The organism is Desulfobaccales bacterium, from assembly GCA_041648175.1.
In the GTDB taxonomy this organism is placed as follows: Bacteria; Desulfobacterota; Desulfobaccia; order Desulfobaccales; family 0-14-0-80-60-11; genus 0-14-0-80-60-11.
On sequence record JBAZPO010000006.1, the window covers coordinates 113,809 to 171,479 of the forward strand.

Annotated in this window: 55 protein-coding genes and 1 tRNA gene; 14 read left to right on the forward strand and 42 right to left on the reverse strand. The window is 57.3% G+C overall.

Going from position 1 to position 57,671, the window contains the following annotated elements:
* Positions 1-24: 24 nt before the first annotated feature.
* Both WC600_07715 and WC600_07720 read right to left on the reverse strand, forming a co-directional pair.
* Positions 25-246 (reverse strand): rubredoxin, encoded by a 222-nt coding sequence (locus WC600_07715; protein MFA4902618.1) that lies wholly within the window; start codon positions 244-246, stop codon positions 25-27.
* 144 nt (positions 247-390) lie between these two features.
* On the reverse strand, positions 391-561 hold the full coding sequence (locus WC600_07720) for a hypothetical protein (GenBank protein MFA4902619.1): 171 nt from the start codon (positions 559-561) through the stop codon (positions 391-393).
* A 291-nt stretch (positions 562-852) separates the two neighbouring features.
* On the opposite strand from WC600_07720, the gene mscL reads away from it, so the two are divergent.
* The 4 genes from mscL (at position 853) to WC600_07740 (ending at position 2,908) form a co-directional block, all read left to right on the forward strand.
* A complete protein-coding gene (mscL, locus tag WC600_07725; protein MFA4902620.1) occupies positions 853-1,311 on the forward strand; it encodes a large-conductance mechanosensitive channel protein MscL in 459 nt (152 codons plus the stop codon).
* Between the two features lie 28 nt (positions 1,312-1,339).
* Positions 1,340-1,672, forward strand: a complete 333-nt coding sequence (locus tag WC600_07730) for a DUF3795 domain-containing protein (protein ID MFA4902621.1) — start codon at positions 1,340-1,342, stop codon at positions 1,670-1,672.
* 182 nt (positions 1,673-1,854) lie between these two features.
* Entirely contained in the window at positions 1,855-2,052 is a 198-nt protein-coding gene (locus tag WC600_07735; protein ID MFA4902622.1) for a hypothetical protein, read from the forward strand.
* Between the two features lie 136 nt (positions 2,053-2,188).
* On the forward strand, positions 2,189-2,908 hold the full coding sequence (locus WC600_07740; protein MFA4902623.1) for a hypothetical protein: 720 nt from the start codon (positions 2,189-2,191) through the stop codon (positions 2,906-2,908).
* 75 nt (positions 2,909-2,983) lie between these two features.
* Here WC600_07740 and WC600_07745 read toward each other — a convergent pair whose 3' ends face one another.
* The 6 genes from WC600_07745 to WC600_07770 form a co-directional block, all read right to left on the reverse strand.
* The gene (locus WC600_07745; protein MFA4902624.1) at positions 2,984-3,715 is read right to left on the reverse strand and encodes an ATP-binding cassette domain-containing protein; all 732 of its coding nucleotides are present in this window, start codon (positions 3,713-3,715) and stop codon (positions 2,984-2,986) included.
* Between the two features lie 20 nt (positions 3,716-3,735).
* Positions 3,736-4,497 (reverse strand): molybdate ABC transporter substrate-binding protein, encoded by a 762-nt coding sequence (gene modA, locus WC600_07750; GenBank protein ID MFA4902625.1) that lies wholly within the window; start codon positions 4,495-4,497, stop codon positions 3,736-3,738.
* Positions 4,498-4,513: 16 nt separating this feature from the next.
* The gene (gene modB / locus WC600_07755) at positions 4,514-5,185 is read right to left on the reverse strand and encodes a molybdate ABC transporter permease subunit (GenBank protein ID MFA4902626.1); all 672 of its coding nucleotides are present in this window, start codon (positions 5,183-5,185) and stop codon (positions 4,514-4,516) included.
* A gap of 265 nt (positions 5,186-5,450) precedes the next feature.
* A complete protein-coding gene (locus WC600_07760) occupies positions 5,451-7,073 on the reverse strand; it encodes an FmdE family protein (protein MFA4902627.1) in 1,623 nt (540 codons plus the stop codon).
* Positions 7,074-7,173: 100 nt separating this feature from the next.
* Positions 7,174-9,873 (reverse strand): formate dehydrogenase subunit alpha, encoded by a 2,700-nt coding sequence (gene fdhF / locus WC600_07765; GenBank protein MFA4902628.1) that lies wholly within the window; start codon positions 9,871-9,873, stop codon positions 7,174-7,176.
* Between the two features lie 328 nt (positions 9,874-10,201).
* Positions 10,202-10,528 (reverse strand): carboxymuconolactone decarboxylase family protein, encoded by a 327-nt coding sequence (locus WC600_07770; GenBank protein ID MFA4902629.1) that lies wholly within the window; start codon positions 10,526-10,528, stop codon positions 10,202-10,204.
* 318 nt (positions 10,529-10,846) lie between these two features.
* Between WC600_07770 and WC600_07775 the strand changes: the two genes are divergently transcribed.
* Together WC600_07775 and WC600_07780 are read left to right on the forward strand one after the other, a co-directional pair.
* Positions 10,847-11,290 (forward strand): tetratricopeptide repeat protein, encoded by a 444-nt coding sequence (locus WC600_07775; GenBank protein ID MFA4902630.1) that lies wholly within the window; start codon positions 10,847-10,849, stop codon positions 11,288-11,290.
* An 8-nt stretch (positions 11,291-11,298) separates the two neighbouring features.
* Entirely contained in the window at positions 11,299-11,604 is a 306-nt protein-coding gene (locus WC600_07780) for a cytochrome c (GenBank protein ID MFA4902631.1), read from the forward strand.
* Between the two features lie 131 nt (positions 11,605-11,735).
* On the opposite strand, the gene WC600_07785 is transcribed toward WC600_07780, so the two are convergent.
* The 6 genes from WC600_07785 to WC600_07810 form a co-directional block, all read right to left on the reverse strand.
* On the reverse strand, positions 11,736-12,473 hold the full coding sequence (locus WC600_07785; protein MFA4902632.1) for an ABC transporter permease: 738 nt from the start codon (positions 12,471-12,473) through the stop codon (positions 11,736-11,738).
* Positions 12,470-13,312: an ATP-binding cassette domain-containing protein gene (locus WC600_07790; GenBank protein ID MFA4902633.1), complete on the reverse strand. Its 843-nt coding sequence runs from the start codon at positions 13,310-13,312 to the stop codon at positions 12,470-12,472. The genes WC600_07785 and WC600_07790 overlap by 4 nt, the downstream gene beginning before the upstream one ends.
* A 224-nt stretch (positions 13,313-13,536) precedes the next feature.
* Positions 13,537-15,282, reverse strand: coding sequence for a hypothetical protein (locus WC600_07795; GenBank protein ID MFA4902634.1), 1,746 nt, complete (start codon positions 15,280-15,282; stop codon positions 13,537-13,539).
* 182 nt (positions 15,283-15,464) lie between these two features.
* Positions 15,465-16,118 carry a response regulator transcription factor gene (locus WC600_07800; protein ID MFA4902635.1) on the reverse strand — a complete coding sequence of 218 codons (654 nt, stop codon included), beginning with the start codon at positions 16,116-16,118 and terminating at the stop codon, positions 15,465-15,467.
* A 2-nt stretch (positions 16,119-16,120) separates the two neighbouring features.
* Positions 16,121-17,398, reverse strand: coding sequence for a GAF domain-containing sensor histidine kinase (locus WC600_07805; protein ID MFA4902636.1), 1,278 nt, complete (start codon positions 17,396-17,398; stop codon positions 16,121-16,123).
* Between the two features lie 164 nt (positions 17,399-17,562).
* A complete protein-coding gene (locus WC600_07810; protein MFA4902637.1) occupies positions 17,563-18,168 on the reverse strand; it encodes a DUF3786 domain-containing protein in 606 nt (201 codons plus the stop codon).
* A gap of 274 nt (positions 18,169-18,442) precedes the next feature.
* Here WC600_07810 and WC600_07815 point away from each other — a divergent pair, with 274 nt between their 5' ends.
* The 5 genes from WC600_07815 (at position 18,443) to WC600_07835 (ending at position 24,972) form a co-directional block, all read left to right on the forward strand.
* On the forward strand, positions 18,443-20,530 hold the full coding sequence (locus tag WC600_07815; protein MFA4902638.1) for an acetate--CoA ligase family protein: 2,088 nt from the start codon (positions 18,443-18,445) through the stop codon (positions 20,528-20,530).
* Positions 20,531-20,753: 223 nt separating this feature from the next.
* Entirely contained in the window at positions 20,754-21,551 is a 798-nt protein-coding gene (locus WC600_07820) for a sulfite exporter TauE/SafE family protein (GenBank protein MFA4902639.1), read from the forward strand.
* Positions 21,552-21,573: 22 nt separating this feature from the next.
* Positions 21,574-22,320, forward strand: a complete 747-nt coding sequence (locus WC600_07825; protein MFA4902640.1) for an NAD-dependent deacylase — start codon at positions 21,574-21,576, stop codon at positions 22,318-22,320.
* A gap of 752 nt (positions 22,321-23,072) precedes the next feature.
* Positions 23,073-23,288, forward strand: coding sequence for a hypothetical protein (locus tag WC600_07830; protein ID MFA4902641.1), 216 nt, complete (start codon positions 23,073-23,075; stop codon positions 23,286-23,288).
* 109 nt (positions 23,289-23,397) lie between these two features.
* The gene (locus WC600_07835; protein MFA4902642.1) at positions 23,398-24,972 is read left to right on the forward strand and encodes a radical SAM protein; all 1,575 of its coding nucleotides are present in this window, start codon (positions 23,398-23,400) and stop codon (positions 24,970-24,972) included.
* A 289-nt stretch (positions 24,973-25,261) separates the two neighbouring features.
* Here WC600_07835 and WC600_07840 read toward each other — a convergent pair whose 3' ends face one another.
* The 27 genes from WC600_07840 to rlmB all read right to left on the reverse strand — a co-directional run bounded on the left by WC600_07840 (position 25,262) and on the right by rlmB (position 51,288).
* Positions 25,262-25,591, reverse strand: a complete 330-nt coding sequence (locus WC600_07840; protein ID MFA4902643.1) for a hypothetical protein — start codon at positions 25,589-25,591, stop codon at positions 25,262-25,264.
* Positions 25,592-26,038: 447 nt separating this feature from the next.
* Positions 26,039-26,115, reverse strand: a tRNA-Arg gene (locus tag WC600_07845).
* Positions 26,116-26,319: 204 nt separating this feature from the next.
* Positions 26,320-27,387 (reverse strand): C45 family peptidase, encoded by a 1,068-nt coding sequence (locus tag WC600_07850; protein MFA4902644.1) that lies wholly within the window; start codon positions 27,385-27,387, stop codon positions 26,320-26,322.
* A 71-nt stretch (positions 27,388-27,458) separates the two neighbouring features.
* A complete protein-coding gene (locus tag WC600_07855; GenBank protein ID MFA4902645.1) occupies positions 27,459-27,980 on the reverse strand; it encodes a hypothetical protein in 522 nt (173 codons plus the stop codon).
* A gap of 54 nt (positions 27,981-28,034) precedes the next feature.
* Positions 28,035-28,442 carry a hypothetical protein gene (locus WC600_07860; GenBank protein MFA4902646.1) on the reverse strand — a complete coding sequence of 136 codons (408 nt, stop codon included), beginning with the start codon at positions 28,440-28,442 and terminating at the stop codon, positions 28,035-28,037.
* 181 nt (positions 28,443-28,623) lie between these two features.
* On the reverse strand, positions 28,624-29,034 hold the full coding sequence (locus WC600_07865; protein MFA4902647.1) for a hypothetical protein: 411 nt from the start codon (positions 29,032-29,034) through the stop codon (positions 28,624-28,626).
* Between the two features lie 18 nt (positions 29,035-29,052).
* Positions 29,053-30,684 (reverse strand): MFS transporter, encoded by a 1,632-nt coding sequence (locus tag WC600_07870; protein MFA4902648.1) that lies wholly within the window; start codon positions 30,682-30,684, stop codon positions 29,053-29,055.
* A gap of 217 nt (positions 30,685-30,901) precedes the next feature.
* The gene (gene hcp / locus WC600_07875; GenBank protein MFA4902649.1) at positions 30,902-32,530 is read right to left on the reverse strand and encodes a hydroxylamine reductase; all 1,629 of its coding nucleotides are present in this window, start codon (positions 32,528-32,530) and stop codon (positions 30,902-30,904) included.
* Between the two features lie 344 nt (positions 32,531-32,874).
* On the reverse strand, positions 32,875-33,237 hold the full coding sequence (locus tag WC600_07880; GenBank protein ID MFA4902650.1) for a MerR family transcriptional regulator: 363 nt from the start codon (positions 33,235-33,237) through the stop codon (positions 32,875-32,877).
* Positions 33,238-33,466: 229 nt separating this feature from the next.
* Positions 33,467-35,596, reverse strand: a complete 2,130-nt coding sequence (locus tag WC600_07885) for an acetate--CoA ligase family protein (protein ID MFA4902651.1) — start codon at positions 35,594-35,596, stop codon at positions 33,467-33,469.
* Positions 35,586-36,128, reverse strand: a complete 543-nt coding sequence (locus WC600_07890; GenBank protein MFA4902652.1) for a hydrogenase maturation protease — start codon at positions 36,126-36,128, stop codon at positions 35,586-35,588. The genes WC600_07885 and WC600_07890 overlap by 11 nt, the downstream gene beginning before the upstream one ends.
* 168 nt (positions 36,129-36,296) lie before the next feature.
* Positions 36,297-37,586, reverse strand: coding sequence for a Ni/Fe hydrogenase subunit alpha (locus tag WC600_07895; GenBank protein ID MFA4902653.1), 1,290 nt, complete (start codon positions 37,584-37,586; stop codon positions 36,297-36,299).
* Positions 37,576-38,370 carry an oxidoreductase gene (locus WC600_07900; GenBank protein MFA4902654.1) on the reverse strand — a complete coding sequence of 265 codons (795 nt, stop codon included), beginning with the start codon at positions 38,368-38,370 and terminating at the stop codon, positions 37,576-37,578. Before WC600_07900 ends, WC600_07895 begins: the two co-directional genes overlap by 11 nt.
* Positions 38,371-38,519: 149 nt before the next feature.
* Positions 38,520-39,359: an FAD/NAD(P)-binding protein gene (locus WC600_07905; protein MFA4902655.1), complete on the reverse strand. Its 840-nt coding sequence runs from the start codon at positions 39,357-39,359 to the stop codon at positions 38,520-38,522.
* A gap of 32 nt (positions 39,360-39,391) precedes the next feature.
* On the reverse strand, positions 39,392-39,847 hold the full coding sequence (locus WC600_07910; GenBank protein ID MFA4902656.1) for a cyclic nucleotide-binding domain-containing protein: 456 nt from the start codon (positions 39,845-39,847) through the stop codon (positions 39,392-39,394).
* A 4-nt stretch (positions 39,848-39,851) separates the two neighbouring features.
* Positions 39,852-41,003 carry a 4Fe-4S dicluster domain-containing protein gene (locus tag WC600_07915; GenBank protein MFA4902657.1) on the reverse strand — a complete coding sequence of 384 codons (1,152 nt, stop codon included), beginning with the start codon at positions 41,001-41,003 and terminating at the stop codon, positions 39,852-39,854.
* Between the two features lie 252 nt (positions 41,004-41,255).
* Positions 41,256-41,450, reverse strand: a complete 195-nt coding sequence (locus WC600_07920; protein MFA4902658.1) for a hypothetical protein — start codon at positions 41,448-41,450, stop codon at positions 41,256-41,258.
* A 57-nt stretch (positions 41,451-41,507) separates the two neighbouring features.
* Positions 41,508-41,690 carry a hypothetical protein gene (locus WC600_07925; protein MFA4902659.1) on the reverse strand — a complete coding sequence of 61 codons (183 nt, stop codon included), beginning with the start codon at positions 41,688-41,690 and terminating at the stop codon, positions 41,508-41,510.
* A gap of 121 nt (positions 41,691-41,811) precedes the next feature.
* Positions 41,812-42,843 (reverse strand): transporter, encoded by a 1,032-nt coding sequence (locus WC600_07930; protein MFA4902660.1) that lies wholly within the window; start codon positions 42,841-42,843, stop codon positions 41,812-41,814.
* Between the two features lie 105 nt (positions 42,844-42,948).
* The gene (locus WC600_07935; GenBank protein MFA4902661.1) at positions 42,949-43,287 is read right to left on the reverse strand and encodes a P-II family nitrogen regulator; all 339 of its coding nucleotides are present in this window, start codon (positions 43,285-43,287) and stop codon (positions 42,949-42,951) included.
* Positions 43,288-43,365: 78 nt separating this feature from the next.
* Positions 43,366-44,979 (reverse strand): ammonium transporter, encoded by a 1,614-nt coding sequence (locus WC600_07940; GenBank protein MFA4902662.1) that lies wholly within the window; start codon positions 44,977-44,979, stop codon positions 43,366-43,368.
* A 336-nt stretch (positions 44,980-45,315) separates the two neighbouring features.
* The gene (locus WC600_07945) at positions 45,316-45,654 is read right to left on the reverse strand and encodes a P-II family nitrogen regulator (GenBank protein ID MFA4902663.1); all 339 of its coding nucleotides are present in this window, start codon (positions 45,652-45,654) and stop codon (positions 45,316-45,318) included.
* 15 nt (positions 45,655-45,669) lie between these two features.
* Positions 45,670-46,905: an ammonium transporter gene (locus WC600_07950; GenBank protein MFA4902664.1), complete on the reverse strand. Its 1,236-nt coding sequence runs from the start codon at positions 46,903-46,905 to the stop codon at positions 45,670-45,672.
* A 476-nt stretch (positions 46,906-47,381) separates the two neighbouring features.
* Positions 47,382-48,533: a DegT/DnrJ/EryC1/StrS family aminotransferase gene (locus tag WC600_07955; protein ID MFA4902665.1), complete on the reverse strand. Its 1,152-nt coding sequence runs from the start codon at positions 48,531-48,533 to the stop codon at positions 47,382-47,384.
* Between the two features lie 86 nt (positions 48,534-48,619).
* Positions 48,620-49,591, reverse strand: a complete 972-nt coding sequence (locus WC600_07960) for an ROK family protein (protein ID MFA4902666.1) — start codon at positions 49,589-49,591, stop codon at positions 48,620-48,622.
* Positions 49,588-50,253 carry an L-threonylcarbamoyladenylate synthase gene (locus WC600_07965; GenBank protein ID MFA4902667.1) on the reverse strand — a complete coding sequence of 222 codons (666 nt, stop codon included), beginning with the start codon at positions 50,251-50,253 and terminating at the stop codon, positions 49,588-49,590. Before WC600_07965 ends, WC600_07960 begins: the two co-directional genes overlap by 4 nt.
* 252 nt (positions 50,254-50,505) lie before the next feature.
* Positions 50,506-51,288: a 23S rRNA (guanosine(2251)-2'-O)-methyltransferase RlmB gene (gene rlmB / locus WC600_07970; protein ID MFA4902668.1), complete on the reverse strand. Its 783-nt coding sequence runs from the start codon at positions 51,286-51,288 to the stop codon at positions 50,506-50,508.
* A gap of 292 nt (positions 51,289-51,580) precedes the next feature.
* On the opposite strand from rlmB, the gene xerD reads away from it, so the two are divergent.
* The 3 genes from xerD (at position 51,581) to WC600_07985 (ending at position 56,376) form a co-directional block, all read left to right on the forward strand.
* Positions 51,581-52,465: a site-specific tyrosine recombinase XerD gene (gene xerD, locus WC600_07975; GenBank protein ID MFA4902669.1), complete on the forward strand. Its 885-nt coding sequence runs from the start codon at positions 51,581-51,583 to the stop codon at positions 52,463-52,465.
* Entirely contained in the window at positions 52,462-55,125 is a 2,664-nt protein-coding gene (locus WC600_07980) for a CBS domain-containing protein (GenBank protein ID MFA4902670.1), read from the forward strand. The genes xerD and WC600_07980 overlap by 4 nt, the downstream gene beginning before the upstream one ends.
* A 507-nt stretch (positions 55,126-55,632) precedes the next feature.
* Positions 55,633-56,376 (forward strand): SDR family oxidoreductase, encoded by a 744-nt coding sequence (locus WC600_07985; GenBank protein ID MFA4902671.1) that lies wholly within the window; start codon positions 55,633-55,635, stop codon positions 56,374-56,376.
* 449 nt (positions 56,377-56,825) lie between these two features.
* Here WC600_07985 and tsaB read toward each other — a convergent pair whose 3' ends face one another.
* A complete protein-coding gene (gene tsaB, locus WC600_07990; GenBank protein MFA4902672.1) occupies positions 56,826-57,488 on the reverse strand; it encodes a tRNA (adenosine(37)-N6)-threonylcarbamoyltransferase complex dimerization subunit type 1 TsaB in 663 nt (220 codons plus the stop codon).
* Between the last annotated feature and the right edge of the window lie 183 nt (positions 57,489-57,671).

Sequence of the window (57,671 nt, forward strand, 5' to 3'; positions counted from 1 at the left end):
GGGCTAATCTTTGGGTAAGTGCAGCTACTTGGCGCACTTAACCGGTTGTTCCTTCGCCGAGCCGGGACCGGCCAGGGGTTTAAACATGGATTTGCCCGCGCCGCAGCAGGGACACTTCCAATCATCAGGCAGGTCCTCAAATTTGGTGCCCTTGGGGATCTTGCCCTTCTTGTCACCATGGGCCGGGTCGTAAATATACCCGCAGTTAGACGTTTGGCACTGCCACATCTCTTCAGGGTTGGACATTTCAACCTCCGTCCTGGATGCATCCTTCACAATTTTTTATCATTTTCGCCGTGATGAGAAAGCTGTCATCAGAACAGCCTTGCCGGAAAGGGGGTACGCGGGTAACCCTACCCCCTTTGACTGGCGGTTCGGCCAGACTAAGGCTTAGTCCATCTCTTGCATTTTCTTGCCGCAACATTCCGGGGCAGGCGCCTCAGCCGGGGCCTCTTTGGAGGTATTGCATTGGTAACAGACGTAGCTCTTCTTTTCAGCCTCAGGGGCTGGGGCAGCCTTCTCTGCGCCTTTATGCTTGCAACCGCAGCTACAACCACTCATGAACTTTCTCCTTTTTCCTCAGGTTTTAGGGATATCCCTGCTTCCCAGGGACCCAAGACTCTCGTCTTGGGGTGGTCCTTAAATTTTAAAGATAATATTTATTTTACAGTAATCATTATTGGTTCAATGGCAAGGGGTCTGGCAAATTTTTCCGGAGTCCAGTCTTTAAGATGAAGGCCCAAAAAAGGGGTCCCCATAATTGACAAGATTATTATTATTATTAACTTGTTGATATCTGATAATAAGCATATTTTGTTGGATATTTTTTAGAATTATTAGCGGAGTTGAATTATGTTTAAAGAATTCAAAGAGTTCGCCATGCACGGCAGCGTCGTGGACATGGCCGTGGGCATCATCATCGGAGCGGCCTTCGGAGCCGTGGTCAAGTCCCTGGTGGCCGATATCATCATGCCGCCCATCGGCCTGCTCCTGGGCAATGTGGATTTCACCAACCTGTTCATCCTCCTGAAGGCCGGAAAGGTGGCGGGCCCCTATGCCTCCCTGGCCGCGGCCCAAACCGCGGGGGCAGTCACCCTCAATATCGGGATGTTCATCAACACTATCGTCAGTTTTGTTATCGTGGCCTATGCCGTATTCCTGGTCATCCGGGGAATTAACCGGCTGCAACGGGCCCCGGAAGCGCCTCCGGCCGCTGCCACTAAGGAGTGCCCCCATTGCGCCTCGGAGATCCCCCTCAAGGCCACCCGGTGCCCCCATTGCACCTCGGAATTGGGGGCCGCCTCGGCCTGACGAAATTGCCGCTTAAGGAGTAACTTCCATGTCTTCCATAAGAGAGAGTTATTGCGGTCTCTGTGAGCAGTGTCAGTTGGGCAGCCCGGATTTTCAGGAAGCCGTGGGCAAGGTTAAGACCTATATGGACCAGTTACCGGTGCACTGGCAGCGGCAGTGTATTAACGAAGCGCAGGACTTTCCTTTGTTGGAGTTCCGCCAGGGGCTGGACTGGTTTTCAGGTAGGGTTGACTGTCCCGGCTGCAAGGACATGGGCGGTCTGGAGCACTGCGGCATCCGTGACTGTGCCACAGAACGTCAGCATGACTACTGCTATGAATGTCTGGACCACGACTCCTGCAGGCACCTAATCTTTGTTTAAGGGTTCCCGGCTGAGTCACAGGATGCTTGCCTCCACCTTCAGAGGTTGGCGCGGAGGTATGTGAAACCTCCGGGCCGGCCCTGGATTCTTGGATATTTCTCCTTATCTTTATCAAAAGCCTAGAGCCACTTTCACAAAAGATCCCGCGCCTTGTAAAATCTTAGGCGCTAAGGAGAGAATTCGTGGATGAACCTCGCCGTGTCACCCCGCAAGAGATCTATCCAAAAGTCCAGTCAGGAGAAACCCTCCTGGTCTGCGCTTATGACGATGACGCCAAATTCCGGCGCCTTCGACTGGAGGGCGCCATCTCTTTGCCTGAATTCAAGTCCCTCGTTCCTTCCCTGCCTAAAAACGGGGAAATCGTATTCTATTGCGCCTGACCCAATGAAAACAGTGCGGCCGGTCAGGCAGCCGGGTTAATCGAGATGGGCTATCTAAACGCTAAGGCGCTCAAAGGGGGCGTGGAGAGCTGGAAACAAGCGGGTTACGCCTTGGTGGGTGAGAAGTAGGAGGTACATGATGACATCGCACCGCATTATCCTGATCTCGGGGGTTATCTCGGTAGTATTGGGATTTCTGGCCGGTTTTCTGGGAGGCAGGTTTGCCGCGCCGCCGGCCAGGGAAAAGCCGGTAGCCGCGGTTATCCAGGCCGAACGCTTTCAACTCACGGACTCAAACGGGCGCGCCCGGGGACAATTCGAGGTCGACTCCCAGGGTGTGGCCCGCCTGGTGTTGTCAGGTCAGGATGGAGCGCCCCTGGCGCGTTTAAGTGCAACCCTTCAGGGAAGTACGAGTTTGCAGATGGGCGACGAGGAAAGCCAACGGGGCGTGATAGTCAACACCGAACCCGAGGGCTTGCAGACGATCGCCTTATACTCTGAAGGGAAGTCACGGTTGGCGCTGGAAGTGCAAAAGAACGGCGATCCGGCCATCAACCTGAATGATAAAGGCAAACGGCTTATCACTCTCGGACTCACAATTCAGGGTGACCCGCATCTCACTTTCTACGGGGAAAACCAGAAGGCCGCCCTGGAAGTGATCGGCAAGAAGAATGGTGACCGAAGTCTCACCCTGGCCGGCAAAGACGGCATTCCCCGGGTCGTGCTGGGGTTGAAAATGGACCAGAAAGCCGCGCTGGGGTTGTTTGATCGCCAAGGCAAAACCCGGGCGGCCCTGATGGATGAACCGTCCCTGTTGTTATTAAAAAACGGCAAGGTATTACAGACGTTACCCTAAGGCCGGCTCCCATCGCCTGGGGCCATAATTCGCCGGTAGCACAGGCTTTCCAGCCTGTGGTTATATAGGCTAAAACTACACGGCAAATGAAGGCAGCAAGCCCGTGGCCGCCTGCTGCTTATCTTCGTCCCGAAGGGCCATGACCTGGCGAATCCTCCCGGCATCGTAGACCACCACGGTTTGCGCCAGGGCCGCTACGTCCTCCGGGTCGTGGGTGATGAGGATCACCGGCAGATTAAAGCGCTCTTGCACCCGCAAAAGTTCCTGGCGCATCCTGGCTCTCAGTAAGGCATCGAGGGCCGAAAACGGCTCATCCAGGAGCAGCAGGCTGGGACGGCGGATCAGGGCCCGGGCCAGGGCCACCCGCTGGCGCTGCCCTCCTGACAGATCCCGGGGCAGGCTGTCCCGCATGGGAGCCAGCTCAAAAATTTCCAGCACCTCTTCCAGGCGCAGCCGGTCCGGCCGGCGCAGATTCCAGGGCCAGGCCCTCTTGAGGCCGAAAGCCACATTCTTGGCAACCGTCAAATGGGGAAAGAGGGCGTAATCCTGGAACACATACCCGATATCCCGATGGCGAGCCGGAATCGTGAGGTTTCGGGAGGCATCGAAGAGGACCCGTTCCCCTACCACGATCCGTCCCGCGTCCGGGGTGGTCAGGCCCGCGATGGCTTGCAGGGTGAGGCTTTTTCCCGCACCTGAGGGGCCGAACAGGACGACGACGTCTTGGTCAGAGGCGAAGGAGACTTCCAGATTAAAGACCCGCCGTCCCGTACCCAAACGTTTTTTGATGTCCACCAGGATTTTCATGGGCTTTCCACCGGCCCGGTCTAAGGCTTGCCGAACCCGAACTTGTTAAAGATCTCCTGAGCCGGAGGGCTCAGGACGAAGTCCACAAAACTTTGGGCCAGAGCCTGCTTGCCGCTTGCCGCCACGACGGCCACCGGATAGACAATGGGCTGGTGCCCCTTAACCGCTAACATCGTTTTCACCTTCCCCTTGGCTATGGCGGCATCGGTGGCAAAGACAAACCCGGCGTCCACCTCGCCGCGACCGACATAATCCAGCACCTGGCGCACTGATTCCCCGTAAATAAATTTGGGCTTAAACGTCTCCCACAACCCGGCTTGCGTCAATGCCTCCCGGGTGTAGCGTCCCACCGGCACCGTTTCGGGATTGCCCAGGGCCACCCGTTTGATCTCCGGCGCGGCCAGATCCTTAAGGGCCGTCAGAGGCAAAACGGATTTTTCCGGCGCGATCAGGACCAGGGTGTTGCTCACAAAATCTTTCCGGCTGGCCACAACGATCAGCCCCTTATCGACGGCCTGGTTCATGGTCTTTTGATCCGCGGATGCGAATACGTCCACCGGGGCGCCTTGAGCGATTTGCTGGAGCAAAGGGCCGGACGCGGCAAAATTATAGATAATTTTAGTTTCCGGATGCTGTTTCTCGAAAAGCTTCCCTATTTCCGGGAAAGCATTGGTAAGACTGGCCGCAGCGGAAACAATCAATTCCTGGCCGCCGTAAGCCGGCGCCCCCCAGAGGACCACGGCGCCTAACCAGAGCACGAAGAGCAGCTTAATTTTAGTCATGACTAACCCCTTGATATTACAAGTATCTGATTTTCATCGCCTTTCCAGAGACCAACAGGATGGTCAGGCAGACGATGGAGATGATAATTACGAGGATTGTGGCGCCCGCGTCGTTGCCGGCCTGCATGGCCTCATACACGGCAATGGACAGGGTCTGGGTCTTGCCGGGGAGATTGCCGGCGACCATCAAGGTAGCGCCGAACTCGCCCATGGCCCGGGCGAAGGCCAGCATGGTCCCGGCCAGAATGCCCCGCCAGGCCAGGGGCAGGGATACCCGGAAAAAGACCCCGGCCTCGGAGGCGCCCAGCGTGCGCGCGGCATTTTCCAGATTATGATCCACTCCTTCGAACGCGGCCCGGGCCGTCTTGTAGATCAGGGGCAAAGACACCACCGCCGCGGCCAGGGCCGCGCCTTGCCAGGTAAATATCAAGGAAATGCCAAAGGTTGACTTCAGCCAGTGGCCCAGCCAGCCCTGGTTGCCGATGAGGACGATGAGATAATACCCCAGGACCGTGGGCGGCATGACCAGCGGCAGGGTACACAGCGAGTCCAAGCCCTCCCGGCCCCAAAAGCGGCTCCGGGCCACCAGGAAGGCCAGCATCACCCCCACGACAAACGTCGTCAGGGTCGCCACCCCGGCCACCTTTAACGTCAACCATAACGGGGTCAGATCCACGGCAAAATTCACGCTGCCACTCCATAAAGCTTTAACAAAATTTTATCTAGTAAAGGGGCAAGCTTCATGCCACTAAACCGACTAACCAATTTAACTATTTATATTTTCATGCAAATCTGGTTTTTTGGGTTTATTTCAGGTGGTCTTTCCAAGGCTTAATATTTACAGTTTTGTAATTATTGTGATGAGAGTTGGTGTTATACTTTGCATTATTGTAATTATATAATTGCGCCAATCGCCTTGGACCCAGTGAGAGGCGAATTTTTGCTTTAGAAAATTACTTACCGAAGGGGCACTTGGGGAAGGTGCAGACCTTGCATTCCAGGCAAAAGGCCCCATGGCCCAATTTAGCCAGGTCGCGCCGGCTGGGAAAGAGCCCCGCCAGCAACCGGGGCAGGAGGAGGTCAAAGCTGGTAGTTTTGAAGTACAAGGCGCAGGCCGGCACGCCCATGACCTGGACCGCACCGATCCGGGCTAAAAGCGTCATGGCCCCCGGCAGGATAGGCGCGCCGTAACAGAGGTCGGTGGCGCCCGCATCTATCAGGCCCTGGCGCGTCACGTCATCCGGGTCCACGGACAGGCCCGCGGTGGTCACCAACAGGTCGATTCCCGCGTCCAGGAGATCTTGGGCGCCTTTGCGGATGGCTTCCTTATCGTCGGGCACGATGAGGGATTTCACCACTTGACCCTGCAATTTCTCCACCTTGGCGGTGATGATGGGCGCGAACTTGTCTTCTATCAGCCCTAAAAACACCTCGGTCCCGGTGACCATGATCCCCACCCGGGGCTGCCGCAGCGCCAAAATCTGGAACAACGGTCCATCGCTTAACACCGCCAGGGCTTTCAAAAAGTCGATCCGTGGCAGAAACAGGGGTATGGCCCGGGTCGCAGCCAGGGGGCGGCCCTGCGCCATGAGGGTGTAGCCGGCTCGCGACGCGGCCATGACCCCGGGCACCAGGTTGAAATTTTCCAGGCGCGCCTCATCCACCACCAGCAGACCGTCGTGCGCCGCGACCAGTTTGACTTTGCCTTCCCGGGGGGTATCAGTATGGGTCACGCCTGCCCCGGCCATGGCCCGGGCAAAGGCCAGGGCGGCCTCGTCTTCGTGCACCCACTCCGGTCCCGGACCGTCCTCGCTTATCACATAGAGATGCTGCCGGCCCATGTGCTGCAGCCGGCAGAGGTCACCCACGGTAATGACTTCTCCCTGCTTGACGGCCGCGCCTTTGCTCTCGCCGGGGATGATCCGGGTCATGTCGTGCAGGGCACGGCGGCCCACGGCCTTCTCCGCGGGGATGGCCTGTAGGACCGGGGCCGCCATGGCGCTTTCCGCGTCTTCCAGGTAAGGCGCCTCACCCTGGCAGGCCCGGCAGATACCCCCATCTTTGGCCGGATAGGCCTCCCGGCACAAGGGGCAGATGACCATGCCCCCCCGGTGCCGCCGGGTAAGGAAATGCGGGCGAATTTGCATGGTGCGCCAGCTCAGGATCCGGGGCCCGGCTTCCCGAATCTGGGCCATAAGCAGGTCTTTATCCTGCTCGGGCTTGGGTTTGAGTTTGAGATACCAGCTATTGATTTCAGGCCAATCCGCCACTTTGGCGGCATCCATCCAGACCCGCACCCCGGACCCCTCGAACTTATCATAGAGGTTGACGGCAAACCGCCCCAGGTTGACCACTTTGAGCCAACCGTTGCCGATGGTGCACGGGGTAAGGAGTTGCACCGCGTCCGGGAGGCAGGCCCTGGTCTCACTGATGGCATCGAAGAGCACGCCGTCCGGAAGCCGGCGCATGCCCAAGTCCACCATGAAACCGCCGATAATCAGTCCCGGGGCGATATGGCCATGGAAGGACTTGACCAGTTGAAGGTACTCATCATAGGAATAGGAACCGATATTCATAGGATTTTAGTATCGCGCAATTCGAATTAAAATGGGTTACCCCCACCCAACCTTGTGGGTGGGGGCTATGTAAATGACTCCCCGCAATTGGTCGGGAGCTTCAGATTTTCTCGATCTGCACCGCGCAGGCCTTGTATTCGGCCGTCTGGGAGACCGGGTCGAATACCGGATTGGTGAGCCAGTTGGCGCAAGCCTCCCGGAAATGGAAGGCCATCCACACCATGCCTTGCGGCACTTCCTTGGTAACTTTGGCTTTCACCTGGACTTCGCCGCGCCGAGATTTGACTTTGATCCTCTCGTCGTGTTTGATGTCTAATCTGGCCGCGTCCACCGGAGAGATATCCGCGGTTTCTTCCCCCAGGATATCGTTCAGCCCCAGGCAGCGGCCGGTTTGGGTCCGACTGTGGTATTGGTAAAGCCTGCGGCCGGTGCTGAGGACAAAAGGAAATTCCGTATCCGGCACTTCGGCCGGCGGGGTCCAGTCTATCGGGGTGAAGCGGCCCTGGCCGCAGGTAAAACACCCATCTTTGTGCAGAGTGCAGGTGCCCGGATGCTCGCAGTTAGGCACCGGCCATTGCAGGCCGTCCCCCTCGATGCGGTAGTACTTTACCCCTACCAGGGAGGGCGCCAAATGGGAGACTTCGTTATCCCAAAGTTCCTGACCGCTGCTGGAGGCCCACTCGTGGCCCAGACGTTTGGCCAGCTCTTTAAAGATCCACCAGTTGGGCTTGGCCTGGCCCGGAGGTTCGGATACCTTGCGCACCCGGCTGACCCGGCGTTCACTGTTGCTAAAGGTGCCGTCGTCTTCGCTCCAGGCCGCGGCCGGGAAAATGACGTCGGCAAACCGGGTGGTCTCAGTGGGGAAGATATCATGACAGACCATGAATTCCGCCGATTCCAGACAGTGTTCCACGTGACGGATGTCAGGCTCGGTATTGGCCAGGTTTTCCCCGAACACATAGAAGAACTTCACCTTCCCATCCACCAGGCCATCCATCATCTGGGGCATCATCATACCGTTCTTTTCGGGCAGCTTCTTTATACCCCAGGCGGCCTCGAACTTGGCCCGGGCCGCGGGGTCCTCCACCTTCTGGTAGCCTGGGAAGACATTGGGCAGCGCCCCCATATCGCAGGCGCCCTGCACGTTGTTCTGGCCGCGCAGCGGGTTAACCCCGCCGCATTCAAAACCGACATTCCCTAAAACCATCTGCAGGTTGGCACAACTCATGACGTTGTTGACCCCGCAGGTGTGCTCGGTAATCCCCAGGGTATAGATGAGCATCGCCGGTTTGACCGAAGCCAGCCGACGGGCCACCGCTTCCAGCATCTCCACGCTGATGCCGGCGATGGCCGCAGCCCGCTCCGGCGGGTACTCCATGACCTTGGCCTTCAGGGCCTCGAAGCCCGTGCAGCACGATTCAATATACTTTTGGTCCTGGAGGTTCTCCCTGATGATAATGTGCATCAGCCCGTTGAGATAGGCGATATCGGACCCTACCTTGAGGGGCACGTGAATATCGGCGAATTCGGCCAGCTTGGTGCGCCGGGGATCGCTGACGATGAGGCCTGCGCCATTGAGCACCGCATTTTTGAGAAACGTCGCGGCTACCGGATGAGCCTCGGTCATATTCGAGCCAATCACAAAAAACATTTTGGCCTTCGCAAAATCGGCGAAGGAGTTAGTCATCGCTCCAGAACCAAATGAGGTCGCCAGCCCGGCGACAGTAGGAGCGTGTCAGGTACGGGCGCAGTGATCGATGTTGTTCGTCCCGATCACGGCGCGGAATAATTTTTGCATTTGATAGGAATCTTCGTTGATACTCCGGGCGCAACTGACGCCCGCGACCGAGTCCGGGCCGTGCTGGGCGATGGTCTCCTTGAGCTTTCCCGCCACCAGGTCCAGGGCCTCGTCCCAGGAGGCTTCCCGGAACTCGCCGTCGGTTTTGATCAGTGGCATGGTAAGCCGTTCCGGGGAGTAGATGAAGTCATAGCCGAAGCGGCCTTTGACACAGAGCCGTCCCTTATTGGGGGCCGCCCCTTCTACGCCGGTGACCTTGACGATTTTGCCGTTTTTGACATGGAGCAACTGCTGGCAGCCCACCCCACAATAAGGACAGGTGGTGCGGACCTGCCGCGTTTCCCATGATCTGGCCAGACCCAGAGCTTTCAACTCTAAAAGCGCGCCTGTCGGGCAGGACTGCACGCACTCACCGCAAAAGACGCAGTCGGAATCGCTATAGGCGTGGTCCGAACGAGTGACAATCTTATTGTGCGGTCCCCGGTAGCCGATGCTGATGGCCTGATTCACCTGCTTCTCATTGCAGGCCCGCACACAGCGGCCGCACATAATGCATTTGGCAAAATCCCGGCGGATCAGATGCTTATTATCTTCAAGATTATACGGGGTGTCCGGCGGGTTGGCGAAGCTCGGCGTCGGCACCTGATAGCGGTACGCCAGGGCCTGCAACTCACACACGCCATTGGCCTCGCAGACCAGGCAGTTGTGGTTGCCGGAGGCCAGCAACAGTTCGAGCACCATCTTGCGGGCCGCGTCTACCTGATTGGATTCGGTGTGAATCACCATCCCGGGCGCAGCCTGGGTGGCGCAGGCCGGCAACAGGGTCCGGGCTCCCTCCACCTCCACCACGCACATACGGCATGAGCCGGTGGCCGTCGTGTCCTTGAGGTAACAGAGCGTGGGAATGGTATAGATACCTGATCCTCGAGCTACTTCCAAAATGGTCTGCCCGGGTTGGAATTCCGTGGGCTTCCCGTCAATGGTTAAGGCGGGCTTACTCATGTGTCCTTCAACCTCCATCTCAGATTGGACGAAATCTCCAGTGGCCATTTGCTATTCTTTAAAAAGAATACCGCTCAAACTGAATGCTTGGCTTGCCTAATCGACTTTACGCCAAAGCGTTATTCTATATAGAGAATAGCGCTTGGATAAATATATAATGCCAAACTTCGGTTACCACCAAATCTTGACATTACTGATCGATTATCTCAAATAAGGGGTATTTTCTAAAGAGAATAGCGTACTACGGATCCAAAACCAACCTTTTTTCATGCCGCGCCGCATTATTTTTCACCTGGAAATTAGCTGTTCAACCCGGTCCCGAGTCGGCTCACTTTTTTGGTTTCTCTAGAACATCATAGACCCAGCTCAAGGCCGCGGACGTCCGGGGAAAGCCGATAGTGCTGGTCAAGAGGATAATGGCGTGATAGATCTCCTCCGGGGTGGCGCCCGCGTTCAAGGCCCTTCTGACGTGGCTGTGCACCGAACCCTCTGCATGAGCAGTCGCGGCGGCAGCCAGTTGAACCAGGTGGGCGGTCTTGTCGTCCAACGGTCCTTCCTGGCGCACCACCTCACCCAGGTTCTCCAACGCCTGAATAAATTTGCCGTGTTTTGTCCGGATGAGCGAGTACCAGCCGGGGTACTTTTCTTCAGACATGATTTTTCCTCCAGGGGCTCTTAAGCAGGGTTTTTCACAGACTTGGCCTTATGATGTGCACCTTGCCCGCTCATGTCAAGTAACGCCTGTCAGCTTCCGTGATGCCTCTGCATTACCCGGTCATGTCCGGCCGCTCTCTTGTAATTCCCGGATAATATTTTTTCCGGCTGCCGGTCTTTTGCGATTAATTTTTTAAAAATATTAAGATATCCTTAGGTCCATAGCTGTGCGGGGCATGGCCAACAGGATGCCGGCAGAACAGCACCCTGGCCGGGACCGCGGTAAGAGGTGAGTAAATCCAGCCAAACCGGAGGCAATATGCTCAGATGGATCTCAACCGGTGTGCTCCTGGCGGCCCTTATGGGGTGCGGCGGCGATAACGCCGAAAAGTACATGCAAGCGGGATTTGTCGATTTTCAACAGCAAAAGTACGACGAGGCCATCGCCAACTACGAAAAAGCCATCAAACTGCAACCCCGGGCTGCGGCCGCTTATAACATGATGGGCATGGCTTACCGCTTCAAATACAACAAGGTAGGGGTCCCGGAATTCCGGCAAAAAGAAATGGCGGCGTTTGAAAAGGCCGTGGAGATTGATCCGAAGAATTGGGTGGCGCTGATCAATCTGGCCACCGACTATTATGCTGAAGGCCAGAAGGCCAAGGCCGCGACCTTATTCAAAAAGGCCCTGGAATTAAACCCCGACCATCCTGAAAAGCTTGCCATGCAGAAGATGATCGAGCAGGGCGAATCGAAGCCTTGAGAATCTTCATGCTTCTGGCGCTGCTGCCGGCGGTGCTCCTGACCGGCTCCTTAAGTTGGGGCCAGGATTCAAAACCACGGATTCCGGACCTGGCCAGGCGTTTGGGCTGCTTTGCCTGCCATGCCCTAAACGGGGAGGGAGGAAACCTCGCGGCGCCGCTGGACGGGGTCGGGGGTCGTTTATCGCCGCAGCAACTTCAGATAGCTCTCGCCTATCCTCGCCAGCTCCACCCCGGGGCCAAAATGCCGAGCTACGCCTACCTGCCGCCGGCGGAGCAGGAGGCCTTGGTGAACTACATGGAAAGTCTCAAGTAATGCCGTTTTTCGTTTTTGATGAAAAAACTTAATTTATCAATGACTCCCATTTTCCTCCATGAGACTTTCGCTGACCCATGCTTTCCAGCCTGTGCTGGAAGCTCGCCCCGCTTCTTTGACCAAAAACGGTATCATTCGCTGTACCGTCGCACGATAATGATCGCCAAAACCAGGCAGAGTGTGGCATAGCCGCCCAGGACGGCCAGGGAATCCAGGCTCGCCAGATTCCAGGCTGGGTGTCGCAACAGGTGATTGGTGTGTGTCAATGGCAGGGCTTTGATGATATCCCGCAGCAGCCAGGGCATCTCATCCACCGGGAAGAAGGTGCCGCAGAAAAACGCCATGGGCATGATAAAAAAATTGGTAAAGGTGGCAGTGTCTTCATGGGACCTGGATTTCATGCCCACAATCACCCCAAAGGCGGCGAATACCAAGCAATTGAGGAGCAGGGCCAGGATGAACATCAGGTTGAAGTGAAAGCCGCCCGCCAGAAAGAACCCTAGCCCCATGAGGATTACCGAGGCAAACAGACCCCGGACCATGCCCGCCAAAATCTGGCCCACCACGATGTCGGTGGCGGTGACCGGAGATTGGATGTAGACCTGGAAGGTGCGGAAATGGAGGCGCCCCACCGTCATGCTTGTGGCGATCCAGGTATAGGAATTGGTCATGGAGGTCATGGCGACGAGGCCGGGGAGCAGATAGTCCAGATAGGTGCCTCCGGAAATGGCCACGCGTTTTCCCAACCCCAACCCGAAGGCCAGGAGATAGAGCATGGGGGAAACCAGGGCGGAGACCACATAGCCCAGGCGCAGCAACCGGCGCCGGAAGAGGAGAAGTTCACGGTAGAAAATGGGAAACCAGTTCAATCGGTAAGCCGCTCCCCAGTGAGTTGGATAAACACGTCCTCCAGATTGGTCTGGCGAATAATGACCCCGGCGGGCTCCGTTTGCGCCCGGGCATAGGCCTCATCTTTATCCCGGACCAGCAGGTATTGCCGCCGCCCGGTGTTGAGGGTCTCAACCACATAGCCCCCTACTTTGGCCACCAGGGCCCGGGGGGTGTCCAAGGCGATGAGCCGGCCCCGGTTTAAGACGCCCACCCGGTCGCACAGCATCTCCGCTTCTTCGATATAGTGGGTGGTCAGGATAATGGTGATGCCCCCCAGCTTCAGTTCCTGGATGAGGCTCCACAGCTGGCGCCGCACCTGGGGGTCAAGGCCCACGGTCGGTTCATCGAGAAACAGCACCCGGGGCCGGGATACCAGAGCCCGGAGGATGAGGAGCCGCCGCTGCATTCCCCCGGAGAAGTCCCGGACCAGGCTATCGGCCCGATCCTGCAAATCCCCGAACTCCAGGAGTTCCCGAATCCGCACGCTCAGATCCGCTGTGCGGTGCAACTTCCCATAAATCCACAGGTTTTCAAAAGCAGTCAGTTCCCTATCCAGGTTGATTTCCTGGGGGCAGACCCCGATGAGCTTTTTCACCTCCAAAGGCTGACGCACCACATCAAAGCCCTGGATGCGGGCCGAACCCCAACTGGGGCGGGCCAGGGTGGTCAAGATCTTAATCGTGGTGGTTTTGCCGGCTCCGTTGGGTCCCAGCAGGCCGAAGATCTCCCCTGCCGGGATCTGCAAAGATAAGCCGTCCAGGGCCACCAGGTCCTGATACTGCTTGCCCAGATTATCCGTAACAATCATGTCGTCCATGGCCTAGAGGGGAACCGGATGAGCGGCTTCAGGCGCGTTCAGCCCGTGCCGGCAGTCAGTCGCAACCGGTTTTTTCTATTATAACCTGATTTGAGCAATGCAGAAGGGTCGAATCACTGCGGGATGGCAGGCCCAAAAGCCCGCCCCATCGGAAAAGAAAAAACCCCGATGGCCGAGTGCTATCCCGGCCACCGGGGTAAAAGGATCGTCAAGCTGCAAGGACTTTAGGAATTCATGACCTTGCCTTCCTCGATGTCGTATCCCAGGACTTTCAGGATGGCTTCCTGCTGGGGATTGACCTCTTCCAGGACCCGTTTCAGTTTGTTTTCGGTGTCCTTAAAGTAGATGGCCGTCCGCAAGGTCCGCAACTCCTCCATGGCCTCAATGGGGGTCAGGTCGATATCGGCTCCGGCCAGCCGCTGACAGAGCAGAGTGACATAGGTGAGAGCCGCCACACAGACAAAGAGGTGAATCCGGATTTTCGAATCGGTCCAGTGGTAAAGGGGCAGCAGCGCCTTTTGGAAGAGGCTGCGGTTATCCTTGGCGTTGCCGATGGAGCGGTTGTTGGCCTTGCCGTTGCCATTGCTAAAGTCCGCTCCCAAGACGGCCCGAGTTACGCAGGCCTCGTAAATCTCTTCCACTTTCCAATCTTCACGGTCGGTAACGAGGATATTCTTTCCGAAGTGGCGCACGACCCCGGCCATTTGACTATGATCAAGCTGGAACTCCATGCGGAATTGGCCTTTATCCTGCACGAAATTTACCTGGAAGAGGGTTGGACTGATTTTGAGCTTTTGGCAAAGGTCTGCCAGGTAAGTCTTGGCGGCGTCGGCCGCCTTGCCCTCGCCCACCTCTTGGGCATTCCGCTGCTGGAACGCCGCCATTTCTTTGCGGACCCGCTGCACCTTCTTGCCCAACTCCTGGTAGCTCTTATGAAAGGTCCGGGGGTCAAAGGTGATGATTACCCGGCGTTGGCGCTCCCAAAAAGTCGCCTGAGTTTCATAATACAGGATCTTCTCATCTTCCGGGCTCACCGGCGAATACTTGGCCTCGTGCTTGCCCGGCAGGGGGCGAAAATCCTTTAACGAGACTTCGGTTAACGCGCCGGCAAAGTCGGGGGCGCAGGAGGCAATGAAATGCATGCCCCCTTTGTCATCGATTTGGGCAATAAGGGGGGCCACCGCCATGTCCTGATTCAACAGGATGGTTACATCTTTTGCCGCCACGCCCAAGGCAGCGACCCTGATCAGCAGGTGTTCCATATGGCTATAGAACCCGCTGACGGGCAAGCCTCCGGAAAAACTTTGATAATAGAGCGGCACCCCTGCATTCGCCTCGCTCACCAGAGCCAATCCCAACTGCTGCTCGGGAAAATGTTCCGCCAGGAATTCCTGATCCGCCTCGGGCATGGCCGGGAACGCGGCCGGCTTGGGAGCCGAGGCGATATTGGCGGCCTCGATAATGAGCCGGTGTTCCTGCTCTGGCAGAAGCGAATAGACCTTTTTGAAAAAGGCCGTCTTAATTTTGTCCAGGTCCGAATCGCTGATCCGGTCCCAGTGATTCCAGAAATTTTGGGAGTTCAAGGATTCCAGCCGCAAGGGACGGATCCTCTGGATGTCAGTGGTTTCATACCAGCTCGCCAGTTGCCGCTTACTGGTGGGGGCGATGGCTCGGTTCAAGGTGGCGTAGTAGACCAACTCACCCAAAGATGGTCCTCTGACCCGCTTTTTGGGAGGCAGAATCTCGTTAATCATGCCGGCCAGGTCCACGTCCCGATCCAGTTCGTTGAGGGCGAATACCGAGCCGAATTCCTTAGGAGAGAAACCGCCCTTGCCCATGGCTGCCTGGACTTTGTCGGCAGTGCCCAGATACACTTGATTGATAGTGGTGGGTTTTCCATAAACCCGCTGGGTCTCCCGAATATAGAAATATTCGTGGCCCTTTTTGACCTTCTTATAAAGATGTGCCATTATTTACCCACCTTTTTAAATTTTACCGATAGTTTTAAACTAATGATGGTCTTAATGTACCGACAATCTAGCAAGAAAAAAATGAGTCAAAGTACTCTTTCTTATAGAGCAAAGTACTCTTTCTTTGATATTTTTCCGGTTTATATTTTATCTCAATTATTTTCTAGGGGGGCGACGCAGGTTCAGAGGGAGGTAGTAGCCGCATATCCCTTATGGATGGCGTATTTCACCAAATCAGTATTCTTCTTGAAGTTTAATTTTTTCATAATTTTTGCACGATGATTTTGGATAGTGCGAAAGCTGAGGAACATAATTTCTGCCATTTCTTTGCTCGACTTGCCTTCGGCGATCAGTTTGATGATCTCGATCTCCCGCCGGGTCAGGGGTTCAGCGGGTTCGGCTTCCTCTTGGCGTTGGCTCTGGACATAGAGGTTTGCCAGGTCACTGGCCAAGAGCGGCGAGACGTAAAGCATCCCCTGCCTGATCTTCTCGATGGCATTGAGGAGCTCTTTGGGGGCATCTTCTTTCAGCAGGTAGCCGTCAACGCCCGCGGCCATGGCGTTATGCAGGTATTCTTTCTTTTTGTGCATGGTGAGAATCAGCACTTTAACGTTTGGGTACTCCTGCTTAATCTCCCGGGCAACCTCTATCCCCGGCAAAGAGGGCATGGTTATATCCAGGATCACCATATCCACCGGCAATTTCTTTAAAAGCCGCAACAGGTCAGGCCCATCCCCCACTTCGCCCACAACCTCAAACCCCGGAAAGGCCTCAATAATTTTTTTGATTCCCTCCCGCACCAGAACATGATCTTCAGCCAAAATAATCTTATACATAATCATTTCCCGGCCTTATTCGGTGGAATGGAAAATGTTATGGTGGTGCCATGCCCCCTCCGGCTGGCAATCTGGAGTGAGCCTTGAGCCATGAGGGCTCTTTCATGCATCGCGGTCAAACCTAAATTTTTTTTGGTAACCTTGCCGGACATAGTCTGCTTAAGATTAAACCCTTGGCCGTTATCCTGAATCCTAAAGAAGACTCTCTCATTTTCCTTTTTGACGGTTACGGCTATAAGATTGGCGTTGGCGTGTTTGACGATATTGGTCAAGGATTCTTGAAAAATCCGATAAACGTTGATTTGGGTTTCAGGGGAAAAAAGATGATCGACCTCATCAATCACCACCGAACATTTCATATTGTTATTGCGGCAGATCTCATCCACCAGGTAGCCCAGCGACGAGGACAGGCCCAAATCCTCCAGGCATGAAGGACAGAGATCCCAGGACAGGCGGCGCACATTTTCGATGACCGTGTCGATGTACGCCAGCATCTGCTCACAATTTCCCTTCAGAGGCAACTGGTCCGGCAACAGCATTTCTTCAATGCCCACCAAATGGATTTTCAAAACCGTCAAGGCCTGACCCAATTCGTCGTGCAATTCCCGGGCGACCCGCCGGCGCTCCTGTTCCTGAATGCTCAGGAGTTGGACCGTGAGCAGGCGCAGTTCCCGCTCCGATTCCTTCAAGGCCCTTTCCGCTCGCCGCCTTTCGGCCTGGGCCCGCAGGGCGCTAACGCCATAAGCCAAGTCGTTGGCCAAACCAAGCAGCAGGGTGATCTCCTCCTCGTCAAAGGCGTTGGCTTCCCTGGCGTAGATCGTCAAGGCCCCAAATGTTTTAGCACCCTTGAGCGGCAGCCCCAGTATAGAGGCATAACCCCGTCGGCGAGCTTCCTCCCGCCACGGGGCAAAATCAGGGTCATTCTGGGTATCGTGGCAAATGACCGGGGTTCCTTCCCGGATGGCCTTTCCAGTGGGACCGCGGCCCTGCTCCTTATCGGCCCAGGTCAGGCGCAAACTTTCCACATACCCGGCAACAAAGCCTTGTTGGGCCATGGGACGTATCGATTTATTGGCATCCCGCTCGGCATAACCCACCCAGGCCATGCAATAACCGCCCACTTCCACGATGATGCGGCACACCTCGTTTAATAACTCCGCCTCTTTCGTGGCGCGAATCAAGGCCTGATGGCATTCGGTGATGGCCTTAAGAGCGCGGCTGACTTTGTGTAGCGCCTCTTCCATCCGCTTCGGTGTCCCACTGCCTTCAGGGATGCTCATGCCGCCGCTCATGGTGGGTGCTATCGGAGATGGTTGGCCCGGTGGCCCTATCCCAGCATTTTCTGGCACTGCCCTTATTCCTAAGAGACTATTACTGTAAACTATTGTAAATTATTTTATTGTATACATAATTGATCAAGTTTACTGATAAATCAAGAAGATTTTTAAGGAGCCGCCGCAAGCAATTCCCGAGCCACAAGGTTCAGCAGGCCCCACACCGCATCCAGAAACCAAAACCGATCCAGGTGGGCCGGCAGGGTAAACGATACCTGGGCGGGAAACTCATCGTCAGCCTGCCATAAAATTACTTCCACCACCAAACCGGCAAAGACCTGCAGGGCTATAGTAGCATCGCCTGCCGGCCCGGTTTCGCCCTGCAATTTTTTCCCCGCCGCCACAAACCCCGCCACATCCCGGCCGAAACGTTCTTCCAGGGGACCGCTGGGGATGCCGTGGTGACCCCGAAAAAAGGTGGCCCCGCCGGGTAATTCTAGCGGGCTGATGCACGGCCCCAGGAGCGCAGGATCGATCTTCAACAGATACAAGAGCGCCGCAAGGCACAGCCGGAAGCCGCATTCCGCCTGGGGTGCGCCGAGGGCCTCAACATGGCGCCGGATCGGGTCCAACACCAGGGTCCGGTCCAAAAACCTGAGATGATATGCCCCCTCCTCATACCGTGCGCCGGTCCGGCGGGTAATTTCCTGAGGGTCGCGCTCACTCAGATCATGCCAGATCTCCTGACTCACATCGCTGCACGTTTCATACACCATGGCCGTGATCTCCGGGATTGACGCCCAAAAGAGAAAAAATTATAACGTAACAATTTATTCTGGGAGTTGTGGCGCCGGTTCGGAAGCAGTTTTATAGCGCTTGCCAAAAGCACTTTCCTTATTATTCCCCTCTCCTCTTGCGGAAGGTGGACTTTGCAGGCCGTTTTTGCATCTTCAAACGTTTCAGGAAAAAACCGAATGAGTCAGGGTAGTATGTATCGTATTATTCTTCTTTATATCAATTTCTTTATAAATACCTTAACTATAGGATAATATGCAAAATTTTTTCTATCCGCGTAGCGTGGCCGTGGTGGGAGTCTCCGAAACCCCGGCCAACCTGGCCCAGGGGATTGTCGCCAATCTGTTGCACTTCAGGTATCAGGGCAAGATCTTCCTGGTGGGACGCCGGCCCGGCGTAACCTTCGGCCTGCCCATCTTCCCTCGCTTAGCCGATCTGCCCGAGAAAGTTGACCTGGTGGCGATCCTGGCGCCGGCCCGGGCCGTGCCCTCCCTGGTGAGAGAATGCGGCGAACTGGGGATTTCCCGGGTTGTGGTGGAATCCGCCGGTTTCTCGGAATTAAACGACACCGGCCGCGCCCTTGAAGATGAGGTGCGCGCCGCTCTCGACCAGTATGGCATCCGCCTGGTAGGTCCCAATGGCCTGGGTCTGGTCAATCTGGAACTCGGCCTGGCCCTCCCCTTTGCCCAGATAGGCGAGCGCATTCACCAGGGGTCCATCTCCATCATTGCTCAAAGCGGTGGGGTGGCCACCCATGTCTTGGCCTGGATGACCAAAGAAGGTCTGGGCTTAAATAAGTTTTTGAGCCTGGGCAATAAACTGGATGTGGCCGAAAACGAGGTCCTGGAATACCTCCTCCAAGACCCCGGCACCGCCGCCATTTATGTGTACCTGGAAGGCATGCAGGACGGTCGCGGGTTTTTAGCCGCGGCCGCCAAAGCCACCAAGCCCGTCTACCTGCATATGGCCAATGTGGGGCCGGAGACGGCCACCATCGCCCATTCCCATACCGCCTCCTTGACCACCGATGAGCGGGTCTTGGACGCCGCCTGCCGGCAGAGCCGCATCATCCGGGTCAAGACCCAGGGGGAGTTTTTAAACGCCGCCCGGCTGGTGGGCCAGCCGCCGGTAACCGGCAATCGCCTGGTGGTCTTCTCCCGCAGCGGCGGCGAGGCCGTGGTCACCGCCTACGCCTGCCAAAGGTTCGGCTTCACCCTGCCACCCTTGTCCGACCAATTGGCTGCCTCCATTAAGGAGCGTTCCCGGGCCGGGGTCATCCACCCCACCAATCCCATCGACCTGGGGGATATCTTTGATTTCACCGTGTACACCGATATCATGGCCGCGGTGTGTGCCGACCCCCAGATAGACGCCGTGCTGTTCCATTACGGCCCTGTGGCGGACTTTGAGCTGGAAGCCGCGAGAGAGATGGCCCGGCGCATGCTGAAGTTGGCTCGAAAATCCCAAAAACCCCTGGCCGTCACCGTGCTCTGCACTCCTGACGAAGAAGCCTATATCCGGGACACCCTGGGCGTTCCGGTCTTTCATTTCCCCGAGGACGCGGTCCAGGCCCTGGCTTTCAGCCGTGACCTGGCCACCCGGAGAGATGTCTGGAACCCGGAAACATCCCCGCCCTTACCCCAGACCAGCGCCCTGGCCGGGCTGCTGGCGGACTTTGGCTCCGGAGGTTTTGTCTCCCTGGATCAAGCCCTGGCCCTCACAGAGGCCCTGAAAATCCCGGTGGCCCCCTGGGAAGCAGCCGCCACTGCCACTGAAGCCACCGCCGCGGCCGGCCGCCTGGGCTTTCCGGTAGTGCTCAAGCTCTCGGCCTTGAGCCTGATTCACAAAACCGAGGCCGGCGGCATCATCCTGGATCTTCATGATGCCGCGGCGGTTGCGCACGCCTTTGCCCATATGTCCGGGATCGCCCAAACCAGCCTGCCTCCCCGGGAGGCCTGGCGGGCGGTGGTCATGTCCCAGGTGGCGAAAGGCCGGGAAGTGCTCCTGGGCGCCCGGCGGGATGACTCCTTCGGTCCGGTGGTGGCCTTCGGCGCCGGGGGGGTGGATACCGAAATTTTGGACGACGTCGCACTCCGGGTCGCCCCCTTAAGCCCGGCTCAGGCCCTGGATCTCATTGCCGAAACCCGTATCGGCCGCATCCTGGCCGGGACTCGGGGGAGGCCTCCAGCCGACCTGGAAAGCTTAAGCCGGGCGCTGGCGGCCCTGTCCCAACTGATGCTGCAGTTCCCCCAGATTAGGGAGGTCGATCTCAACCCGGTGCTGGTCTTCCCGGGCAAACCCGGGTTAGTGGCACTGGACGCCCGCATGCGGGTGGGGATGTAACATGTACACAGGCCCCGACAATGGCGGTCTATGCCGCCGGGTTGCTTAACTTTTGAAAAATGACACAATATAATCCAAGTTACTCTCTTGCCGGATCGGCCTGGCGGAATTTTCGCCTTTGGTAGCACAGGTTTTCCAGCCTGTGCTGGTGGGCGGTGTCCAACCCACTTTGCTAAAGGTTTTTTCTGACCACCGGCAACTTTTCCAAACAGGTGATCGTATCGTGATTGTGAGCTTCTTTGTCGGCCTCATTGCAGGCCTCTTTGGTGGATTGGTTGGCCTTGGCGGGGGAGTAGTCATGATCCCCTTGATGATCTGGTTTTTTCGATTCAATCAGCACCAGGCCCACGGCACCAGCCTCATGGCCCTGGTGTTCACCGGGATTTCCGGGGCTATCACTTATTATATGAAGGGGTCGGTGGACGTCATGGCCGCAATTCTGCTGGCGACCACCGCGATCTTTACCGCTCGCTTCGGCGCGCTCTATGCCAATGCCCTGCCGGAGTGGAAACTGAAACGAGCCTTCGGTGTTTTCATAATCTGCGTCTCCCTGTTGCTGCTCGGCAAACCCTATCTCTCCCACCTATCCTTTCTCTCCCACCCGGCCACCGGCTGGGGCAAGGTCCTGGCCCTGTTAGGCAGCGGGGCGGTGGCAGGATTTCTCTCAGGCATGATGGGCGTAGGCGGCGGTTCTATCATGGTGCCGGCCCTGGTGCTGCTGGTGGGCTTGAACCAGTATTCGGCTCAGGGCAGTTCGCTTTTGGCCATGGTCCCGGCCGGCGCTGTGGGCGCGTTTACCCATTGGCGCCTGGGCAATGTGGTGACCGGGGTTTTAATCGGCCTTATCCCCGGCATTTTAGTGGGGACTTTTTGTGGGGGGACCCTGGCGCACCTCATGACTGAAGCCAATTTGAGGCTGATTTTTGCCGCGGTGCTCATCTGGCTGGGAATCCGGGATATCAAGAAGGCCTTGCAAATCAAGGCCTTGCTGGAAACGGTGCCGGTCCGGGTCCGCGTTTGAAAACTTGACGGGGGAGGGACGGTTGCATACCAAACTTAAAGAGATCACCCCCAGTGACCTGGCGGACCTCATCCGCCGCCACCCCCGGGTAGTGGCCTTAACCGGCGCTGGTATTTCGGTTGCATCCGGCATCCCGGACTTCCGCAGCCCCGGCGGCCTCTGGGAGCGCTTTGACCCCCTGGAGTACGCCCATGTCCAGGCCTTCCGCAAGAACCCCGCCAAGGTCTGGCAGCTTTTGCTCGAAATGGACGAGACCATCACCCGAGCGCGGCCCAATCCAGCCCACTATGCCCTGGCGGCACTGGAAGCCAAAGGCTATCTTGCCGGCATCATCACCCAGAACGTGGACAATCTGCACCAGGCTGCGGGCTCTCACCGAGTCGTGGAGTACCACGGCAACGCCTTGCGCTTCGTCTGCGATAAGTGCCGCGGCCACCACCCCCGGGAGAGCCTGGATTTTTCGAACCCTCCCCTCTACTGCCTCTGCGGCGGCCTGATCCGGCCCGACGTGGTCTTCTTCGGAGAGGCGATTCCCCCCGCGGCCCAGACCGAGGCCGAGGACCTGGCTCAGCACTGCGACCTGCTCCTGGTCATCGGCACCTCGGGAGAGGTGGCCCCGGCCAGTTACATCCCCGCCATCGCCAGGCAGTGGAACGCCATTATCGTGGAGAACAACCTGGAACCCACCCGCCTGACCCACACCCTGGCCCACCACTTCCTGCCCGGCTCCGCAGGAAAAATGCTGCCCCTGGTTCTCAAGGACCTTTAATACCACATTAAGAGCCGTCGGGCGGGAAAGGGAAGCGCATCCCGTCTTTGCTCCTCGTTACTCCTGTTACGAAAAGTTCAAGGTTCAAGGTTCAAAGTAGAGTGGCGGGCGGGGACGCCCGCCCTACCGGGGTTTCATGGTTTTGAGAGAGCCAAAGGCTCATGAGCGACTGCTCTGAAAATGAATCTCGTAGGGCGCGTCTTACGCGCCAAAAACGGTGCGTGAGACGCACCCTACTTTAATTTTCATGGTTTTGAGTGTTCCCTTGGAACATGAATGGCTCGTTCCCAAGTTGTACTTGGGAACGCAATTGCCCGATAAAAAATCTTTTCAGGTTAGCGAGCCCAGCCCCGACTGGCAGTGATTATTCTGAATGTGCGCCTCAAATTCTGGCCGGAGATTTTTTTTAAGCGGCATGTTTGCGCCCTACGGTTGAGGTAGCTGGTTGGTCGTTTGCTGAGTGCTTGTTTAAAGAGCAGTCTTTGGTTCGATCAAGACGCCACGACTATCTACAGGAATCACCTCAAGAGGATAGAAACCCATATGGACGAGGCCCTTTTAGTCATACTGCCATTGACAATGAGGCCGAGGAAGATCTTATCTTCTGGAAATGCAGCACGCAATTATATAAATAATTGTCTATTTCGCCAAAATCCCGGCCTACTTTCTTGACCATCGTGATATTTAGTAGTATAAGTTTTATAATATTATTCATTAAAATAAATTTAACTATGAGAAAGGAGCGACATGCTATGGAAGAGAATGTGAGCGAAAGGTCTATGTTCCCTGAGATGCTTCCACCTCAACCGCAACCTTGGTTTGAACTGGCACTGAGGTACCTGGATCGCGACCAGCAGAGAACAATCGTGGCGCGGATATTGGATATGCATATTATGCAGCAGGAGCAGTTGCTCGAAGTGGCCAAAATGGCGAGAGATATGCTGAAGAAGGGACCCAAAACCCGGTAATGCCGGAGTGAGAGTGAAACACGGCTCGAAGTGGAGGGATACTTCAATTTCTGAGAATCCTCATAGCAATGAATAATCCTCTGTCAAGCCGGTTAACTCAGGAGAATTGATGGCTCTTCCGGCGACCTGTTGCGATATTCTCATTGTTGGTCATGAAGATGAGGAGAACCTGAGCATCCGCTCGGTTGCAGCATTCCTCATGAACGAAGGAATAAGGGTCGGGATCGAGCCCTATAAGAGCTCAAGGAAAGAGGCGATCCTTGAACGCATCATAAGGGATAACCCCGCGATAATCGGCTTTTCCATATCATTTCAAGCAAGTATCCCTGATTTTGCCGAATTGACCGATTATCTCCGCAGAAATGAAATGCGCCGGCACTTTACGGCCGGCGGACATATACCTACCATAGCCCCTGAGACGGTATTCGAAATGATACCTGGGCTGGATACCGTTGTACGACATGAAGGCGAACACACCCTCCTGGAGCTTTATAAGAATGTGGATAAGCCCGATCTTTGGCCGGGTATCAGGGGGCTGGTAGTGCGGAGGAACGGAGTGATTGAGGCTGCGCCTCCGAGGCCCTTGATTGAAGACCTTGACGCCCTGCCTTTTCCCATAAGATCAGACTCATTTGAAACCTTCCGAGGGCTCGGCATTTGTCAGATGCTCGCAAGCAGGGGATGTCCTTACAAGTGCAGCTTCTGCAGCATACATCAGTTCTATAGTGACGCGATCGGGCCCAAGCGTCGTCTGCGTTCTCCTGCAAATATTGTCCATGAGATGGAGCAACTCTTTCAGAAGGGTGTGCGCATATTCAGCTTTATTGATGATGGCTTGATCACCAGGAACAGGTCGGAGCGCAGGTGGGCGGAAGAACTCGCTCAGGCGCTTGAAAGGAGCGGCCTCGCTGATGAGATCATCTGGAGCATGTTTTGCCGTGTGGATGAAGTGGACGCGGATATTCTTGGCAGGCTCAAGGATTGCGGGCTGGGATTTATCGGTATAGGTATCGAGTCAGGGAATGAGCAGGGGTTAAAAACCCTTAACAAGCATTACGCCGTAGAGGATATCTTCCGCTCCATGGATATCGTTCAGCGCCTTGGGTTATGCTTTGAATACGGCTTTATGATGTTCGATCCCGATAGTACCTTCCAGTCAGTAAAGGCCAATTTAGATTTCCTGAAAAGGCTTTGCGAAAGTGGCAGCGCACCCGTTCGCTTGACAAAAATGGTCCCTCTTATGGCTACGCCCATCGCCCGTCGTCTCCATGAGGAGGGAAGGCTTGCCGGAACCATAGCCTCGCCTAACTTCACCTATGAAGACAAGAGGCTCGATCTGCTGGATCTTTTTTTCGCCAGGGCTTTCGGTTCTGTATTCGGCAAGAATGGGGTGGTTGATAGGTTACGAAGCGCCATGAAAGATGCTGTAGTCATCGATAAATTTTTCCCAGGCCGTTATGATGCCAAGGCTTATGGAGAATCTATAACGGGTTTGACAAGGGCATTTAATGATTCGGCTTTTGAGACCCTTTATAAGGCAGCTCGGTTCATGGAGGATAGGAGCGAAGAAGATATTCTCTATTACTGGTATTTGCTCGATATGCTTTGCCGGCAGGAGTTGGAGACTCAATCCGAAATTGCGCAGGCCCTGGAGCAATCGTCCCCTGCCGAAATTCAGGCCTGACGGTCCCCGAGGTTATTTTCAAACTCAACTCATAGGGAGAATATCTAGTCGTTTCACAGGGATGATCTGGATTGAAGATCACTCTATTGATGAACTCCCTAATCGACTTCTGTCGCTGATGGTTAGGTTTGCTCAAAATCTAAGGCTAAAGAAGTTGTAAAGAGGCCGCCGTCCCCCAACAAAGAAAAGCCGGGAAGGATGATCTGCCCTTCCCGGCTCTGTAATCCGACCGCTTTCGGTCGAGGGCCTCGTTAAGCCCGGTTACCTGCTAAGGTTGGTTCAGCCGCGCTTACTTCGCCGCGGGGGTGGTTTCCATGTGGCCGCCAGCTTTCTTCTCGGCTCCGCCTTTTTTGGTCGCCTTCTTGGTCTCTGGCTTGGCCGGATTGGCCTTTTCCTTGTCTCCCGGTTTCACCACTTCTTTGGTCTTGTCTCCGGTCTTGACTGCTTCTTTGGCCGCGGGCTCGCCGGGCTTGGTGGCTTCCTGGGGAGTTACCTGGGTCTGGGCCTGAGTGCTCTTGACCTCGGGTTTCTCCGGGGTTTTAGCAATCTGGGCCTGGGCCGCGGCCGCGAGCCCCAGGGCAAAAGTCATGGCAGTCAGCGTGCTGATAATCTTTTTCATTCGGTTTTTCTCCTACCGGTTTAATGGGACCGCCTGTTGCGATCTACATTCTATGAATGCATAAAGCTTGCCAGAAATTGAACCGACCACCTTATTATCAACCATTTGATTTTAATAGATTAATAGCAGATCGAGCCAGCTAACCGCTGGAGTCTCTGCAGCCCCCCTCTCCTTTAAATCTAAAAATGAGAGAAAGTGCAGTTCGCCTGCCATTTCTGTATCAAATTGACAAAATTGCCTGGAGCCTTCCGGCCAAGACCAAGCCGGCACGAAGTGCCAAGACCTACCTCCCTTGCCGGTCAGGCTTTCGGACAGGAAAAGAATTGAATCTTAAGACGGCTTGGTTACTACATCTTGTAGCAATTTCCCGAAGGTATGGTGGGGAGAGTGCAGGGGGTGAAAAAGTTCAAGGGCTGAGGATTTCCCCTAAGCCCTTGAATAATTCTTTGGTGGGCGATGGGCGACTCGAACGCCCGGCCTTTGGTTCCGGAGACCAACGCTCTATCCACCTGAGCTAATCGCCCTCTCAAAAAATCATATCAAATTCGGGGTCTCTGTCAAGGTAGATCGGAAGCTCAGGGTGGCTCATGATCTTGTCAGGGCGGGATAAATCAGAACCCGTACTGAAAACAATTTTTTAATGCTGAATTACTTCCAGACGAAGCAAATGGCGGCCGTTGATCATAACAGCTACGGATTAAATTGTTCAGGGGGGTTCTTGGGCCGCGTCAATTCCATAATTTTACTGTCACAAAGGGGCCCTGGTTTACCGGCGGGGTCTCGCCCTGGGCCACCCACAGGAGGCGCTCCCCGGGATTAAAGATGGCCGAGACCGCGGTGCCGGCATTGGCAACTTGGGTATCGGCGAGAATGCTTTGGATATCTTGCTCCCCCACCTGCCGATCCCGGGCCAGGTGCTGGAGGCGCTCATTGCGGGCCTGGCTGTAGGCTTCGGAGAAATGATAGGCGGAGAGGGTGGAATGGGGAGGAGGCGGAGGAAAGCGCCCTTTCAGTACCTGCATGGCCGGGCTTTGAAAATGATTGGTGGTGGTGAGGACCCCATGGTGGGGACGGCGCACCACGCCATGCCGGGCCGAGAGCTCTAGCACCACGGCTTCTTTGGGACCGCAGAGCAATAGATTGTTGCCGATGGTGCCGGGTGATTTCAGGACACGCGCGGCCACCGCACTCACGGTATCTCCGTCTTCCAGGGCCTGCCGGTAGCGCAGCGCCGCCGGAATCCCTTTAAGGGAACGCTCCCGGCTCATGGCAGAGAGTTGGGCCAGGGCCACACCGGCATAATTCATGCCGGTGCAGATCCCCACATATCCCGGCCAGGCTAACGAGACCAGACGTTGCCCCTGATGCGGTTCCAGGAGAAATAGGGTCTTGAGTTGAGCCAAGGGTTCGATGAAGAGCGGGTAATCCAGGTTGCGCCCCATGAGATAAGCCCGATCGGCGGTGCGGCGCTCTCCTACCGCCAAGGCCGAGCACCGGGGGCTGTTGTTAGCCAGATCATCCACCACATTGATGAGCAGCAGGCTGCCCAGCCCCAAATCGGCTCCGGCCGCGACCCCGGCCAACTCCTCTCGCAGGTGTGGCGGGATGTGGGGTAAAAACCCCCGGGCCAGCCAGGTAAGGAGGCCGAACAAAGGTAGGGCTCCGGCATACAGACTGATCCGGGCCAGGTAGGTCAAGAGGACCCGCCGCAGCACGCGGATGTCGTCGCCCAGGATTTGCCCGTGGCGACGGCCCCGCTCCGTGGGGGACCCCCAGAGCTCCAGCGTACGCAGCATATACCCTTCCTTAATCAGCCCCTTGAGATCCACAGCCCGCTGGCTTGTGCCCACGATGGTTTTTCACGGCATCATTTGGCAAGCGACCCAAGCCTTTTCAAGTCCATCTGTTGCGCCGCGGTTTTTAATACCTCGAGATTATCGATGCCCTCACCATCGAGTTTTACCCAGAACCGGTCGGCCACACTGATGTTCAACTCACCCTGCTTGTCCCGCTGGCGGTAGGATTCCAGGGCTCTGAACCCCTGTACCTCGGTGGTGCGCACGGTCACTTCGGTACTTTCTATTTCCGGTTGTTGCCCCGTTAAAAAGGGGATGGGCTTCCCCAGGAAATCCATAATGATAATCTCGAGGGTCATGTCGCCAGCCCGGAAGGAGACCCTGGCTTCGCTCACCATCCCCTTGCCCTGCTTCAGGGTAGTACCGCAGGGCTTGCCTATCATAGCCCAGCCGGGGATTTTAATATCCATAAATGACAGCAGTTCCTGAAAATTGACCACCTCCGCCCGGGCTGGCAAGGCCAGGGTGCAGAGTATCACTAATAAGCCCAACAAGGTCATCGGCCGGCTTATTTTCATGGGATGGCCAGGCATAGTTTTCCCCTGTGACAAACCTCTAAAATTTCTCCATGAGAAAACCCCGGGGAGTTATAGGCTTTCCCGGGAGTATTTCAACCAAAACGCGGTGGTCAGTCCCCAAATGATTCCAAAAAAAGTAATCAGGACCGGCGCCGTATAACCCAGTTCCAGCCCAAGCAGGCCTCGCCCCATTTTCGGGAAGATAACCAGCAACTGCACCAGCGTCTGCCCCAAGCTGTAGAGTGCCCCCCTGGTATAGTAAGACATCTTAAGGGGCAAGAAAAACAAGAACGCCCAGATGCCACCCCACACCATGTGCTGATAAATCCACATGGGGGTCAGGGGCATGGCCATCTTGAATCCAAGCAGGGCGTTGAGGCCGGCGGCACCGAAGCCCCAGGCCACGATGGCCTTAACCAAGCCGCCGAAAGCGCCGGCGGCAAAAATCAGGCTGAGGTTGCGATAAAAGTTGTTCATATGCGTTCCTTTGCAATGAGGGTCAAGGTGGTTGACCGGATTGGCAGGCAAATTTCAGGATTATCTGATTGACGTAATTTTAAAATATTTTTCTCCAGGCCCCAAAAAGTTTTCATGGCGGAGGCGAGAATTTCTCTGGAGGAATCGTGGTTGAGTTAGTGGTTTGGGGACCGGGCTAAACTTATTTTCGGCGCACCAGGTTCAACCACCATGCCGCGGCAACTCCCCAGACGGCGTTATAGAACAACACGAACACAGGCGTGAGCGCGCCAAGTTCCAGGCCCAAAGCGCCTTTGTGGGCTTGGAGGGGAAATACCAGGAAAAGTTGCACCAGACTGGGACCCAGGCTGAAGAGCAAGCCCCTAATCGGAAATGACACCCGGCCCATCGGCACCAGGAACAACAAACCCCAGAGCCCGCCCCACACCAGCTTGGGGTAGAGCAGGGCGGTGGAAAGCGGCGGGCCGATTTGGACCCCGAGGGCCTGGGCGATTCCCAGCCAACCAAACAGCCAGACTGCCAGGCAGTTGAGCAAGCCTCCGAAAAGCCCGGCCACAAAAACCAGGGAGAGATTTTTCAGGGAAAGGTTCACGGTAACCTCCTCAAGAGATTATTTGAGACTCCTGATGAACTTTCTCCGATCTCGGCCCCGCCTGCCGTAGGCGTAGATCAAATGCTCGACCCGCGGCCGGTCATCACCGAGATGAAAAGAAAACGCCCGGTCTTCAATGACCCGGTCGGCCACGGTCATCCGTTCGTGTTGCCGCCGGTGCTCCATCCAGGTTTCCATAATAAAGGTTTCTATAAAGCGGCCCGGATTGGTGGTATCCTGAAACAGCCCCCAGCGGATGGCGCCGTCGCGGCGCCGGATGACGCCCAAGGCCCGCATGGCCTGGGCAAATTCTCGGGCCTCCCGGAGGTTAATCAGGTACTCCACCGTTACCAAAACTGGACCTTGTTCCGGTTTGGGCTCAAGGATCAGGTGAGGTTCAGGCCAGTGGAGAGACGGAGTCAGGTCCGAGTCCTCATCCAGGATGACCCGATAGCGGATGGCGGCCAGGAGCCCCAGAACCAGACCTCCGGCGGAGTAGAGCAGGGCGGCCTTGAGGTCTTGATGCGTGGCCACCGCGCCCCAAATGACGCTGCCGCCACTCAAGCCGCCGGCAAAAACCAGCATAAAGACGGCCAGTACCCGGGCCCGCACCCAGGCCGGGACCGCAATCTGGATGGCCACATTGAAGATGGAAACTATCACCAGCCAGGCGCAGCCACTGACCACCATGGCCATTACCAAGACCATCATGGTGGGCACCAGAGCCAGGACCGCGATCATAGCGGCGGCGAGTATGGTCATGCCGGCCAATAGGACCTCGCCGGGAATCAGGCGTTGCATCCGGGGCAAAAGTAAGGCGCCGCCCACCGCGCCGGCCCCGAAACATCCCAAGAGGATGCCGTAGTCGGCGGAACTGCCGCCCAGTTCATAGCGGACCACCAGGGGGAGAAGCGCCCACAGGGAGCTGCTAAAAAAGATGAAGATACCGACCCGCCAAAGCACGGCCTGTAACTTCGGGGAATGGCGGACATAGCGCAGCCCGGTGTGGATGGCGGCGGCCATGCGTTCCGCGGGCAAAGCGGTGTCGGTGACCGGGCGCTCCCAGCGGTACAAGACCACCATTACCGCCAGGAAAGAAAGGGCATTGAGGGCAAAGGTGGCTCCGGCTCCGGCTGTGGCCACGAGGATGCCTCCCAGCGCCGGTCCCACGGCCCGGGATACATTAAATCCGGCGCCGTTCAAGGAAATGGCCTGGGTCAGTTCGCAACGGGGCACCAGTTCGGGCATAATGGCCTGCCAGGCCGGGGCATTCATGGCGGCGCCCAGGCCCAGCAGAAAGGTGAAACTCAGCAGCACCCACGGCGAGGCGGCCCCCAGGAAAGTCAGGGCGGCCAGGAGTGCTGCGGCCACCATCATCCAGGCCTGGGTCACCAAGAGCAGCCAGCGACGGTCGATAATATCCGCCAGGGCCCCGGCGGGCAGCGCCAACAGGAACATGGGCAAGATGCTGGCGGCCTGGACCAGGGCCACCATAACCGGAGAGGTGGAGAGCGACGTCATGAGCCAGGCCGCGCCCACGCTTTGCATAAAGGTGCCGATATTGGAAACAATGGTGGCAATCCATAAGGCCCGGAACACCGGATGGCTGAAGGGGATCCAAGGCGAGATGGCGGCAGCGGCAGTTTTCATGGTAGAGGCAAGGACGGTTGTTTGTTTTAAAATCAGCCTCGATTTCTCAACCGCAGAGGGCACTTATTTCAATATAAGCATCGATCCGGGTTTGTCATGCCTGTAAGGGTTTTAGGGGTTGATGACGGATAACGGCAATATGGTTAATGAAATTATGCGGGCAGGGAAAACGGGGGCCTGAGTTCCTCAGACCCCCGCGGCTTACGATGCGTTGGAATTAACCCAGGATGGCCTTCAGGTCCTCATCCGGGGTGGTGATGGGCATGATGTTGAAGTTCTTCACCAGCACGTCCAGGACGTTGGGAGTGATGAAGGCCGGGAGGCTGGGTCCCAGGCGGATGTTCTTGATGCCCAGGTAAAGGAGAGTCAGCAAGATGGCCACCGCTTTCTGTTCGTACCAGGAGCAGATGATGGACAGGGGCAGGTCGTTGACTCCCACCCCGAAGGCGTTGGCCAGGGCCAGGGCGATTTGCACCGCGGAGTAGGCATCGTTGCACTGGCCTATGTCCAACAGCCGGGGGATGCCGCCGATGTCGCCCAGCTCTTTGTCAAAGAAGCGGAACTTGCCGCAGGCCAGGGTCATGACCACGGTATCCTTGGGGGTCTTCTCCACGAACTCGGTAAAGTAGTTGCGGGTGGGCTTGGCCCCGTCGCAGCCGCCCACCAGGAAGAAGTGGCGGATTTGCTTGTTCTTGACTGCGTCGATGACCGCTCCCGCCACGCCCAGGACGGCGTTCCGGGCAAAACCGGTCATGACGGACTTGCCATTGCTGTCCTCGGCAAACCCCGGCATGGCCAGGGCCTTGTCTATCACCGGCTTAAAATTGAGATCCGGGATGTGGGTGATGCCGGGCCAGCCCACCAGACCCCGGGTGAACAGGTTGGGGGCATAAATCTCCTGAGGCCGCTGGATGCAGTTGGTGGTCATGACGATGGCGCCGGGGAACTGGGGGAATTCCTTGGCCTGGTTCTGCCAGGCGGTGCCGAAGTGGCCGTAGAAATGGGGATACTTCTTGAGACCGGGGTAGCCGTGGCAGGGGAGCATCTCGCCGTGGGTATAGACGTTGATACCTTTGCCTTCGCTCTGTTTCAGGATCTCTTCCAAATCCAGGAGGTCGTGCCCGGAAACCAGGATGGCCTTGCCTTTCTTATGCCCCAGGGGGACCTTGGTGGGCACCGGGTGGCCGTAGCGGCCGGTGTTGGCCGCGTCAAGCAATTCCATAGTCCGCAAGTTGATCTCGCCGCATTTCAACACCAGCGCCAAGGCGTCGTTCAAGCCCATATCTTTGGCCGCGGTGGCGGCCAGACCCTCGTGGATGAAGGCATAGACCTTTTCGTCTTCTTGCCCCAAAATCCGGGCGTGATCGGCGTAGGCGCAGACTCCCTTAATGCCGAAAAGCAGGGTGTGTTTGAGGGCCAGGATATCGGGGTCAGCGGCGGGATAGGATTTGAGGCCCACCGTTTCCGCCTGTTTCAGCAAACCTTCCAGGGTGGCTTCGGGCTTTAAGGTGGCGGGACCCGCGCCTACATCCACCTTGCCGCCCGCCTTGGCGACTTTGGCTTTCAGTTGTTCCCTGAGTTCGACGCTCTTTTTGATCAACTTGACCAGGCGCTCGGGGTCGAAGTCCACGTTGGTCAGGGTCGAAAACGCCGCCTCGCAGGTGAAAACGTTGATATCCCGGTCGCTGACGCCCTTTTTACGACCTTCTACAGCCACCTGCGCCAGGCCCTGAAGACTATAAATCAATAAATCCTGGAGGGCCGCCACTTCGGGATTCTTACCGCAGACACCCTGAATGGTACAGCCCTCGCCTTTAGCCGCTTGTTCGCATTGATAACAAAACATGGTCAACCTCCTGAATTCTCTATTTTGAAAAACCCTTTGATCTGACTGGGCTTGAACCAAGGTTACAGGTAATTTAATGCCAGCCCCGCCATGCCGCCTTGACTTAAGACAAAAGTTTCAACATTTTCTCAGCGCTGGGGAAAATTAGTCTCAATACGAAGATTTTGGAGGCCTTTGGGGCGGAGCACTGAGGCAGGAAATGCCACCTCCTTGAGGACTATTGACAAAATTGTTAGCCTCAAAGATAGACATTAATTTACAAAAAACCACCCTCCGGTGATTTTTTGCGGTTGGGAAACTCCGACAAGGGCCAGGACCCGTGAGGTAATTTCCGGACGGTAGCGCTATTCCAGGATTTCCTTGAGGGCCAGCAACTCGTCTCGGATGGACTTGAGGAGAGTCAACACCTGGTTGTCCATGGGGACGGGGAAGGGTCGGGACGGCAGCAAGCGATGCTGCTCCGGCTTGTAGTGCATCTGGCGGCGCATGGCTGCCAGGCTCAGTTTTTCTTCTTCACGCAGACGCTTGATTTCAAAGATAAGCTGGATATCGGCAGGGCGGTAGAGGCGGTGGCGAGAGCCGCGGCGGTTGGGTTTCAGGAGTTTGCCCTGGTTCTCCCAATACCGCAGCACATGGGTTTTCACCCCGGTGATACGGCTTACCTCACCGATGGTGTAAAAGGCTTTGCGGGGGATATCCTCTTCCACGCTCTCCGTTACGAGCCTCTATTGAGAAAAGTTCAAGGTTCAAGGTTCAAAGTTAACATAGTGTGCACACCGCGCTGCATTACCCAGGATTACGGCGGGCACGGAGGCCCGCCCCACCGGATTTTTCATGGTTTTGAGAAAGCCAAAAGGCTCTGGCGCGACTGCAATAATAAGTTGATCAAATGAAGCTTTTGTAGCTCGGTGATGGATCAAGCCTTTTAAACCGATCTTACCCCAAGAAGATTCGGGCGTCCAGCGCTGCGGCCCCCTTGCCTGCCTCGAACACCACAAAAGGATTGATATCCAGTTCTTTCAGCTCAGAGAAATCCAGGACCATCTGGGAGAGGCGCTCCAGGGATTCTACGATGGCGGCCAGGTCCGCCGGGGGTTCGCCCCGAAAACTCGTCAGGGTGCGGTAGCCCTTGAGCCCCTGGATCATTTTCAGGGCCCAATCCTCGGAGATGGGGGCCAACTGAAAGTTGACATCCCGGAACACCTCCACAAAAGTGCCCCCCAGGCCGAACATCAAAAGCGGCCCGAAATGCGGATCCCGGCTCATCCCTAAGATAGTCTCCCTGCCTTTGGGCATCATTTTTTGCACCATCATGCCCTGGATGTCGGCCCCTGGGTGGGCTCGGGTAACCGATGCCCGGATTTCATCAAAAGCCCGCCGAACCTCCTCGCCGTTGGCCAGGTTAAGTTTCACCCCGCCCACGTCGAATTTGTGGATAACATCGGGGGAGACGATTTTCAAGGCCACGGGATAGCCTATATCTGTGGCCGCCTGAGACGCCTGGTCTGCATCATGGGCCCAATAAAAGGGGACCCCCGGGAAGCCGTAAGCCTGGAAGATTTCATGGGCTTCGGGCTCCAGGACGAATTTGCGGCCGGCCGCTTTGACGCGGTCCAACACCGCTTTCACTCTGCCGCGATCGACGTCCTCGAAGGTCTTCACATCATACCGGTCCCGGTGAATATTGGCGGCATAGCGGGCCATGGCGCCCATGCCCCGGGCCGCCTCTTCAGGGAAGTGGTAGTGGGGGAGTTTAGCTTTGGACCAGATGGCCAGAGTCTCCTCGATTTCTCCCAGTGCCATCTGGCAGACCAGGGTGGGTTTTTTATACACGGGAGCCACTTCGGCCACCGTAGAGGCGATGGCCGCCAGGTTGGTCATGAGCTGGGGGGTGGAGATGACGATGACCCCGTCCACGTTGGCATCTTTCAACACACCCTCCAGGGCGATCCGATACCGGTCTTCACGGGCATCCCCCAAAACATCCACCGGGTTGTGCACGTTGGCCGCAGGGGGAAGCCCGGCTTTAAGTTTGGCCACGGTCTGATCCTCAAATTCGGCAATCTCCAGGCCGTAACGCACCGCGGCGTCGGTGGTCATAATGCCTAAGCCCCCGGCATTGGTGACGATGGCCACCCGGTTGCCTTTGGGGAGCGGCTGGGCGGAAAACGCCAGGGCATAATCGAACAACTCCTCCAAGGATTCCACCCGGAGGACGCCGCACTGGGCAAACAGAGCGTCATAGGCCTCATCGGAACCGGCCAGGGCCCCGGTATGGGACGAAGCCGCCCGGGCCCCCGCCGCGGTCCGGCCGGATTTGATAGCCAGGATGGGCTTTTTATTCCCCTTTTCGCCGGTAATCTCCCGGGCCAGTTGGAAGAAACGCTTGGGGTCGGTAAGGTCCTCCAGATAAAACGCGATAACGTCGGTCAGCGGATCATCTTTCAAATAGGCCAGAAAGTCGTTTTCATTGAGGTCGGCCTTGTTACCCACCGACACGAACTTGGATAGGCCGATCTCCTCTCCTTGGGCGTACTCCAGGGCCGCCACCCCTACCGCGCCACTTTGGGACACCAGGGCAATGTTGCCGGCGCGGGGCATCAGCCGCGCAAACGAGCCGTTGAGGGAAACCTCGGGGTTAGTGTTGATGATCCCCAGGCAGTTGGGGCCCAGCAGACGGATGCCATGGTCCCGGGCGGCTTTAAGAACCTCCTGCTCCTGCTGTACACCAGCGCCGCCCAACTCCTTGAAACCCGCGGTGATGACGATGGCGGCCTTGATGCCCTTTTGGGCGCATTCCTCCATGGCGGCAGGGACTTGGGCGCTGGGGACGATGATGATGCTCAGGTCCACCTCGTCCGGGATCTCCAAAACGGAGGGAAAGGCTTTGACGCTCATGACGCTGGGGGCTTTGATATTAACCGGGTACACGACCCCGGCATAGCCGTGTTTAAAGACATTGGCAAATACCGCTTGGCCCACGCTGCCGGGCCGGTTGGTAGCGCCGATGACCGCCACGGAGCGGGGTGCAAAAAGGACGTTGAGATCCTGCGGATTAGGTTCCATTATTTTGCCTTTCTGGTATATGGCAAGAGGGTTGTTTGGCCTTGCCGGTCTGCCGCTCTCCCCAAGCCTGAATTTCCTGGGCGATGCGCCGGGCCGCTTCCGGGATGGCTGCGGCCACGGCCGGGGATAAGCCGTCACCGAGAGCAAAATTTTGCCCCTCAATCCCGTAAATAATGAGAACGGGCGGCAGTTCCTGAAAAAGGCGGCCCAGGGCTACGGCTTCAGCCACTCCCCAGCCGTGCGAAGACGCCGGCGAGGCTACCGGGAAGGTGGCCGCGGGGTCGTGCGCGTCAAAGCGATAAATGGCCCCCGGGGGGCCGCCGGCTACCACGGCGTCCACGACAATTACCCGGGGGGCGCCCTGCCAGGCGTCGGCGAGCGTGGTGCCCGTTCCCGGGCTCTCGGCAATCTCCGCATAGGCGAAATTTTCTTTCCGCAAGCGCTGGGCTATCATCAGACCCGCAGCATCGTCCCCCCGCCAGGCATTGCCGACGCCGATAACCTTAATAAGAGTTTTGGGGCGGATATGCATGGTGATAAGCATTATCGTAGGGGCGGGTTTGAAACCCGCCCCTACAGGAAGATACGCCGCCCAGAGCGGCAGTGCCGCAAAGTAAGCGCCGGGAAAACCTCTTCTCAATCAAGATAAGGAGGATCCTCCCGGCGCTCAAGCAGCTTCACCATTTTTTTCCGCAGCGGGCTACCGGCGCTCGAATTTGACCTTCAAGAAATGGGTGGCGCAGGAGATGCAGGGGTCGTAGTTGCGCACCATCTGCTCGCACTGCCAGGTAAGTTTTTCGTCAGGCAAATCCAGGCGCTGGGATACGAAGTGGAACAGATCATCTTCGATGATCCCCTGATTCTGAGAGGTGGGCGGCACGATCTTGGCCTCCTGGATGACGCCGTCCGTATCTATCCGGTAACGGTGATAGAGCAACCCCCGGGGGGCTTCGGTCGCGGCGCAGCCAACTGCGGCCCGGGGCTCAACCGAGACTGCGGGGGCCTCCGGCCGTTCGTAAGCCTCGATGATGCTCAAGGCTTCCTCCACGGCGTAAAGCGTTTCCACGGCCCGGACGATGATGCTCTTAAAGGGATTTTTGCAGACCGGCCCCAGGCCGGCCTCCCGGGCCGTTTCCTGGGCCAGGGGCGTGAGCCGGTCAAAGTTCAGGTTGTAGCGGGCCAGAGGACCGGCAAAATAGGCGCCCCGTTCTTTTATGGTGGAGTGCAGGGCGTGGCTGTAAGGCACGTGCTCTTCCACGAAGTGCTGCTCATAGTCCTGGACTTCGAGGTTCAGCCCACAACTTGACACCACCCGGCCTTCGTTGAAGGGATATTCGCTCTCGTGGCGCAGCGCGACAAATTCGTAATCCCGCTCAAACTCCGGGAAGGTAAAGCCGCCCACCCAGCGCACCGCTTTGACGGCCGCGTCCCGGGCCCACTTGAGTTTTTCTGCCAGGGGAGCCAGATCCCGCTTATGGGGCACCTTATAGAAGCCGCCCACCCGGATGTTGATGGGATGAATCTCCCGGCCGCCCAGGGTGCTGACGATGTCGTTGCCCACTTTTTTGAGCTGCAGCCCCATCTTCACGGTGTCGGGGTGGTCCTGGGCCATGCCGATGGCGTCCTGGTAGCCCAGAAAGTCCGGGGCATGGAGCATGAAGACGTGGAGGCCGTGAGACTCGATCCATTCGCCGCAGTACAACAGCCGCCGCAAGGCCCGGAGGGGGCCGGTGACCGTCACCTTAAGGGCGCGTTCCATGGCGTGCACCGCACTCATCTGGTAGGCCACCGGGCAGATGCCGCAGATGCGGGAAGTGATGTCCGGGGCCTCGGTGAAGTTGCGCCCCTTAAGAAAAGCCTCAAAGAAGCGGGGCGGCTCAAAAATCTTCAACTGCACCCGGGTGACGGCGTTATCCTTAATTTGGATGTTCAGGCCGCCTTCGCCTTCCACCCGGGCCAGATATTTGACGGTGATGGCTTTAGTGGTCATGGGCTGCGCTCTCCTGGCGAAAGGCGGGGGCGTTGGCGTAAAAGGCCCGGAAGGCCCGCACCAAGTTGGCTTCGCTCATGCCCAGCTTTTGACTGAACCAGGCGGCCAAGGCCGCGGTGTTGGGGGTTTCCTTGGGGCCGTAACAGCCATAACAGCCGCGGTGGTAGGTCGGACACAGCGCCCCGCAGCCGGCATGAGTCACGGGTCCCAGGCAGGGGGTGCCCATCACCATTACGCAGATATTGCCCCGGTTCTTGCAGTCGATACAAACACTGTGCGATCTGGCCACAGGGGGCCGCCCTTGCAGAAAGAGGCTCACCGCTTCAAGGAGCTGATGCTTGTTAATGGGGCAGCCGTTCAGACCGAAATCCACCTTGACGTGGGCCGAAATAGGAGTGGATTCCTTCAGGGTGTCGATATACTCAGGTTTGGAGTACACCGCGTTGACGAAGTCGTTGACATCCGTAAAATTACGCAAAGCCTGGATGCCTCCGGAGTTGGCGCAGGTGCCGATAGTTATGAGATACTTGGAAGCCCGGCGCACATGCTTGATCACCTCGGCGTCGTGGGGGGTAGTGATGGAGCCGTCCACCAGGGTTAAATCATAGGGGCCTTTCACCATGGCCCGGGAGGCCTCAACAAAATAGGCGATCTCCAGTTCGCCGGCCACGGCGAGGAGCTCGTCTTCGCAATCCAGGAGGGACAACTGACAGCCGTCGCAGGAAGCGAATTTCCACACGGACAGCTTCGGCTTACTTTTCTTGGGGGTCATTTTTACACCCATAGCTTTACTCTTTTTCGACGTTTCTTCTTTGAAAATATTGTTGTCTATTTTTTTCTACCCTTCAAATATTTAGATAAATAGCCACCCAGATAGATGCCGATAATAATAGAGATCAGAATGAGAATGAATATGAGGAGATATGCCAAGAATCAAACCTCCCGCCGTTCGAACCAGTCTTTGATGCGGTCATAGCGGAACACCGGGCCATCCTTGCAGACGAAGAACGGCCCCCATTGGCAGTGGCCGCACAGGCCGATACCGCATTTCATGTTGCGTTCCTCGGACAGGTAGATTTGCTCCGGCTTCAGCCCGTGGTGTATCAGTTCCAGTACGGTGAAGCGCATCATCACCCCCGGACCGCAGACTAGGGCCGCGGTATTGGGGGGGTCAAACCGGGCCCGGCCGATGATCTTGGTCACCACCCCCACATTGCCCCGCCAGTCGTTTTCGGCCGCGTCCACGGTGACGTGCACCCTGAGGTCGAAGCGGCCGCGCCAGCGCTCCAATTCCTTGGGGTAAAGCAGGTCTTTGGGGGTCCGGGCGCCGTAGATCAACTCAACGCTGCCGTATTCGCCCCGATGGTTGAGAACCTCATAGAGGGCCGGGCGCAAGGGCGCCAAACCCAGACCACCGGCGATGATCAGGACGTCGCTGCCCGCCACTTGGGCCACCGGCCAGGGCACGCCGAAGGGACCCCGCACACCCAGGGCGTCTCCCGGCTTCAGGCGGCAGATGGCCGTGGTGACGTTGCCCACATCCCGGACGGTGTGCACCAGAGTCTCGGGCCGGGCCGGGTCACCGCTGATGGAGATGGGCACTTCGCCGGCGCCGAAGGCATAGAGCATGTTGAACTGCCCCGGAGCAAAGGCAAAGTTGGCCGGCCCCTCCGGGCGGGTTAGGTCCAGGGTATAAGTATCAGCGGTCTCCCGTTTCACTTTTTGGACCACAAAAGGCGTGGGGATCATGGGATCAGGCAAATTTGCTTTCATATGCTTCCCGGTAGAGGCTCATGCCCGTGATTTTACTTGCCATACATATCGGCAAGTTGTAGCTTGGTCACCCGAAACTGCACTGCCAGGTAATGGGCATAGCGCCGCATGAGCTCATAGCCGAAGTCATGGTTCTGGTTGCATTTGTTGAGGAGACAGGCGACATCCAGGCTGATGACCCGGGTCAACTCCAGGGCCTCGGCATCCAGATGCCAGTGATACGGCTTATCAAACCACAGCCACCCCAAAACCTCGCCTGCTCCCAGGGATTGGATGGTGACCGGACCCCGGCGAGCCCGATAGATTTCCACTGCTACCCGGCCGTGATGAATCACGTAAAATTTGGTAGCTTCCCCCTCATCCCGGCAGAGAAACTCTCCCGGCTTAAAGGTCTCCCGGGAGGCGCATTCCAGCACGAGCTTGAGATAACGGGAATCCAAGCCTTTAAAAAACGGATGAGCCGCCAGAATGGGTGCTAGCGTTTCCATGGTGCTACTCCTTCGCAGGTTCGCCGGCGGAAGTCCTGATGGCCCGAACTTCCGCAGTGATGTCGATGCCCACGGGGCACCAGGTGATGCAGCGCCCGCAGCCCACACAACCCGAGCAGCCGAACTGGTCAATCCAGGTGGCCAGCTTGTGCGTCAACCATTGGCGGTAGCGGGACTTAGGCGTGGTGCGGATGCTGCCGCCATGCAGGTAGGTGAAATCCACGGTAAAGCAGACATCCATCTGCCGCCGGCGCTCAGCCCCCTGCCCCCCCAGATCCAGGGCATCCTCCGGGGTGTGGCAAAAACAGGTGGGGCAGACCATGGTGCAGTTGCCACAGGTGAGGCAGCGGGCGGCCACCTCATCCCAGCGGGGATGTTCATAATTGTTATAGAGCAGGTCTTTGATCCCGGTGGTGTCCAGGGTCCGGCCCATGTTCCCGGCGATGGCCGCCACCGCCTGGTCCGCGGCATCAACTTCAGCCTTGGTGGCCGCGCGCTTAGGCACTGCCTTGATGATATCGGCCCCTCGCGTGGTGCCGGGCTCCACCACAAAGAAATGCTCATCCCCTTGGAGAACTTCGGTCAGGGCCAGGTCGAACCCCGTGGTCACCCGGGGTCCAGTCCCCATGGAGACGCAGAAACACGTGCCTTTATCCTGGTGGGCGCAGTTCACTGCCACGATGAAGGCTTGCTCCCGGCGGGACCGGTAGGTGGGGTCAACATGAGCGCCCTTCAGAAAGACCCGGTCCTGGACCTCCATAGCAGCCAGCTCACAGGCCCGGACTCCGAGAAAAGCGTAGCGGGGAACTTCTTCAGGTTGAGGGATGATTCGAAAACCGCGGCCCTGCCGCTCGGCCTGCCACAAGGTTTGGTGGGGCGGAAAGAGAAACTGTTTCCACGACTGCTGGCCCACGGCGAAGCCGAAGAAGGCTTGGGTCTTGCGTTTTTCCAGGCGATAGGTCCCGGCCTCCTGGACCGCGGTCCAACCCACGGGCAAATCTACACTTTTGTCAATCGGCCCATAAATGAGTTGACCGTCTTCCAGGGTGGGGCCCATGACCTCATAGCCCCGGTCGCTCAGGGCGTCCAGCAGGTGCTGGAAATCCCGGGCTTCCACCCGCACCTGCGCGCCAACCTGCAACGATGATGTTGCCATAAAGGGCCCTCCGCATCTTTAGTAACTATAGGTCGGGATGGAAACAGCGTCAAGCAAACATCCGGCGGGGCAGCGGGAGGGGCACCTGCGGGGGGTTAGATTTTCTTCCAGGCAAAAAGATAGGGGAAGGAGAGCGGTTCACTCTCCCTCCCCCGGGCGGTGTTGGAAGGAGTCAGGTTGGTTGGTTAAGAAAGTGACCGTTAGATATCTTCTCTGCTTAAACACCAGGGCCTATCGCGCCAACGCCATAAGTCATCTAGGCCCTTTGGGGACTAAGATAGCGCCAGCTACGGGATGCATATTGCCGGCCAATCTGATGGCTCCTCTGCGGCAATTTCCCAGGGCTTCCCGAGACTGGCCGCTAGACTTATCAGCCAGTTTGGCAGCCACCATCATCCCGGCGATCAATATGAGGATAATGCCGAACGACAACAAGGTCCAAATCATCTTGTCTCTCTTCAGGCCGGCGTCTGTCCACACTCTTGGACAGTGGGGCAAAAACACCTAGCTTTTAATCGGGGGCTCCGTTAGATAGTGGATATCACTGGCCCTCATTTCAATGAGCCTGGGGTTGATTTCCTTCAGCGATTCAAACTCTTCCCGGCTCAAGAAGCGTATCGGGGCCAGCTCCTCCACGATGGCAAAACGCTCGCCCTCCTGAAAACAGGTTCCTTTAGTTGGTTGCAAGGCGTAATTCCTCCTTGCCAAAAAAAATCAAAATTATTTTTCCCAGGGTAAAAGGAGGTATGATGGTCCCGAATCTATGGCAATTCATACATACCTCCTCCTCCTGATAGCCAACGCTGGATCAAAAATAATACAGCGCGGTCAACATGGGGGTGAATTTTTGGACCCCGTTTTTGCCCGCTAAGTCAAAGGAACACCCTGCGGCCAAGGACAATTTATCCGTGGCTATGAATTCCAGCGCCGGCAGGAGGCCGATGACGGTTTGCGGGGTTTGGTAACCCTGGATCGTATGGAGGTTGTTCCAGGTCCAGGTGCTGTACATTTCCAACAGGCCCACAAATTTCCAAAAGAGCGGCACTTCTGCAGCCACGTTGAAGGTCACATACTCCCGGGAACGGACGTTACGGGTGGGATCGGACCCGATCTTAAACAGGTTGACCGGACTATTTAACCAAATATTGCTGTAAAGCAGGAAGGGCTTCAGCCATTTGTACAGGTTGACACCGGTGGTGAAAGTCAAGGCTCCGGTGCCGATGGCATCCTGGCCTAAGAACGCGGGGTTGAGGAGGGAGGCATGACCCGTAGGAATGCTGGCAAACCCCGCCACCCCGGACACTGCCGGCCGCCAATCGGTTTCCGGCAGCAAGTTGTATTTGACGATGGCCGTCATATCGCCGATGCCGCTGTAACTGGCGGAGTTTTCGCCATTGGGGCCGCGGGCCTTCACATCATAGGCCCAGTTCGTAATGAAAGGGATAATGACATAAACTTCCATGTCTTTCATAGGGCCATAGGTAAACTTTACCGGCATGTAAAAGGTACGAAATTTTCCGCCGGGGTCCACCTTCTCCCAGTCTCTGTTAAGGGCGTTCGGGTAAAAGGACATGGCCGTCCAGACTTGCATGGCGAACTTGCCGGTGGAAATGGGCATGCAGGTGTCGCTGATCACGGGGCCACAGGTAGTGGGAGCCGTTTCTCCCTTCTTCTCCTCGGGCGGCGGCGTCGGTTGCCCCATAATAGGCGGACCGGCTATCTGAGCCTGGGCCGGGGAAGCTAGCCCCGTCCCCAAGCCACCCAGAACCAACATGGCCATCAGGCTTAAGATCAAGCCCCTGCCCATAAACCCTTTACTCTTTACCCCTGAAATCTCCATACCATATTCTCCTTGCTTGGTTATAGTTGTGTCGCTGAGGCGATGGCATCACCGCCTATCTACAAAAAACGGGAAAAGAGCTCTCCTCCTCCCTCCCCGATAAACTCACACTGCGGCGTCTCCCGTTTCTCCGGTGCGGATCCGGAGGACTTCCGCCACCGGATAGACGAAGATCTTGCCATCCCCGATTCTGCCGGTACGGGCGGTCTTGCTGATGGTCTCCACTATCAGGGTGGCCTTGTCGTCGGAGGTCACGATCTCCATCTTCACCTTGGGAAGGAAATCCACCTGGTACTCCATGCCCCGGTAGACTTCCCGGAGCCCTTTTTGCCGACCAAAACCCTTTACTTCCGTAATGGTCATGCCTGTAACATCGATCCCATGCAGCGCCTCTTTTACCGCTTCCAACCGGAAAGGCTGAATGATGGCCTCTATTTTCTTCATGCGGGTTCTCCTCTCATCGTGATGGCCGGCTGTACCGGGTTGTTTAGTTTGGGCAGGCCGGGAGCAGGTTGACTCCAGTTATGCCTGACCATTGGCCGCTTCCTCCCGCTTACCCTTAATTACCGCGAAGTCAGGATAGGCCAGCACGCCGGTTTCCGGGATATCCAGACCGCCCATTTCTACCTCAGCAGAGACCCGGTTGCCGATAATCACATCGATCAGCTTAAAGACGAGGTAGGCCGATATGGAGACGAAGATAACGAGAGCCACGACATCAATGATCTGGGCTAAGAATTGGGAGGCATCGCCATAGAACAGCCCTTTGACCGTGCCCTCGACGCCGTTCCATTTATCGCCATAAGTGCCGTCGGCAAAAAGCCCCAGGGACAGGATGCCCCAAGCGCCGCAGACGCCGTGCACCGAGACCGCGCCGACGGGATCGTCAACCTTCAGGACGCCGTCGACGAATAAGACGCTCAACACCACCAGGACGCCGGCGATGAGGCCGATGAGCACCGCAATCGGGGCGCTCACAAAGGCGCAGGGAGCGGTGATAGCCACCAGGCCCGCCAGCAGGCCGTTGACGCACATGGTGGGGTCAGGCTTGCCGAAGCGCATCCACATATAAATCATGGCTGATAAGGCCCCGCCGGCCGAAGCCAGCATGGTATTGGTGGCAATGACGCCGATCCTGAGATCGGTGCCCGCCAGGGTGGAGCCGGGGTTAAACCCGAACCAACCGAAGGCCAGGATCAAAGCGCCGGCAATACCCATGGGAATATGGTGGCCCGGGATGGCGTTGGGGGTGCCATCCTTTTTGAACTTGCCGATCCGGGGGCCGAGAATCCAGGCCCCGACCAGAGCGGTCACGCCTCCGACCATATGCACCACGCCGGAACCGGCAAAGTCCACCGCGCCGTGGCCCAGGCCGGCATTGGTCCCCAGTTGCGCCAGCCAGCCGCCGCCCCAGACCCAGTTGCCGAAAATGGGGTAGATCAGCATTGAAATGAAAAAGCCGTAGAAGATAAAGGCCAGGAATTTCCAGCGTTCCGCCATGGCCCCGGTGGGGATGGTAGCCGTGGTGTCCATAAAGACCATCTGGAAGAGGAACAGGGTAAAGATCGAGACGTCATAAGTCCCGCCGCTGAGGAAAAACCCCTTATACCCGATAATCCCCCAATCTTTGCCGAATAAATTCAGAGTTAATTCGTTGCCTAAATTGGCGACCATGCCCAAGTTTGCCACCTGGCCCACGCCGCCGAACATAAAAGCGAAGCCGCAGATCCAGAAGCCCAACATGCCAATAACGTACACCATGAAATTCATGAGCATGGTGTGGGACGCGTTCTTGGCCCGGGTAAAGCCGGTCTCAACCAGAGCAAACCCCAATTGCATGAACATGACCAGGTAGCCGGTGATCAGGGTCCAGACAATATTGATAGAGATTTTGTTATGGCCCACCGCGTCCATAATTTCCGCCAAGACGGGCTTGCCCGCTTCCTTGGCCGGAATGTCCTTGGCGCTGCCGGTCACTGTACCTGCGGCATCAGGAGTATCGGTAACGACGGGGGCGGCCGCCGCCGCAGGCGCTGCCGGAGCCACCTCGTCCGCCGCCCACACCAAAAGCGGCGGCAATACCAGCATGACAACTAAACATACCACCATAAAGATCATTGCGCGTTTATGATTCACCGTGATATTCCCCTCTTAATTGTTTTTATAGGAGCGCTCATAGTGAATGTTAAGCAAATGTTATGCCACTTTTTTTCATAATTATTTCAATATATTGTACTATCAGCCACTTTTTATATATTACGTTAATGTAACTTAAACGATAATTGTTGTTCATTTATGTCATTTTATCAGCCAGGTCCAAATTCGCCAGCCTCTGGTCATGGAATTGAATAAAATAAGGAAATTAAGAGGTTAAAAGAAGCTGTTGGAGCCCAAGACCAGAGTGTGGCTGCGTGCTGCCCGAAGGAAGGCCGGAGGGAGCGCAAGAGACTCCCTCCGTTTACGGAATTTCCGTTAAATGGCGCTTTCACCGGTTTCGCCAGTACGAATCCGGAGGACTTCCCCCACCGGATAAACAAAGATTTTGCCGTCCCCGATCCTGCCGGTGCGGGCTTTGTTAACAATGGTGTCAATAATGGCCTGCACCTTGTCGTCGGCAGCCACGATCTCGATTTTTACCTTGGGCAGGAAATCCACCTGATACTCCATACCCCGGTAAACCTCCCGGATGCCCTTTTGCCGTCCGAAACCCTTGACTTCGCTGACCGTCATGCCTTCGACACTGATGGCATGGAGGGCTTCCTTAACCGGTTCCAGCTTGAAGGGCTGGATAATCGCCTCGATCTTTTTCATAATTTACCTCCCGAATTACAGACTGTACCCAGTTTCTTGATGCTCGCTGATATCCAAGCCGCGCACCTCATCATCCGTTGATACCCTGAGGCCTATGGTGGCGTCAAGGATTTTAAAGAGGATGTAGCTCACCACAAATGAGTAGACTACGGTAACCAGCACCGCGATGAACTGGGTCCACAGTTGGCCGGGGTTGCCGAAGAACAGGCCGTCGGCGCCGGCGGGGTTTATCAGTTTGGAAGCGAACAGCCCGGTGGCCAGGGCGCCCACGATCCCACCGACGCAGTGCACGCCCACCACGTCCAGGGAGTCATCGTAGCCCAGCTTGGGCTTGGCCAGGACGGCCAGGTAGCAGATAATGCCAGCGAGGATGCCGATGATGATGGCGGGCATGGGACCCACAAAGCCCGCCGCAGGGGTGATGGCTACCAGTCCGGCCACGGCTCCGGAAGCCGCGCCCAAGGTGGTGGGCTTGCCCCGGAAGATCCATTCCACAACGACCCACGCCAGGGTGGCGGCGCAGGTGGCCAGGTGAGTGGCCGTAAAGGCCGAGCTGGCCAGGGCGTTAGCGCCCAGGGCGCTGCCGGCGTTGAAGCCGAACCAGCCGAACCACAGGAGTCCGGCCCCCAGCACGGTCATGGGCAGGTTATGGGGAATGAAGGCTTCCGTGCCATTGCCATAGCCACCATAGCCGCGGCGGGGACCGACGACCAGGGCGGCGGCCAGGGCGGCGACCCCGGCATTGATATGTACAACGGTGCCCCCGGCAAAATCCAGGGCGCCCAGGCCCTTGAGCCAGCCGCCGTCGCCCCAGACCCAGTGAGCCACCGGACAATAGACGATGGTGACCCAGATGACCATGAACACCAAAAAGGCGCTGAACTTCATGCGTTCGGCGAAGGCCCCGGTGATCAGGGCCGGGGTGATGATGGCAAACATGGCCTGGTAGATCATGAAGGTCTGATGGGGAATGGTTTCGGAGTAGGCCTTAAAAGGCTCGAACCCCACGCCCGCCAGGCCGATCCAATCCAGGTTACCGATGATATGACCCACATCCGGGCCAAAGGCCAGACTATAACCCCAGAGCGCCCAGAGGACGCCGACCACGCCCAGCAGGATGAAGTTCTCCATAATGGTAGCCAGGACATTCTTGGAGCGCACCATGCCGCCATAAAACAAGGCCAGACCGGGGGTCATAAGCATCACCAGGGCAGCGGAAATCAGGACAAAGGCCGTATCAGCCGCATTCATAATACCATTTCTCCTCAAATGAATTTTTTGCTACCATCTATAAGCAATTCCCGTGCCATTTCTTATATAAGTAGTTTCAATAGGTTATATATAGTTTCATGATCACAAACTTACATAATTGTATTTTAATCACTGATTATGGTTACAATATTGAATTATTTAGGGCAGCTATTTTCAATAATAGTTAGATTATGGGACATTATTGTAGCCTAATATGATTACAATAATGTTGCTTGCCGCCATCCCGCTTCCCCTGCTCCGATACCGCGTCAATCGGCCGGCAGGCTTACTGCTCTATTTGTCCTGGATATCGGTTCCAGACTATGCAGCTGGTTGGGATGGGGCAATAATCCCATATGACCGATGGTCCGGCTACGGAAGGGGTGCGACGGTGGAAGACGGGATAGGGTGAATCGGGGCTGGAGGAGTCCAAGCGGGAGCCGTTGCGCACCGGCTCCCGGTCCGGATTTCAGGTTTTAGGTCAGGACTTCCCGCAGGGCATCGATCACCTGATCCTGCTCGGCGTCCGTCATGTCGGGGTATGAGGGCAGGATAATACTGTGGTCTTGCAGGTATTCGCTGACGGGCAAGGGATGACGCTGCGTGACGTCCCGGTAAGCGGGTTCCCGGTGGGCGCACATCACTCCCCGGCGGGTGTGAATTCCCCTGGAGAGCAGCGCCTGCATCACCTCCACCTGGCTTTGGGGGCGCTCTCGCGTCAGGGTGATCCAGTAGGATTGCCAGTTACTCCGGGCCCAGGCGGGTTCTTTGGGCAGGGCCACCTGAGGGCAGTCGGATAAGCCTTCCTGGTACCGGGCCGCCTGCCGCCGCCGGGGCGCGATCAAGTTTGGCAGACGCTTCAACTGCTCCCGGCCCACCGCCCCTTGAATGTCGCTCAAACGATAATTGTAGCCCACCTCCAGATATTGTTCGAACACCACCTTGGCGGCCCCGTGGCGCTCGGCGGTGGACAGCGACATGGCGTGGGTCCTCAGGCGCGCCAGGCGTTGCATGATTTCCGGATTACACCCGGTGATCATGCCGCCGTCGCCCGTGGTGATGATCTTGCGGGGGTGGAAAGAAAAGGTGGCCAAGTCCCCGCGCGGACGCCCGATTGGCTCCCAGACGTCATCAGCCAGGCTGATCTCCGAACCCACCGCACAGGCGGCGTCTTCCACCACCAGCAAACTATGCTCCCGGGCCAGGGGCAGAATGCGTTTAAGGTCACAAGGCATCCCCAACTGGTGCACCGCCAGGATGGCCCGGGTGCGGGGCGTGATGGCCCCTTCGATCAGGGCCGGGTCCATATTGCCGGTCTCAGCCATTACATCCACAAATACCGGGGTCGCGCCCACATAACGCACCGCGTTGGCAGTGGCGATAAACGAGGAACTAACGGTGATGACTTCATCCCCCGGCCTCAGATCCAGGGCCAGAAACGCCAGGTGCAGGGCCGCGGTGCCGCTGGAGCAGGCCACCGCCAGGGGCGCCCCCACCGCCGCGGCAAACTCTTTTTCAAAGGCCTCCACCTCCGGCCCTTGCACCACCCAACCCGACAGAATCGCCCGGCGGGCCGCCGCGGCCTCCTCTTCCCCTAATGTGGGCCGGGCCACGGGAATTGTCGCCATGTAGAACCTCCGAGTTATTTTTTGGGGGAGGGGCTAAGGGCTGAGGACCTTTATGAAAAAATCCCCCGGCCCTCCCCTCAAAATTACTATTCTTCCAACGCCTGCCAGGCCAGGCGGGCGGCGCCGACCAGTCCGGCGTCGTCTCCCAGTTGGGCCGGGCAGACGCTCACTGCCTCCGGGGGAAACAGGGTGAGGCGCCGATGCAATTCTGCCTCCAGGGGGTACTGGAACACCTCCCAGGCCCGGGCAAAGCGGCCGCCGATGACCACCCGGGAAATTCCCAGCAGGTGGACCACACTGGCAATGACCAGTCCCAAGCTGCGCCCCACCCGGTCGAAGGCCTTTCGGGCCAGGGGGTCCGCCTGCTGGGCCGCCACCACCAGGGTCTGGCCCTCGATGGCGTCGGGGTCGGCCTCATAGAGCTCTCGCAGCCAGGAAGACGCCCCCTGGGCCAGTTGTTCCTTGACCCAGGTTACCGTCCAAAACCCGGACGCCAGGGTTTCCAGGCAGCCCCGGTTACCGCAGTGGCATTTTCTGCCCTCCGGGTCCACGGTCATGTGGCCGATTTCCCCGGCGGTGCCTTCGTTGCCGGCCCACACCTGCCCATTGAGAATCAAGCCCCCGCCCACGCCGGTACCCAGGGTGATCCCCAACATATGCTGCTGGCCCACCCCGGCGCCCAGCCAGTGCTCTCCCAGAGCAAAAAGGTTGGCGTCGTTTTCCAGGAACAGGGGCCAGTTCACCTGGGAGGAAAGAAGAGGAATCAGGGGACAATCATTTAACGGAGGCACGTTGGGGGAAAAGACCACCAGGCCTTCTTGGGGATGGATGAGACCCGGAACCCCGATACCCACCCCTTTAATCTCCGAGCCCTGGGACCGGGCCTCTTCACCGGCAATGGCAATATCGGCGGCCAGGGTGGATACCAGGGCCGGCTGATCGGGCATGGAGGCCGTGGCCCGTTCCCACCGGCAGAGAATTTTGCCCTGGGAACTTACCAGGGCCAGGCGGACATTGGTGCCGCCCAGATCAATGCCCACCACCGCCGGATCTTTCACCTTAGGCCCCCCATTTTTGCGATCCGCTCTATTTCGGGGACAATCTCCGCCAACTCGGATACCGGAACTGCGCCGGCCCGGACCAGCCGGGGCGGCGAGCTGCTCACATCTATAATAGTGGACGGCTTGCCCCCCGGGCAATCACCCGCGTCCAGGATCAGGTCCACCACATCGGGAAACTCCCGGACAACCTCGTCCGCCCGGGTGAGCGGCGGCCGCCCGGAACGGTTGGCGCTGGTGCCGGTGATGGGGTAGCCCAGTTCGGTGATCAGGCGGCACGTGAGAGGGTGGCGGGGCTGCCGCACCCCAACAGTCCCGGTGCCCGCGGTAATCAGCCTGGGCAGTTGGGGAAGGCTCGGTAAAATAATGGTCAACGGACCGGGCCAGAATTTTTCCATAAGCCGCCGGGCCGGGTTCGGAACCTCGCGAACCAGTTGCTCAAGCATGGCCTGTCCGTCCACCAGCAGAAGCACCGGTTTTTCCGGGGCACGTTGTTTCAAGGCAAAGAGCCGGGATAAGGCCGCTTCCTGAAAGGGGTTGACCGCCAGCCCGAAAAAAGTTTCCGTGGGCACCGCGATGATGCCGTTGCCTTTCAGGACCCTCCGGGCCTCGTCCCAGAATTCCCCGGCATCCTCCTCCCGCCATGGCCAGATCCGTCCCATAGGGGCATGATACCCTCAGGAATTCCGGCTGGCAAGGAGATTGAGCATTTTAAAGCAGGGGGAAAAGGCGAAAAGGGGAAAGGGGAAAAAGGGATAAAAACCACAATTTTGGTGGCACAGGCGTCTCGCCTGTGCAGATGCAAGGTGCGCAGTGCGCACCCCACGGCTATCAGCGGTTCAGCTTTCAATTTATAGGGCGGGCCGTGCCCGCCGATTTACGGCGGCCATGGACCGCTCTATTCGTCTGATTAGTTAACCCTTTTCGCCTTTTTCCCTTTTTCCCTTTTCCCCCTGCTTTGGCAATCTCTGCCGCCGCGCTTCAAAGAGGGCCACGGCCCCGGAGGTGGCGGCGTTGAGGGAGCCGATTTCCGGAGCAGCCATGGGGATGGAAACGATGAGGTCGCACTGTTTCCGCACCCGGGGGCGCAGCCCCTTGTCCTCGGCTCCGATGACCAGGGCCAGGGGCTGGGTCAGATCGGTAGCATAAATGGTCTGGGGAGAGTCCGCCGCGGTGCCGATGATGGTCAGGCCCGCGTCTTTCAGCCTGGCTAAACCATCGGCCAGGTTGGTAACCCGGTAGACCGGCAGGTATTCCAGGGCCCCGGCCGCGGCCTTGGCCACCACCGGCGTCACCCCCACAGCCCGGTCCTTGGGAATGATGATGCCGTGAGAACCGGCGGCGAAGGCGCTGCGGCAGAGGTTCCCCAGGTTCATGGGGTCGGTGAGGCCGTCTGCGGCCACCAGCAGCGCGGGTTGCGCCAGGCCGTCCAGCATGTCGAGAAGCTCCACCTCACTTAAGTAGGTGTAGCTGCCCCGCCTGGCCATGATCCCTTGGTGGTTCAGGGTGCCGCAGAGGCGGTCCAGGGCGGCCCGATCCTGTATACGCAGACGCACCCCGGCAGCCCGGGCCAGCCGCTTAACCTCGTCCAGCCATTTGCCCCCGGCCCCCTGGGCCACGATAACCTCCTCTAGAGGATTATCAGCCTGGCGTAAGGCCGCCAGTACCGGGTGGCGTCCGTAGATAATTGGGCTCATTTAACTATCAGCTTTCAGCATATAGGGCGTCCCGTGGCACGCCGATATTCAGAGGCCTTGGGCCGCCCTATTCTTCTATACTTTTATGAAACTCAGGGTATAATCTTAAACGAATTATAGCAAATTAATATCGGTTTATTGTCGGCGCGCACCTATGTGTGCCCGGCTGGGGCCGGACATGCAAGTCCGTCCCTACAGGGGATGGGGAGGGTTTAAGGCGAGAGCGGGGAACTACGGGCGAGACGCCCGTAGCTACCAATTCCCCGACCACGCTCTTACTTGTTGGAAACCCATGGACGCGGCGCTTAATCAATTTTATCAGCATCTCGGAGTGGAGCGAGGTCTGGCCCCCTTGACCCTGGCGGCCTATGCTCGTGACCTCCAGGATTTCTGGGGGTTTCTTGAGGGTCGGGACCGCGCCGCTTGGGCCGCGGTGGACCTTGCCGACCTGCAAGATTATTTTGCCGCCCTGGAAGCCCGGGGGTTGTCGGCCCGTAGCCGGGCCCGGCGGTTGTCGGCGTTACGGCAATTTTTCCGGTTCCTCCAACGCGAGGACCAGGTTACCGCCAATCCCGTGGAACTGCTGGACTCGCCCCGTCTGCCCCAGCGCCTGCCCCAGGTCATGGGGGAAGAAGACGTGGCGACGCTTTTGGCCGCGCCGAACCCCGGCACCCCCGGGGGCTTAAGGGACCAGGCCCTCCTGGAAGTGCTCTATGCCACGGGTCTCAGGGTTTCGGAGCTGGTGGGCCTGACCTTCAAACAATTGGATCTGCGGCGCGGCGTGGTGCAGCCCCTGGGCAAAGGCTCCAAAGAGCGAGTGGTCCCCATGGTCCCCCTGGCGGTGGAAAAACTCCAGACTTATCTTAAGGAAGGACGGCCCAAGTTGCTGCAGGGCCGCGAAAGCCCTTACATTTTCGTAAATCATCGAGGCGGCCGGCTCTCCCGCCAGGGCTTCTGGAAGCTCTTGAAACAATACGCCCTCAAGGCCGGGATCAAGACCCTGAGCCCGCACACCCTACGGCATTCGTTCGCTACCCACCTGTTGTCCCGGGGGGCCAATTTGCGGGTCCTGCAAATGCTCCTGGGCCATGCCGACCTGGCCACCACCCAGATTTACACCCATCTGGACGCCGTGCGCCTCAAACTGGTGCACAAGAAATCCCATCCCCGCCCATGACCAACCGGAACCACCGGAACGGCGAAAACCAGCCTGCCCCGCCCCGCACCCTGGAGGTGATCACCACCCACTTGAACGCCGACTTCGACGCCATGGCCTCCATGGTGGCGGCCAGAAAGCTCTATCCCGAGGCGCTCCTGGTCTTTCCGGGCTCCCAAGAGCGCAACCTCCGGGATTTTTTCATCCGCTCCAGCTTTTATTTCGTGGATTTTACCCGGATCAAGCAGGTGCCCATGGAAGAGATCAAGCGTCTCATCCTGGTGGACACCCGCCAGGCCTCCCGCATCGGTAAATTCGCCGAAGTGGCCGCCACGGGTGAGGTGGATATCCACATCTACGACCACCACCCCGATACCGACGAAGACGTGCACGGCAGCCTGGAGGTGGTGGAGATGCTGGGGTCCACCACCGCCATCCTCACCCGCATAATCAAGGAGCGGGGGATTGCCCTGGCGCCGCCGGAGGCCACCGTCATGGCCCTGGGGCTGTTCGAGGATACCGGGTCTTTTACCTTTACGTCCACAACCCCCCAGGATTTTGAAGCCGGCGCCTTTCTCCTGGCCCAAGGAGCCGACCTCAACGTAGTCTCCGAGATCATCACCCGGGAGCTGAACGCCGAGCAGGTAGCCCTCTTGAACGACCTCCTGGAACACTCCACCAGTTTCCATGTAGGGGGCATCGAGGTGGTCCTGGCCCGCACCACCGCCCCGGAATACGTGCCGGATTTCGCGGTGGTGGCCCATCGCCTCATGGATGTGGAGAATATCCAGGTCCTCTTTGCCCTGGCCCAGATGGAGGACCGGGTCTTCGTGGTGGGGCGGAGCCGCCTGCCGGAAGTGGACGTGGCTGAGATTTTGTCTGAGTTGGGGGGCGGGGGGCACAGCTATGCCGCGTCCGCCGCCATCAAAGACCAGCCGCTAACCCAGGTGGAGGAAAAATTGCGCCAGGTCCTCCAAGCTCGGATTCATCCCGGCCGCCTGGCCCGGGAAGTCATGTCTTTCCCAGTCAAGTCCGTAACCCCCGAAGTCACCCTGGAGGAGGCGGAAATCATCGTCAACCGCTACAACATCAATGCCCTGCCGGTGCTCTTAGACGGCAAACTCCTGGGCTTGATCAACCGGCAAACCGTAGAAAAAGGAATTTTCCACGGCCTGAGGCGTCATCCGGTAAAGGATTATATGAACACCGAGGTGGCCACCGTGGACCCGGACGCCTCTATTGCGGAAATTCGGGACCGCCTGGTCATCAATAAACAGCGCGTCCTGCCCGTGGTGGAAAATGGCAAGGTCATCGGCCTCATCAGCCGCACCGACCTCCTGCACCTCCTCTTTGCCGAGCACGACGAGGCCCAGTGGTCCCAACCGGTCCGCACCAAGAACATCGAATCCCTCATGCGGGAGCGTCTTCCCAAGGACATCCTGGAGATTTTGAAACAGGTGGGGCTGGTGGCTGCGGAGTTAAAGTTCAGCGCCTACGTGGTGGGCGGCTTCGTCCGGGATCTGCTGCTCAAACATGAAAACCTGGACATCGACATCGTCATTGAAGGCGACGCCATCGTGTTCGCCCGGCGTTTTGCGGCGCAATTCGGCGCCAGATCCCGGGAGTTCCAGAAATTCAAGACCGGGGTGATCATTTTCCCCGACGGCTTTAAGATCGACGTGGCCACCGCCCGCACCGAATATTATGAGGCGCCGGGCGCGCTGCCCATCGTGGAATACAGCTCCATCAAGATGGATCTCTACCGCCGGGATTTTACCATCAACACCCTGGCCTTAAAGCTCAACCCCGGTGAGTTCGGCACCCTGCTGGATTTCTTCGGCGCCCAGCGGGATATCAAGGAAGGCCGCATCAGCCTGCTCCACAACCTGAGTTTTGTAGAAGATCCCACCCGGGTTTTTCGAGCCATCCGCTTCGAACAGCGCTTCAAATTCCGCATCACCAAGCTGGCCGCCAACCTCATCAATAATGCGGTCAAGAACAACTTTTTCGACCGCCTCTCGGGCTCCCGCCTGTTTGGCGAACTGCGGCTCATCCTCCAGGAAGACAACCCCATTCTCGCCATCGCCCGCCTGGCCGAGCTTAAGCTCCTTGCCGCGGTCCACCCCCGGCTGCTCTTCGACGAGGGCACCCGCCGCCTGCTGGAGCAGGTGCTGGCGGTCCTTTCCTGGTATGACCTGCTCTACCTGGGCGACCGCTACAAACGGTGGCTGGTCTATTTCCTGGGGTTGGTGGATCATCTGACCCTGGCGGAATTGACGGAGATGTTGGGCCGCTTTAACCTGTCTCCGAAACAGGCCGCGGCAATCAGCAGGGGCAAAGAGGCGGCTGAACAGGCCCTGCTCAGGCTATTCCGGTATGGGGAACCGACCCGCCCTCAGGTTTACCAGATCTTGGCCCCGCTGGAAACGGAGTTTATCCTCTATATGATGGCCAAGTCGCGCCATGAGGGTTCCCGCAAAGCCATCTCGCTCTATTTCACTCACCTCAAGCATCTCAAACCCGAACTCAAAGGGCGGGACCTGGTGGCTATGGGCTATCAACCCGGCCCCCTCATTAAAGAAATGCTGGATGCCCTGCTGGAAGCCCGCCTCAACGAGAAAGTCAAGAGCCGCAGCCAGGAAAAAGACTTCATCCGCCGCGCCTTCGGCCCGCCTCAATAGCACCGCTTTCAGTTTTCGGTTCCCGGAAAAAATAGCAGTGGCAATAAACTGTAATGCCGAAACTTGACCATGCAATCTTTGTATCTAAATTTAATATAACCCGACGTGCTGGCCCCCACCAAAACCCTATTTCACTATCAAGATCATACCCGCAACACCTCGTTATTTTTAATAAGTTCTTACAAGTGGCAAGTGATATGGCAGCCGGCACATCTTCTTCAGTGTGGGTAGGTTCATTGACCGAAAGTCACACGCTGCATCTTTGGGAGCGTCCAGATGCGATTCCCTGCTGCTCAACTCCTCTGCCCGTACCTCTGGTCTTCCTCGAATAAAAATGCGTCCAGTTTGTTAAATTTAGGTGCATAGGTTGACACTTGTCTATGGATGAATAATTTACAGTATTATCACAAGATAGAACTTTTAGGATAGGGGAGGGAATCCGGTTTTCCTTTCCTATATATAAGGGCCGGAGCATGAATTATTTCACAGCCAAAAAGGAGATTGAAGATGAGTAACAATATTGCTGGCAAAGTAGTGGTCATAACTGGTGCCAGTAGTGGTCTGGGCGAGGCTACCGCACGGCACCTGGCCAAGCAGGGCGCATTATTAATCTTAGGCGCTCGTCGCAAGGATCGCCTTGAATCCATCGCCAATGATATTCGTGCTACTGGCGGTAAAGCCGAAATTGTCGTGATAGACGTGACCCGGAAAGACGATCTTGAGGCCCTGATTAAGGCAGGGATTGGCCATTTTGGTCATATCGATGTACTCGTCAACAACGCTGGTTTAATGGCAATTGCTCCATTGGCCGAAGCCAAAACTGACGAGTGGGACCGTATGATTGACATCAACATCAAGGGTGTACTCTATGGCATAGCAGCAGCTTTGCCGGTATTTCAGAAACAGGGACACGGTCACTTTATCAATATTGCCTCCGTCGCCGGCATCAAGGTGTTTAGTCCGGGAGGGAGTGTCTACAGCGGCACCAAGTTTGCGGTGCGAGCGATCACTGAAGGATTGCGTCATGAAGTCGGAAAAATAATTCGGACCACTACCATCTCTCCCGGTGCGGTTGATACCGAATTGAAATATGGTAGCACTCATCAGCAGAGCGCGGATTTTATCAAAGATTTTTATAAGATAGCCATCCCGGCAGATTCGGTCGCGAGGGCAATTGCTTATGCCATTGAACAACCTGCTAATGTGGACATCAATGAGATCGTCCTGCGTCCGACGATTCAAGATTTCTAAGTTCCAGTGACATTGTATTTAGCACTCAAAGGGGTGCGCCTCGGCCGCTTTTTGGTACTTATTGCCTGGAGTCATCTCAGGAAACAGATCACAGGGTAAAGCAGATTATATTGAAAAACATGATGACTTATTTTGGCATCGTAGTGCCTACCTAAGGAGTTGTTATAGACGCAGCAACGGAAATCGGTTTGCAGTGTATTGAAGCCAATTATCCCGAATTGCCAATTTAAGGCTTATCTGCTGTGAGAAAGTGTCTCATATATTTCGATAGCTGCTATATCTGCGCGCCTCTAATAAAATTGATAACTATTTTATAAGGTTATCATAGATGCGCCTCATACCATCAGAGCATTTAAATTATGACCCTCAATGTCAGATTTAATTTAATCGCGATTTGATAGTTGTAAATTTATTAGTCTTTACAAATAGTTCGGGTGGGTACGGCCCTATCACAACGCCGGGCGCAAATAAGTGGGAACCAGTTGGGCGGGGTTGGCGGTCAGGCCCTGCTTCAGGCGCTGCTGGGCCAGGCGGGCCAAGGTGGGGGCCAGGGGCCAGCGCAGTTCCGGTGGGGCCAGCGCAATTTCCGGGGCGAGGTGCGGGGTAAGTACGCCGAGGTGAACCTCGAGCCCGGGACCGGTGAGGAGCATTGGCCGGGGCAACCGGGCGGGCAGGTCAACCGCTGCCAGACGCAGCGGTCCTTCCAGCACCTGGGGCTGGTCCTCCGGGCAGGCAAAGAGCCCCCAGAAGACTTCCCCGCGCTTGGCGTCCATGACCACCCCGATGGGGTGGGGGTGAAAGGGAAACTGGGCCGCCAGGACCTCCAGGGTGGACACCGCCACCAAAGGGCACTTCAGGGACCACGCCAGAGTCTTGGCGGTCGCGATCCCGATCCTGAGCCCCGTAAAGTTGCCGGGACCGAGGCTCACAGCCACCGCGGCCAGATCCGTCAGGGCCTTGCCGGTAGCGGTCAGAAGCGCGGCCACCTCGGGCATCAGGCGGGTCAGGTAGCGGTCGTGGGATTCCAGGACATATTCCCCCAGTACCTTCTCTTCCGCCACCAGGGCCAGACTGCCCCGTTCGGTTGCAGTATCCAGGGCCAGAATGAGCATGGTTTTTTTAGTTTTTGGTTTTTAGTTAAATGAAAAGCATGATCTTGAGCGAAAATCTCGTGTAGGATGGCCGCCCTTGGCTGTCCAATACCCACACCGCCGAGGGCGGCGGCGCTACATTTTGATTAATCCTAAAGCTCAAATCTCGGCGGCCATGGGCCGCCCTATATTCGCTGAAACCTG

What these genes read in the sequence shown, in the direction of transcription:
- WC600_07715 (MFA4902618.1), bottom strand. Translation starts at nt 246, where the DNA reads ATGTCCAACCCTGAAGAGATGTGGCAGTGCCAAACGTCTAACTGCGGG.
- WC600_07720 (MFA4902619.1), bottom strand. Translation starts at nt 561, where the DNA reads ATGAGTGGTTGTAGCTGCGGTTGCAAGCATAAAGGCGCAGAGAAGGCT.
- mscL (MFA4902620.1), top strand. Translation starts at nt 853, where the DNA reads ATGTTTAAAGAATTCAAAGAGTTCGCCATGCACGGCAGCGTCGTGGAC.
- WC600_07730 (MFA4902621.1), top strand. Translation starts at nt 1,340, where the DNA reads ATGTCTTCCATAAGAGAGAGTTATTGCGGTCTCTGTGAGCAGTGTCAG.
- WC600_07740 (MFA4902623.1), top strand. Translation starts at nt 2,189, where the DNA reads ATGATGACATCGCACCGCATTATCCTGATCTCGGGGGTTATCTCGGTA.
- WC600_07745 (MFA4902624.1), bottom strand. Translation starts at nt 3,715, where the DNA reads ATGAAAATCCTGGTGGACATCAAAAAACGTTTGGGTACGGGACGGCGG.
- modA (MFA4902625.1), bottom strand. Translation starts at nt 4,497, where the DNA reads ATGACTAAAATTAAGCTGCTCTTCGTGCTCTGGTTAGGCGCCGTGGTC.
- WC600_07760 (MFA4902627.1), bottom strand. Translation starts at nt 7,073, where the DNA reads ATGAATATCGGTTCCTATTCCTATGATGAGTACCTTCAACTGGTCAAG.
- WC600_07770 (MFA4902629.1), bottom strand. Translation starts at nt 10,528, where the DNA reads ATGTCTGAAGAAAAGTACCCCGGCTGGTACTCGCTCATCCGGACAAAA.
- WC600_07775 (MFA4902630.1), top strand. Translation starts at nt 10,847, where the DNA reads ATGCTCAGATGGATCTCAACCGGTGTGCTCCTGGCGGCCCTTATGGGG.
- WC600_07780 (MFA4902631.1), top strand. Translation starts at nt 11,299, where the DNA reads ATGCTTCTGGCGCTGCTGCCGGCGGTGCTCCTGACCGGCTCCTTAAGT.
- WC600_07790 (MFA4902633.1), bottom strand. Translation starts at nt 13,312, where the DNA reads ATGGACGACATGATTGTTACGGATAATCTGGGCAAGCAGTATCAGGAC.
- WC600_07795 (MFA4902634.1), bottom strand. Translation starts at nt 15,282, where the DNA reads ATGGCACATCTTTATAAGAAGGTCAAAAAGGGCCACGAATATTTCTAT.
- WC600_07800 (MFA4902635.1), bottom strand. Translation starts at nt 16,118, where the DNA reads ATGTATAAGATTATTTTGGCTGAAGATCATGTTCTGGTGCGGGAGGGA.
- WC600_07805 (MFA4902636.1), bottom strand. Translation starts at nt 17,398, where the DNA reads ATGAGCATCCCTGAAGGCAGTGGGACACCGAAGCGGATGGAAGAGGCG.
- WC600_07810 (MFA4902637.1), bottom strand. Translation starts at nt 18,168, where the DNA reads ATGGTGTATGAAACGTGCAGCGATGTGAGTCAGGAGATCTGGCATGAT.
- WC600_07815 (MFA4902638.1), top strand. Translation starts at nt 18,443, where the DNA reads ATGCAAAATTTTTTCTATCCGCGTAGCGTGGCCGTGGTGGGAGTCTCC.
- WC600_07830 (MFA4902641.1), top strand. Translation starts at nt 23,073, where the DNA reads ATGGAAGAGAATGTGAGCGAAAGGTCTATGTTCCCTGAGATGCTTCCA.
- WC600_07835 (MFA4902642.1), top strand. Translation starts at nt 23,398, where the DNA reads ATGGCTCTTCCGGCGACCTGTTGCGATATTCTCATTGTTGGTCATGAA.
- WC600_07840 (MFA4902643.1), bottom strand. Translation starts at nt 25,591, where the DNA reads ATGAAAAAGATTATCAGCACGCTGACTGCCATGACTTTTGCCCTGGGG.
- WC600_07850 (MFA4902644.1), bottom strand. Translation starts at nt 27,387, where the DNA reads ATGCTGCGTACGCTGGAGCTCTGGGGGTCCCCCACGGAGCGGGGCCGT.
- WC600_07855 (MFA4902645.1), bottom strand. Translation starts at nt 27,980, where the DNA reads ATGCCTGGCCATCCCATGAAAATAAGCCGGCCGATGACCTTGTTGGGC.
- WC600_07860 (MFA4902646.1), bottom strand. Translation starts at nt 28,442, where the DNA reads ATGAACAACTTTTATCGCAACCTCAGCCTGATTTTTGCCGCCGGCGCT.
- WC600_07870 (MFA4902648.1), bottom strand. Translation starts at nt 30,684, where the DNA reads ATGAAAACTGCCGCTGCCGCCATCTCGCCTTGGATCCCCTTCAGCCAT.
- hcp (MFA4902649.1), bottom strand. Translation starts at nt 32,530, where the DNA reads ATGTTTTGTTATCAATGCGAACAAGCGGCTAAAGGCGAGGGCTGTACC.
- WC600_07885 (MFA4902651.1), bottom strand. Translation starts at nt 35,596, where the DNA reads ATGGAACCTAATCCGCAGGATCTCAACGTCCTTTTTGCACCCCGCTCC.
- WC600_07890 (MFA4902652.1), bottom strand. Translation starts at nt 36,128, where the DNA reads ATGCATATCCGCCCCAAAACTCTTATTAAGGTTATCGGCGTCGGCAAT.
- WC600_07895 (MFA4902653.1), bottom strand. Translation starts at nt 37,586, where the DNA reads ATGACCACTAAAGCCATCACCGTCAAATATCTGGCCCGGGTGGAAGGC.
- WC600_07900 (MFA4902654.1), bottom strand. Translation starts at nt 38,370, where the DNA reads ATGGGTGTAAAAATGACCCCCAAGAAAAGTAAGCCGAAGCTGTCCGTG.
- WC600_07905 (MFA4902655.1), bottom strand. Translation starts at nt 39,359, where the DNA reads ATGAAAGCAAATTTGCCTGATCCCATGATCCCCACGCCTTTTGTGGTC.
- WC600_07910 (MFA4902656.1), bottom strand. Translation starts at nt 39,847, where the DNA reads ATGGAAACGCTAGCACCCATTCTGGCGGCTCATCCGTTTTTTAAAGGC.
- WC600_07915 (MFA4902657.1), bottom strand. Translation starts at nt 41,003, where the DNA reads ATGGCAACATCATCGTTGCAGGTTGGCGCGCAGGTGCGGGTGGAAGCC.
- WC600_07920 (MFA4902658.1), bottom strand. Translation starts at nt 41,450, where the DNA reads ATGATTTGGACCTTGTTGTCGTTCGGCATTATCCTCATATTGATCGCC.
- WC600_07930 (MFA4902660.1), bottom strand. Translation starts at nt 42,843, where the DNA reads ATGGAGATTTCAGGGGTAAAGAGTAAAGGGTTTATGGGCAGGGGCTTG.
- WC600_07935 (MFA4902661.1), bottom strand. Translation starts at nt 43,287, where the DNA reads ATGAAGAAAATAGAGGCCATCATTCAGCCTTTCCGGTTGGAAGCGGTA.
- WC600_07945 (MFA4902663.1), bottom strand. Translation starts at nt 45,654, where the DNA reads ATGAAAAAGATCGAGGCGATTATCCAGCCCTTCAAGCTGGAACCGGTT.
- WC600_07950 (MFA4902664.1), bottom strand. Translation starts at nt 46,905, where the DNA reads ATGAATGCGGCTGATACGGCCTTTGTCCTGATTTCCGCTGCCCTGGTG.
- WC600_07955 (MFA4902665.1), bottom strand. Translation starts at nt 48,533, where the DNA reads ATGGCGACAATTCCCGTGGCCCGGCCCACATTAGGGGAAGAGGAGGCC.
- WC600_07965 (MFA4902667.1), bottom strand. Translation starts at nt 50,253, where the DNA reads ATGGGACGGATCTGGCCATGGCGGGAGGAGGATGCCGGGGAATTCTGG.
- rlmB (MFA4902668.1), bottom strand. Translation starts at nt 51,288, where the DNA reads ATGAGCCCAATTATCTACGGACGCCACCCGGTACTGGCGGCCTTACGC.
- xerD (MFA4902669.1), top strand. Translation starts at nt 51,581, where the DNA reads ATGGACGCGGCGCTTAATCAATTTTATCAGCATCTCGGAGTGGAGCGA.
- WC600_07980 (MFA4902670.1), top strand. Translation starts at nt 52,462, where the DNA reads ATGACCAACCGGAACCACCGGAACGGCGAAAACCAGCCTGCCCCGCCC.
- WC600_07985 (MFA4902671.1), top strand. Translation starts at nt 55,633, where the DNA reads ATGAGTAACAATATTGCTGGCAAAGTAGTGGTCATAACTGGTGCCAGT.
- tsaB (MFA4902672.1), bottom strand. Translation starts at nt 57,488, where the DNA reads ATGCTCATTCTGGCCCTGGATACTGCAACCGAACGGGGCAGTCTGGCC.